Raw genomic sequence first — 56594 nt, forward strand, 5'->3', positions numbered from 1 at the left:
GGTGGCGCCCTCGCGGGTGGCGGCGTGGATCGCCCGGGGCGTGACCTCCTCGGCGCGCAGGCGTTTCAGCAGGATGTCCTGGCGTACCGAGCCGGCGGCCAGGCCCGGCACCAGCGTGATGCCCAGGCCGGCGGCGACCAGGCCCTGCTTGGCGGTCCACTCCCCGACCACGTGGCGCACGGTGGGGCGGAACCCGGAGCGCAGGCACGCGCCGATCAGGGTGTCCTCGACGGTGGTCGAGCCGGCGATCCAGCTCTCCTCCGCCAGCTCGGTGAGCCGGATGGTGCGGCGGGCGGCCAGCCGGTGGCCCAGCGGAAGGGCCACCAGCAGCGGATCGTCGAGCAGGTGACGCAGGACGACGCCGTCCGCCGGTGGGGCGGTGACCACGGCCACGTCCAGCTCACCGCCCAGGACACGGGCGAGCAGGGCGGCGCTGCGCCCGTCGGACAGCGACAGCTCGACACCGGGGTGCGCGGTCCGGAACGCGGCCAGCGCGCGCGGCACCAGCACGGCTCCGGCGGTGGCGAACGCGCCGACCCGCAGCCGCCCGGCCGACAGCTCGCCCACGGCGGCCAGGTCGCGGCGGGCGAGGTCGAGCCGGTCGAGGACGGCCTCGGCGTGCCCGAGCAGGCAGCGGCCGTGCTCGGTCAGCACGACCCCGCGCGGGCGCCGGTCGAACAGCACCGCGCCGGCGTCCTCCTCCAGCGCGGCGACCTGGCGGGAGACCGCCGACTGGGTGTAGCGCAGGGCCTGCGCGGCGGCGCTGAACGAGCCGCGCAGCGCCACCTCGCGGAACACCGACAGCCTCGCGAAGTCCACAGTGGATCCATTCCGTTCGGGCATACCTGACATGCGAAACATTCGCTTGTCGCACAGCTGACCCGACCCTACCGTCGACGGCGTGACCACGAGCTTCCACAACCCGCCGGCCGCACCGCCGCCGGCCGCCGCCTACTCCCAGGTCGCCGACATCGACCTGGGCACCCACCGCCTCCTGGTCCTGTCCGGCCAGGCCGCCCTGGACGAGCACGGCACGGTCGCCGGCGGCGACGACCTGACCGCACAGACCCGGTTCACCTTCGACGCCATCGCCGCCATCCTCGCCGACCGGGGCGCCGGCTTCGCCGACGTCGTCAACCTCCGCAGCTACCTCACCGACATGGACCGGCTGGCCGAGTACGGCGCCGCCCGCCTGCCCTACCTCGGCCAGGCGCGGCCGACCAGCACCACCGTCGAGGTGTCCCGGCTGTTCCGGCCAGGGCTGCTGCTGGAGGTCGACGTCACCGCCGTGGTTCCAGGAACGGCGTGAGCAACCCGGGCACCGCCGCCTCCGCCAGCCGCAGCCCGTCCTGCTCGGCCAGGTCGCGGACCTGGTACTGACCGCCCTTGGCAGCGGTCGTCGCCGCGATCGTGACCAGCCCGGCGCGCCGCTGGAACGGTGAGCGGCGCACCGTCCAGCCGATGATCCCGCCGCGCTGCAACGCGACCGTGTGCCGGCTGCCGGGACCGAAACGGGTCACCAGGTAGCCGTCGGTGAGGCCGTGGCCGAGGTTGCGGTAGTCGTCGAGCGCGAGCAGCACGGCCACCGGGGTCAGCACGACCACCGAGATCCACGCCAGGTGCACCAGCACGACCGTGAGCAGCAGGCCGAGCACCGCGAGGACCCCGCCGACACCCACGACCGCGTAGGTCGCCCACCACAGCCGCCGGGTGCGCGCGGCCACCGGATGCCCCTTGATGTCCACTGTGGACAGCGGGTCGTCGCCAAGCACGGTGGCCGCCACCCGCCGGGCCACCGCCATCGGCGCGGCCGGCAGCAGCGTCTGCGGGTCGGAGCTGTCCCGCTCGGACCACTCCTTGAGCCCGGTGGCCACCACGTCGACCCGCGCGGCACCCATCAGCCGCGCGCCGAAGGGCTCGAACAGGTCCACCCCGCGCAGCCGCCGCTGCTCCAGCGACAGCGACCGGGTGGTGAACAGTCCCCGGCGCACCTGCAGGTTGCCCCGGTCCCTGGTCAGCCGGTACCGCCACCACATCTCGACGAACACGCCGAGCGACCCGACCACCCCGATCAGCAGGCCGATCGCCACCAGCGCGGCCACCAGCACCGGCACCGACACCTCGGCGAACACGTCGCCGACCGTGCTGATCACCGAGTTCTGCACCCCGGCCCAGTCCGCGACCTGCATGACCGCGCCGAACGCCGCCGTGCCCAGGATCGGCGTGGTCACCGCGACCGGCGCGTACCGGATCCACGACCAGTCCAGTGTGGCCAGCGCCGGCGGTTCGGCCTCGGCGACCGGTGGCGCGCCGGCCGGAGCCCGGTCGAGCAGCTCCCGACGCAGCTGCTCGGCCCGGACGCGGGTCACCGGGTCGAGCACCAGGTGGCTGCGCTGGCCGGTGACCTGCTGCCCCGTGCCGACCTTGACCTTGGTCAGGCCGAACATCCGCAGCAGCGGGTTGGCCATCAGGTCCACCGTGCGCACCCGGTCACGCGGGATCGACCGCAGCGTGTGCACCACCCACGCGTACCGCAGCTCCACCCGCTCATCGGTGACCCGGTAGCTGGAATGCCGCCAGCGCAACCAGTCCGCCAGCGCCACGAGCCCGGCCAGCACCAGCACACCGCCGCCGGCGATCGCCGCGACCAGCCCCACCGGCCCGTCCCGACGCACGAAACCCCACACGATCGGCGCCGCGATCCCCACGGCGATCCCGCCGACGGTCAGCGCCGACACCGCCACCGTCCGCCGGTCCAACCGCTCCCAGGCTCCGCTCACGACGCCCCCTCGCAGGCTCGGTCACGCCGCGCGCGGTCGCCCTGTGTTCGATGGTTCGCTCCGCGGGCTCCACTCACGTGGCATCGCCCCGGTGGGCCTGGGTGCTCTCGGTCAGCCGCTCGACCAGGCCGGCGGCCAGCTCGTGGTCCAGGCCGGGGATCTTCAGCGGGCCGGCGGCCGAGGCGGTGGTGACCGTCACGCTGGCCAGCCCGAACAGCTGCTCCAGCGGGCCGCGCGCGGTGTCGACGGTCTGGATGCGCGACATCGGCGCGATCCGCCACTCCTGCCACAGCCAGCCGGTCCTGGTGTAGACGGCGTCCTCGGTGACCTCCCAGCGGTGCACCCGGTACCGCCAGAACGGCACCACCAGCGCGTAGGGCAGGCCCACGACCAGCACGATCCCCAGCGCCAGCAGCAGCCACGGCCGCGCCGGCGTGATCAGGACCGCCAGCACCGTCAGGACCACCGCCGGCACGGCCACCGACACCAGCTCGTTGGTCAGCCAGTAGCCGACCGCCCGCCGCTCCACCCGGTTGCGTGGCGGCCGCAGCCGCACCCCCTCGTTCACCCGTTCCTCCCCGTTCTCGCCCGCGCGTCACACCGTAGGCGCGCCCGGCGTGCGACGGCGTCGGCCGCGAGGACCATCCGCGAGATCATTCCCTTGGCTGACCTGCTCGGCTATGTTGCCCGCTCATGAGACGCGCACTGACAGTGGTCCTGCTGGTCCTGACCACGATGATCGTCGTTCCGGTCGGGCAGGCGGGCGCGACCCCGCTGTCCTGGCGGCCGACACCGACCGGCACCGACGCGCAGCTGCGCGGGCTGTCGGCGGTCAGCCGGCAGGTGGCCTGGGCCAGCGGGGCGCGCGGCACCGTGCTGCGCACCGTCGACGGCGGCCGAAGCTGGGCCCAGGTCGGCCCGGCCGACACCGCCGAGCTGGACTTCCGCGACATCGAGGCGTTCGACGCGCGGACCGCGGTGGCGCTGTCGATCGGGCCGGGTGAGTCGTCGCGGATCTACCGGACCACCGACGGCGGCGCGTCCTGGACCGAGACCTTCCGCAACACCGAGGAGGCCGCGTTCTACAACTGTGTGGCGTTCTTCGACCGCAAGGCCGGTCTGGCCGTCGGTGACCCGGTCGACGGCAAGTTCCGTCTCCTGTCCACCGAGGACGGTGGCCGGTCGTGGCGGGTGCTGCCGGGCGATGGCATGCCCGACGCGCTGCCCGGCGAGTACGGCTTCTCCGCCAGCGGCCAGTGCATCACCACCACCGGGCCGCGCAACGCGTGGCTGGCCACCGGCGGCTCCACCACCGCGCGCGTGCTGCACAGCGACGACCGGGGCCGCACCTGGACCGCCGGCGACACCCCGCTGGTCTCCAGCGAGAGCGCCGGCGTGTTCGCCGTCGCCTTCCGCAACCCCCGCCAGGGCATCGCCATCGGCGGCGACTACGCCAACCCGACCGCCGGCGGCGACAACCTGGCCCTGTCCGGCGACGGCGGCGCGACCTGGCGCGAGCCGGCCAACTCCCCCGCCGGCTACCGCTCGGCGGTCACCTACCACCCGTTCCTCGGCTCGGTGCTGATCGCCGTCGGCCCGACCGGCAGCGACCTGAGCCTCGACGGCGGCCGCCACTGGCGCCAGTTCGACGACGGCTCGTACGACACCGTCGACTGCGCCCGTGACGGCGCCTGCTGGGCGTCCGGGGCCCGCGGCCAGGTGGGCACGCTGCGCCTGGGCTGAGGACACCGCCCGGCCCCGGTCGAGCCGGGGCCGGGCGGGGGACCTAGCAGTTCGCCTCGTGCAGGGCCACGTCGAGCGTGACGGCCTTGCCCTTGGTGATCCGCAGGGTCTTCACCAGGGGGCGGTAGCCGTCCTTGGCGACGACCACGGTGTACGGGTTGCCCCGGGTGTCGAGCCAGTAGGCGTAGCCGCCGGCCGCGTCGGTGTAGAGGGTGCGGTAGCCCGACCACCAGTCGATCTGGACGGTCGCGTCGGCCAGCGGCGCGGTCGCGCCGGCGCAGGACGTCCCGGTCACCGCGCCGAGGACCTTGCCCCACTTCGCCGGGGGGCTGACGGTCATCGTCGCGCCGACCGACGGGCCGGCGTAGGGCGTGTCCTCACTGAGCCTGATCCGGCCGGTGTAGGTACCGGGCTGGTCGATCTGGGCGCTGTCCATGGTGACCGTGACCTCGACGCTGTCACCGGGGGCGATGGTCACCGCCTCCGGGGCGACCCCCAGCCAGCGCAGGTCGTTGTCGACCTTGCCGGTCACGTTCAGCACCAGGTGCATCTCGGGGAAGCCGAGCTGGTCGGTCGAGGTCGGCTCCGGGGTCGCGCAGTCCACGGCCCGCAGGTAGGTCGGCCCGGTCTGGCCCAGGTCGTTGGACCCGGGGAAGAACGCGCCGCCCAGGTTGGTCAGGTCCGGCGAGTCCAGCTCGACGACCAGGGTGGAGCCCTTCGGGGCGGTCCCGGACACCGGGACCGACACCATGGTCATCTCCTGGGGTTCGAGGGTGGTCTCGGCACTGCCGATCAGGGTGAGGTTGTCGTAGGTCAGCTCGCCGTCGAGGGTGTGGAGGCGCACCCCCAGCTGCTGGGCGCCGCGCGCGGACTCCACCCCGAACGACACGCTGGTCACCGTGAAGTCGGTCTCGATGTCGAAGTCCGCCAGGTCGAAGACCCGCAGGAACCCGACGGCGCTGGTGGTGTCACCGCCGGCACAGGACGTCGAGTTGACCATCAGGTCCTGGGAGACCGAGTGGGTGATCGTCAGCTCGTCCTCCGCCGCGTGCGGCGCCACCGTCGTCGCGGTGCGGCCGGCGGGCAGGCCGGAGCCGCCGAACCCGGCCCGCGCGGTCGCGGGCGCCGCCCGGGCGGCCAGGGTCGCGGCCGTGGTCGCGGCCGTCGCCGCCGAGTCCAGCTGGCGCACGGTGGTCGCGCCGCCGCCACCGCCGCCGAGGATCTCGAACGCGCCGTCCCGCCCGGCCAGCTCGACCTCCGCCGGCGCGGTCCCCTCGTTGGTCACGGTGAACGTCCTGGTGGCGGCGCCGCCGAGCTTCAGCGACGACCGCACCTCGGTCCGGTCGACGGTGACGATGCCGGCCGCCAGCGCGAAGTCGACCTCGGTCGCCCAGCGCGGGCGCACGGCGACCGTCGCCGCCCCGTCCTGGTACTCGGCGGAGGTGGCGGAGAACCGGTGCTCGCCGGCCGGCTCGGCGACCGTCCACCAGAACCCGTCGCCCAGGTCCCGGTCGTCGGGGGTGGCGGTGGTGGTGACCGCCCGGTCCGGTGCGGCGAGGTCGGTGACCGTGGCGCCGGCCAGGGCCGCGCCGGTGTTGCGGTCACTGACCTGCCCGACGACCAGACCGCCGTCGACCGGGTCACAGGACCGGGTACCGATCACGACGTCGTCGATCTGCCAGTGGTGGCCGAAGTAGGACCCGTAGTGCCAGCGGAACACGACCTCGCCGTTGCCGGCGGCCCTCGGGACCGCGAGCTCGGTCAGGTTCGGCCCGCGCACGCTCACCCCGGTCTGGCTGCGCACCGACGACCAGGTCTCGCCACCGTCGACGCTGACGTCGACGTCGGCGTAGGTGTCCTTGTAGTACGAGTCGTAGTGCTGCCGGAAGGTCACCGCGACCGACTCGGCGGCGCTCAGGTCCAGCGGCGGCGTGACCAGCGCCGTGTCCTGGGTGTCCAGGAAGAAGCTCTCGCTGTCGATGATCGCGAACGCGCCGGTGCCGCCGGAGCGGTTGCCCCGCTGCTTCGGGTCGTCGAACACCCAGTTCTGGCCCTTGCCGACGCGGTCGTCGATCGTCCAGCCCGCCGGCAGCGCCCCGGCGTCGAAGTTCTCGGTGAGCACCGGCTGGATCGGGCCGAGCCGGTAGCCGGCGGCCACACAGCGGCTGGCGTCGACCGGCAGGGCCACGTCGTTCACGACGTCGGCCGAGCCGACCTCGATCCGGATCGGGTCGGGGGCCAGGTAGCCCTCGTACTGGCTGGCCACCGACAGCGTCCAGGTGGTGTCGACCGGGACCCGGATCGCGTACCGGCCGGTCGCCGGGTCGGTGTGGTCCGACAGCGCCGCCTCGCCGTCGACGGTGACCTTCGCGTACAGCGGCCAGCCCTGACCGGACCCGTCGAGCACCGTGCCGGTGATCGTGGCGGTCGGCACCGACTCCAGCGCGACACCCAGCGTGGTGCGGCCGGCCTCGACCGTGACCGCTTCGGTGGTGTCCTGGTACAGGTAGGCCGACACCGCGACGGTGAACTCGCCGGCGGGCAGCCTCGCCTCGAACGTGCCGTCCGCGCCGCTGGTGCGTTCGCGCTCGACCTCGCCGGTGATGGTGACGGTCGCGCCGGGCACCGGGCGTCCGGTCACGGCGTCGGTGACCGTGCCGGCCAGGACCCCGGCCGCGCCGCTCGGAGCGGCCTCGACCAGGGCGAGCGCGTCGAGCCGGCCCTCGCCGTAGACGTTGTTGTCGTCCCCGTTCGCCCCGGCGGTGCCGCCGCACTGGGTGTCGGGCTGGTCGACGGCGGTGCCGTCGAGCAGGTCGCGGGTGGCGTCGATCTCGCCGGCCAGCGCCGGCGAGGCCGCCCACAGCAGCGCGACCGTGCCGGCGACGTGCGGCGCGGCCATCGAGGTGCCGTTGTAGGAGGCGTAGCCGTTGCCGGGGATGCTGGACCGCACGTCGACGCCCGGCGCGGAGATGTTCGGCTTGGTCTCGCCGTCCTGACCGGCGCCCCGGCTGGAGAAGCCGGCGACGGTGTTGGTGGCGTCGTAGGCGCCGACCGAGTAGTTGGCGATCCGGCTGCCCGGCGAGCCACTGGTCCGGCAGCGTGAGCCGTTGTTGCCGTTGGACCACACGCCGAAGATCCCGGACGCGGCCCACGCGTTGCTGATGTCCTCCATGAACGCCGCGTTCGACGGGCTCTCGGAGCCCCACGAGTTGTTGATGATGTTCGGGCGTTTGCTCGCGTCGGGGTTGTTGCCGTCGAGGTCGGTCGGCTCCAGCATCCACTGACCGGACGCGATCAGCGCCGCGTCGGTCGGGCAGCAGCCGTTGGCGGCGATCCAGGTGGCGCCGGGCGCGACGCCGATCTGGTTGCCGGCGCCGTCGTCGCCGACCATCGTGCCCATCGTGTGGGTGCCGTGGCCGTCGTTGTCGACCGGGTGGTCGCGGGTGCCGGCGTGGTCGAACCAGTTGTAGTCGTGGGTGAACGTGCCGTCGCCGTTGTTGCCCCGGTAGGAGCCGACCAGCGCGGGGTGGTCGTACTGGACGCCGCTGTCGATGTTGGCGATCACCACGCCCTCGCCGCGCACACCCTCGCGCCACACGTCGTCGGCGTTGATGTTCGCGATGCCCCACTCCACCGACTGGACGCGGGCGACGTCGCCGCCCGGCACCGGGTCGGGCAGGTCGACGCGGAAGGTCGGCAACAGCTCCGCCACCTCGGCGTCGCCGGCCAGGGCCATCGCCAGTTCCGGCGACCCGCCCTCCACCCGGATCGCGTTGGTCGCCCAGAACGCCTGGTACTCGACGCCCTCGCGGTCCAGGCTGGCGCGCACACCGGCCTGGCTGGCCAGCGCGGTCTCCCGCAGCTGCCGCGCCACCTCGGCGCCGCGCCGGTCCCAGTCCCGGATCCCGCTGGCCCGCGACAGGTCGGCGGAGTCGGCGAAGCGCACCCAGAAGCCCTCCGCCGTGTCCCCGGTGAACTGGCTGGCCAGCTCCGGCTGGATCTTCGCGGCCACGTCACCGGCGACGTCGCCGGTGAGGTCGACCGGGTCCGGCTGCCACGACGACGCGGCGGCGGTGGACGCGGCCAGCGCCACCGACGCCAGACCACCCACGACGACTCTCAGGTAACGCCCGGCCCGGCGTCTGTCTGTGCTCACGGCAGATCCCTCGTCCCGCTCGGCTGTTCGCCGGAGTCTCGACCGGGACCGCCCGCGCCGACTATGGCAAAAACTGCCAACTAACGTCCCCGGCCGGCGGCGAGACCGGCCTCCACGGCGGCCAGCGCCAGCGCGGCCCGCGAGGGCGCGTTGAGCTTGCGCCGCGCGGCGTCGACGTGGTGGCGCACCGTCCACGGCGACAGGTACAGCCGCTCGGCGATCTGCCGGTTGGTGTGTCCCGCCACGACCAGCCGCACCACCTCCAGCTCACGCGGCGAGAGCTGGTCGCCGTAGGAGGGCCGCCCGCCGCGCGCCGGGCGGACCGTGACGCCCAGCTCGCGCAGCAGCCGGCCGACCCTGGCCGCGTCGGCGGAGGCACCGCACCCGGCCAGCTCGTCGTGCGCGGCCGACAGCACCGCCGTCGCCTCCTCGGCGCGGCCGGCGGCCAGCAGGTGGGTTCCGCGCCGCTCCCCGGCCAGGGCCGCGTCGTAGGGCCGGGGCAGCGCGGCCCACGCGGCGGCCGCCTCGGTGTACCCGGCGGCCGCGGCGCCGTGGTCGCCGCGCGCGTGGTCCAGGATCGCCCGGCAGGTCACCAGCGCCGCCCTCGGCGCGGGGGCGTCCCGGTCACCGAGCCAGCGGCCGAACTCCTCGACCAGCCCGGTGGCCCGCGCGGTCCGGCCGTCCGCGACCAGCGCGTCCAGCCGGGCGACGGCGATGTCGGTGGCCCACAGCCAGATGCCGCTGCGGGCCACCGCCTCGATCGGCGCCTCGGTGACCTCCAGCGCCTCGGCGAGCCGGCCCTGGGCCAGCAGCCGCCTGGCCAGCGCCGCCGCCGCCATCAGGTGCAGCTCGGTGCGCTGCCCCCGGACCTCGTCGAGCAGCTCACCGAGCGTGGCCGCGGCCTGCTCGGCGGTGGCCCTGCCGGTGGCGGCCAGCAGCGCCCCGACGACCGCGGCCTCCAGCCGGTAGGGCGGGCTCATGTCGGTGGCGCGCACCAGGTCGGCCGCGCGCTCGGCCAGGCCGTCCCAGGCGCCGGTGAACCAGTCGAGGTGCAGCCGGGTCACCAGCACCCCGATGCGGTGGCGGTGGTACTGGTGGCGTTCGGCGAGTTCGGCCGCCCGGTCGAGGTGGCGGCGGGCGTCGGCGTAGCGGCCCCACCGCAGGGCCAGGTCACCGACGTTGAGGTGGCCCCGGGTGACCTGCGCGCCCTGCTCCGGGCTGGCGGCGTCGTCGGGCAGGGCGGCGGCCTCGGCCCAGCCGGACTCCTCGCCCAGGTGCAGCAGGGCGGTGGTGCGGTCGACGGCGAGGGTCAGCCGGCCGAGCGGTTCGAGGTGCACGGCCAGCCCGGCCGCCCGCTCCAGCCACGACAGGTGCGCCGAGGCCGGCAGGGCCGTGCCGACCGGCCAGCCGAGGAAGGACATCGCGCGGACCGCCTCCGCCGGGTCGTGCTCCAGGTCGGGCAGCGCGTTCTCCATCTCGGCGCGGGCGGCGTCGAAGTCGGCGGTGATCGGCAGCAGGCGCCCGAGCCGCACCCGCAGCCGGCCCCGCAACGGCGGGGCGAGCCCCGGGCGGTCCAGCACCCGGCGCAGGGTCGCGACCAGGGCGCCGTAGCGGTCGGAGTCGGCCAGCGTGCCGGTGGGGATCTTCCCGATCAGCCGCACCAGCGACTCGACGTCGACGCCGTCGTGGGTGGCCAGGTCACCCAGCAGTTCACCGGCGGCCATCTCGTCGCCGGCGGTGAGCGCGAGGTCGGCCGCCTGCTCGCCGTAGTGGTGCCAGGCGGCGGTCTCGCCGGCCTCGCGGTAGTGCAGCGCGAGCCTGGCGACCGACTCGGGGGCGGTGGTGCGCAGCACGGTCGCCGCCCTGCGGTGCAGGTCGCGGCGCTGCGGTGCCGGGGTCGCCTCGTAGACGGCCCTGGCGGCCAGGACGTGCGCGAAGGCGGTCCTGCCCCGGTCGTCCTCGCGCAGCAGACGGGACCCGACGGCCTCGGCGAGCCCGTCGACGGCGGCACCCGCGTCCAGGCCGGTGACCGAGGCGACGATCCTCGGGTCGGCCGGCTCGGCGAGCACCGCGATCGCCCGCGACACCGCCCGCGCGTCCTCGCCCAGCCGCCCGAACCGTTCGAGCACCGCGTCGCGCACCGTCGCCGGCACGTGCAGTTCGGCGATGCTGACCCGCTCCCACCGGTGGTCGCGCCGGACCAGGGCGGCGCGCTCGTGCATGACCCGCACCGACTCCTCCACCGCGAACGGCAGGCCCGTCGTGCGTTCGTGCAGGAACCGGGCGAACTCCTCGGACAGCGGCTCGTCGTGCAGCATCGAGGACACCAGCGCGGCCGTGCCGGTCACGTCCAGCGGCGTGAGCACGATGCGGGTCAGGGCCGTGCCCCGTGCCGGACGCGAGGACATCCGCCGCACCAGCGACTCCGGCGGCAGGTCCTCGGGCCGGTAGGTCAGCACCAGGCTGACCGGGTCGGGGCCGCCGGCGAGGAACAGCAGGAACTCCAGTGTCGCGTCGTCGGCCCAGTGGACGTCCTCCACGACCAGCACCGCCACGTCCAGCCCGGCGAGCAGTTCGGCCAGCGCGCGGAACAGCCGGTGCCGGGAGGCGGTGGCGTCCTCGGCCGGCTCGGGCAGCGGCGGCAGGGCGCCGGCCCACTCGGGGAACAGCGGTCGCAGCGCCCCGGCCAGCGCGCTCAACCCCAGCCCGGTCACGTCCGGCACCCACCGGCGCAGCGTGTCGACGACCGGGCCGAGGGTCAGCGGCTCGCGGAACGGCGGGCAGCCCGCGACCAGGACCGTCCCGGCGGGCGGGGTGCGGGCGAGCGACTCCCGCAGCAGGCGGGACTTGCCGACCCCGGCCTCGCCCTCGACCAGGACCAGTGCCGGCGCGACCGCCAGCCCGCCGGCGAACGCCGCCAGTTCGGCCTCCCGCGCCACCAGCCGCGACGCCGCCAGCACGAGCCCGGCGGCGGCACCGCCCGACTCGACCATCGGCGATCGGCTCCTCGGGTGGGGAAGACCAGGTGGACCGTATTGTGCAGCCCGTCCGTCCGAGCGGGAAGGGATTCGCCGGCCCGGTCACACACGACGACGGCGCCGGGAGTCCACGGTGGACTCCCGGCGCCGTGTGCGAAACCGGGCTAGCCGCGCTCGCCCTCGGTCACCGGCTCCTTCACCTCGTCGCCGTCGACGACGGGTTCGGTGCTGGACTCGGCCACCGGGGTCGGCAGGTTCTTGCCGCGCGGCAGGAACAGCGCCGGCAGCAGCGACAGCGCCAACAGCACCAGCGCCCAGACGAAGGTCGAGGCGTAGGCGTCGGCCATCGGCGGGGCGATCAGCGGACGCAGCTGCTCCGGAACGTCCTGCATGGACGTGATCTCCGGGACCTCCGCGCCGGGCGGCGGGGGCGGCAGCTGCGCCATCATCTCGGCGACCTTGCTCTTCATCTCGTTGAACAGGATCACCGACAGCATCGCCGTGCCGATCGAGGCGGCGACCTGCTGGATGATGTTCAGGCTCGTCGACGCCTTGGCGACGTCGTCGGGCTTGAGCGTCTTCAGCGCGATCGACATGATCGGCATCATCGACATGCCCATCCCGATGCCCAGCACGAACAGCGCCGCGCCGATCGCCCAGTACGAGGTGTCCGCGCCGAGTTGGGTGAACACGACCATCGACCCGACGATGACCACGATGCCCAGCTGGGCCATCCTGGCCGCGCCGCCCCGGTCGACGATCATGCCGGCGATCGGCATCATGATCATCGCCGCGACGCCCTGCGGGGCCAGCAGCAGACCGGCGTTGAGCGCGCTCTCGAACCGCACCTGCTGGAAGTACAGCGGGAACAGCAGCATGGCGCCGAAGAACGACACCACGAACAGCACCATCGTCAGTGTCGCCACCGAGAAACCCCGGTCACGGAACAACTTCAGGTCGATCAGCGCGTGCGGGGTGCGCCGCGCGTGCAGGACGAACAGCACCACCAGGATCAGCCCGCCGCCACCGGGCAGGTAGACCTCCGGGTGGTTGAAGCCCTCCTTGGACGGCACCTGCGCGAGGCCGTAGATCAGCGCGGCGAGACCGGGCGAGAGCAGGAGCAGGCCGAGCGCGTCGAACTTCTCCGCCGGCTTGGGCTCGTCGTCGTCGAGGATCTTCGCGCCCATCACCAGGGAGATGATCCCGATCGGCACGTTGATGAAGAAGATCCAGCGCCAGGACACGTCGTCGACCAGCCAGCCGCCGAGGATCGGGCCCAGGATCGGGCCGAGCAGCATCGGCACGCCGAGCACGGCCATCACCCGGCCGACCCGCTCCGGCCCGGCCGCCTTGGTGAGGATCGTCATGCCCAGCGGCATCAGCATGCCGCCGCCCAGACCCTGCAGGACGCGGAACAGGATCAGCGACTCGGTCGACCACGCGGTGCCCGCCGCGGCCGAGCCGAGCATGAACAGGAAGATCGCGCCGAGGTAGATCCGCTTGGTGCCGAACCGGTTCGCGGCCCAGCCGGAGAGCGGGATCACGGTGGCCAGCGCCAGGGTGTACCCCGTGGCGATCCACTGCATCTGGTCGAGGCTGGAGTTGAACTCGATGATCAGCCGGTCGAGGGCGATGTTGACCACGGTGATGTCGAGCATCGCCATGATCGCGCCGAGCACCACCACCGAGCCGATCATGATGATCCGCCGGTCGAGCCCCTGGTCCCCCGCTGGCGCCGCCGAGGCGGCGGGCGTCGGAGGTAGTGGTTCCATCAAAGCCTTGTCTCCCCTTGTGTGCGGGTGGTTGTTGATGTCAGCTCGGTTCCTCGAGCCAGGATCGGCGTCAGCGCCTCGGACAACCGCTCCCGCTCGCGGTCGTTGAGGTGGCCGACGCACTCCCGGACGGCTTCGCGGTGGGCGTGCACGAATCCGGCCACGAACACGCGGCCGTGCTCGGTGAGTCGGACCCGTTTGATCCGGCGGTCCTGCTCGTCCTCCCTGCGCGTGACCATCTCGGCACGGGTCAGCGCCTGGACGGCGCGACCGGCGGTCGCCATTGACAACGCGAGAAGATCGGCCAGTTCGTTGAGCGCGAGTTCCTGTTCGTGCTGGCAGTCGGCGAGCACGAACAGGGTGCGCAGCTGGGAGAATGACAGATCCAGCCCGGCGGCGACACCCAATATGTGGGCCTCTCCGCTCTTCTTCAGGCTGGCCAGGCAGCTGACGACGTCGTCGGTCAGGGCGTCGACCGACGGCGCTGATGTTTTCACGGTTGCAATGATCGCACCCAGGCAACTAACTGCAAGTAACTGTGATCGGGCACTCATCCTTCTTCTAGGTGAAATCTACGCCCTCTCTAGTGACACTCCGCGATCCACTACCGCCACGTAGCCGCACCCGGACCAGAACTGTCGGGGACGGACGGCAGAATGCACGCCGTGACCGCCACCACCACTCCCATGTCCGTGTACACCCGCATCGCCGAGGAGCTCAGCGTCGCCGAACGACAGGTGCGCTCGGCCGTGGAGCTGCTCGACGGCGGCTCGACCGTGCCCTTCATCGCCCGGTACCGCAAGGAGGTCACCGGCGCCCTGGACGACACCCAGCTCCGCACGCTGGAGGAGCGCCTGCGCTACCTGCGCGAGCTGGAGGAGCGCCGCGCCGCCGTGCTGGAGTCCATCCGGAGCCAGGGCAAGCTCGACGACGCGCTCACCGCGCAGATCATGGCCGCCGACTCCAAGGCCCGCCTCGAGGACATCTACCTGCCCTACAAGCCCAAGCGGCGCACCAAGGCCCAGATCGCCCGCGAGGCCGGCCTCGAACCGCTGGCCGACGGCCTGCTCGACAACCCCGACACCGACCCGACGGCCGCCGCCGCGGTGTTCGTCGACGCCGAGAAGGGCGTCGCCGACGCCCAGGCCGCGCTCGACGGCGCCCGCGCCATCCTGGTCGAGCGCTTCGGTGAGGACGCCGACCTGATCGGCACCCTGCGCGAGCGGATGTGGAACCAGGGCCGGCTCGTGGCCAAGGTCCGCGACGGCAAGCAGGAGGCTGGCACCAAGTTCGCCGACTACTTCGACTTCTCCGAGCCGTTCAGCAAGCTCCCCTCCCACCGCATCCTCGCCATGTTCCGCGGCGAGAAGGAGGAGATGCTGGAGCTGACCCTCGACCCGCACCCCGACGAGGAGCAGCCCCCCGGCCCCTCGGCCTACGAGGTCGCCATCGCCTCCCGGTTCGGCGTCGACGACCGGGGCCGCGCGGCCGACAAGTGGCTGGGCGACACCGTCCGCTGGGCCTGGCGCACCCGCATCCTCGTGCACCTGGGCATCGACCTGCGCACCCGGCTGCGTCAGGACGCCGAGGACGAGGCCGTGCGCGTGTTCGCCGCCAACCTGCGCGACCTGCTGCTGGCCGCCCCCGCCGGCACCCGCGCGACCATGGGCCTCGACCCTGGCCTGCGCACCGGCGTCAAGGTCGCGATCGTCGACGCCACCGGCAAGGTCGTGGCCACCGACACCATCTACCCGCACGCCCCGGCCCGGCGCTGGGACGAGTCGCTGGTCACCCTGCACCGGCTGGCCAAGCAGCACGACGTCGACCTGATCGCCATCGGCAACGGCACCGCCTCCCGCGAGACCGACAAGCTGGCCGCCGAGCTGCTCGGCAAGGCCCCCGAGCTGAAGCTGACCAAGGTGATGGTGTCCGAGGCCGGCGCGTCGGTGTACTCGGCGTCGGCCTACGCCTCCCAGGAGCTGCCCGACCTGGACGTGTCGCTGCGCGGCGCGGTGTCCATCGCCCGGCGGTTGCAGGACCCGCTGGCCGAGCTGGTGAAGATCGACCCCAAGTCGATCGGTGTCGGGCAGTACCAGCACGACATCTCCGAGGTGAAGCTGTCCCGCTCGCTGGACGCGGTGGTCGAGGACTGTGTGAACGGCGTGGGGGTCGACCTCAACACCGCCTCGGCGCCCCTGCTGACCAGGGTGTCGGGCATCGGCGGCGCGCTCGCGGCCAACATCGTGGCCCACCGCGACGCCAACGGCCCGTTCCGGTCGCGTACCTCGCTCAAGGACGTGTCCAAGCTGGGCCCCAAGGCCTTCGAGCAGTGCGCCGGCTTCCTGCGCATCCCCGGCGGCGACGACCCGCTGGACGCCTCGTCGGTGCACCCGGAGGCCTACCCGGTGGTCCGCCGGATCGTCTCGGCCACCGGCACCCAGCTCGCCGAGCTGATCGGCAACACCAAGGCGCTCAAGGCCCTGGCGCCCGAGCGGTTCGTCGACGAGACGTTCGGCCTGCCGACGGTTACCGACATCCTCGCCGAGCTGGACAAGCCCGGCCGCGACCCGCGTCCGGCGTTCAAAACGGCCGAGTTCAACGACGCCGTGCACACCCTCGCCGACCTCAAGGTCGGCATGGTGCTGGAGGGTGTGGTCACCAACGTGGCCGCGTTCGGCGCGTTCATCGACATCGGCGTGCACTGTGACGGGCTCGCGCACGTCTCCCAGCTGTCGCGGACCTTCGTCAAGGACCCGCGCGAGGTGGTGAAGTCCGGCGACATCGTGCGGGCCAAGGTCCTGGAGGTCGACACCCAGCGCAAGCGGATCTCGCTGACGCTGCGCCTGGAGGAGGAGACCACCGGCCGGGGCCGGCCGGAGCAGCGCGGCGGCGGCCAGCAGGGCGGCGGCCAACGCGGCCAGCGCGGCGGTGGCGGTGGCGGTGGCCAGCGCGGCGGCGGGCAGGGTCAGCGCCGGGGCGGCAACCAGCGCGGTGGCGGCGCCCCGGGCGGCGCGATGGCCGACGCCCTGCGCAAGGCGGGCTACCGACCCAACTGACCAGGCGCTTATGTTGGCGGCATGGGAAAGGTCTACGAGCGGATCGAGCCGAGGCTGCGGGCGTTCATCGAGGAGCAACCGGTGTTCTTCGTGGCGTCCGCGCCGCTGGCCGGCGACGGTCACGTCAACCTGTCACCGAAGGGCCGCGCCGGCACGCTGGTCGTGCTCGACGAGCTGACCCTGGCCTACCTGGATTTCGGCGGCAGCCACGCCGAGACCCTGGCCCACCTGCGGGAGAACGGCCGGGTCACGCTGATGTGGTGCGCGTTCACCGGCCCGCCGAAGGTGCTGCGGGTGCACGGCCGGGGCGAGCCGGTGTTCCGCGACGACCCGCGCTGGCCGGCGCTGATCGGGCACTTCGGCGAGGTCGACGGGCCGGGCGCGCGGTCGATCGTGCTGGTGCGCGCGACGAAGGTCAGCGACAGCTGTGGCTTCGCCGTGCCGTTCCTGGACTACCGGGCCGAACGCACCCAGCACGCGGAGCACTTCGGCCGCAAGTCCGACGCCGAGTTCGCCGCCTACTGCGCCCGCAAGCCGTTCAACGGGCGCAGCATCGACGGCCTGCCCGCGCTCCCGCTGCCCTTACCCGACCGGCCGGCCCGGGAAAATCAGCTCTGAACGATCATGGTTGCCGTGGTGGTGGTCACACTGGCAACCTCGCGGCATGACTCGCCTCAACCAGGCCGCGCGTGAACTCATCGAGTCCGGCGCGCTGGCCCACCTCGCCACCATCAACCCCGACGGTTCGCCCCAGGTGTCGGTCATCTGGGTGGGCCTCGACGGTGACGACCTGGTCTCCGGGCACCTGTCCGGCGACCTGCGGAAGTTGCACAACCTGCGCCGCGACCCCCGGGTCTCGGTCTCCTTCCAGTCCCCGACGCTCAACGCCATGCAACTCAACGAGCACCTCGTCGTGCGCGGCACCGCCACGGTCACCGAGGGCGGCGCGCCCGAACTGCTGGCCCGGCTCGCCAGGACCTACATCGGCCCGGACGCCACGTTCCCGCCGATCCCCGACCCGCCGGCCGGGTTCGTCACCCGGATCAAGGTCACCCGGATCGGCGGCGCCGGCACCTGGCAGGACTGATCGCCGCTAGGGTGAGTCATGCTCTACGTCGGCTGTTACACCGCCGCCAGCGGCGGCAACGGGACCGGGATCACCGCACTGCGCCAGGAGCCGTCGGGCGCGCTGACGCCGGTCGCCGAACTGCCGATGACCTCGCCCTCCTGGCTGACCAGACATCCCGACGCTCCGGTGCTCTACGCGGCCAACGAGTCGGCCGACGGTGCGATCACCACCGTCGGCCTGCCGGGGCTCTCGGCGCTGGACACGGTGTCCTCCGGCGGCGCCGACCCGTGCCACCTCGCGGTCACCCCGGACGGCCGTTTCCTGTTGTGCGCCAACTACTCCAGCGGCAGCCTGGCGGTCTTCGGGCTGGCCGGCGACGGACGGATCACCGGCCGGACCGACCTGGTCACGCACACCGGCTCCGGCCCGGTCGCCGGCCGCCAGGAGGCCGCGCACGTGCACATGGCCGTCCCGCTGGCCACCGAGCGCGGCACCCTGGTCTGCGCGGTCGACCTGGGCACCGACGAGATCCGCGCCTACCTGCTCGCCGGGGACGGCACGCTCACCGAGGAGGCGGTCTCGGCGATGCCGCCCGGGACCGGGCCGCGCCAGCTGGTCCGCCGCCCCGGCACCGACCTGGGCTACGTCGCCGGTGAGCTGGCCGGCACGCTGGTCACCGTGCGGGAGCAGCCGGCCGGCACGTTCACCCCGCTGGGGGCCACCGGCGCCACCGCCAACCCGTACGAGGGCGAGAACTTCGTGGCGCACACCCAGATCGTCGGCGACCGGCTGTACCTGTCGAACCGGGGCCCGGACTGTGTCACCGAGTTCGACCTGACCGGCCCGGCCCCGACCGCGGTGACCGACCACCCGTGCGGTGCGTTCCCCCGGCACTTCACCGTGCTCGACGGCGTCTGCCACACCGCCGCGCAGCTCGACGACGCGATCGTGTCGGTCCCGCTGGCGGGCGGGCCGGCCAGCCGGTTCGCCACCGGGTCACCGACCTGTGTGATCGCCGGCTAGCCCCCGCGCCCCGCGGTCGTACCTGGTTCAGCGCCGGCCGACGGGGTTGGTCAGCGTGCCGAGGCCCTCGATGGTGATCGACACGGTCTGGCCGGGGGTCATCGGGCCGACCCCGGCGGGGGTGCCGGTCAGGATGATGTCCAGCGGGCGCAGGGTCATCACCGCCGAGACGTACTCGATCAGCGCCGGCACGTCGTTGATCATCAGCGAGGTGCGGGAGTCCTGGCGGGGTTGTCCGTCCAGCGTGGAGCGGATGGCCACGTCGGAGGGGTCGAACACGGTCTCGATCCACGGGCCGAGCGGGCAGAACGTGTCGTGGCCCTTGGCGCGGGTCCACTGGCCGTCGGCCTCCTGCTGGTCGCGGGCGGTGACGTCGTTGGCGATCGTGTAGCCCAGCACCGAGGACAGCGCGCGCTCGGCCGGGATGTCCCGCCCGCCGGAGCCGATGACCACGGCCAGTTCCGCCTCGAAGTCGACCCGGGTGGAGTCGGCCGGCAGCTTGATCTCCGCGCCGGGGCCGATGACCGCGGTGTTCGGCTTGAGGAACAGGATCGGCGCGTCCGGGACCGCGTTGCCGAACTCCTCGGCGTGCTCGGCGTAGTTGCGGCCGATGCAGACGATCTTGGGCGGCAGGAACGGGGTCAGCAGCCGAACCTCGTTCAGCGGCCAGGTGGTGCCGGTGAACGTGGGGTCGGTCCAGGGGGTCGTGTTCGGGTCGTTGGCGATCTCCGCCACGGTCAGGTCGTCGCCGTCCCCGTGGACGGCACCGAACGCGACTCCCTTGGGTGAGGCAACTCGAGCGATTCGCACGCCGGAAAGCCTACTGACCCGTCCGGATTGGCCCGGTTGCCGGCTAGGCAAACCCGACCGTGACCTGCTTGTGTCAATGGGAACCGAACATTTCTATGGATCGGGGAGAAATTATCATGCGAAGAATTCTCGCAGTCGTCGCTCTGCTGCTCACCTCGCTGCTCGGCTTACCGGCCACCGGTGGCGCCGAGGTCGCCGCCGAACCGCTGGGCAGCGGCGCCGTCCTGTTCAACCCGCTCGGCCCGGCCGGGCACTGCACCGCCGCGTTCGCCGCCGTCGACGCGCGCGGCCTTGGCCACCTGGTCACCGAGGCGTCCTGCGCGAACCTGACCTCGGCCGACCTCTACACCACCGACTCCAGCGGAAAGAACGTCCTGGTCGGCAGCGTCGTGTCGGCCGGCGCAACCTACGCGGTGGTGCGGGTCAGGAACACCGCCGCGTGGGAGCTGGTGCCGTGGATCGACACCGGCACCGGGCGTGTGGTCCTCACCGGTTCCCGGGAGACCCCGGCCGGCGGCACCGTGTGCCTGGTCGACCGGCCGGCCGCGATGTCCTGCGGCCGGGTCCTGCTCAGGGACGACCCCGACGGCCCGGCACCGGGACTGACCAGGACCGACCTGTGCGCCTCGCCCGAGTCGGTCGCCTTCATCACCGCCGACCAGGCCCAGGGCGTGCCGGTCAGCGCGTCCAGTTGGTGCACCACGATCGCCGGCACCAGCTGGTTCGCGCCGGTCAACCCGATCCTGGAGCACGAGCAGCTGAGCCTGCTCACCGGCTGACCGAGGCCGCCTCCACCCGCATCGCCTTGTGCGCCAACGCGTCACACAGCGCCAGCCAGCTGGCCTCGACGATGTTGCCGTGCACACCGACCGTGGTCCACTCGTGCTCGCGGTCGGTGGACTCCACCAGCACCCTGGTCACCGCGTCGGTCCCCGGCCGGTCGGCCAGGATGCGCACCTTGTAGTCGGACAACCGGACGTCGGCCAGCCACGGCAGGTACGGGCTCAACGCCTGCCGCAGCGCGGCGTCCAGCGCGTGCACCGGCCCGTTGCCCTCCGCGGTGGCGATCACCCTGGTTCCGGCGACGTGCACCTTGACCGTCGCCTCGGAGACGATCACGCCGTCGAGGCGATGGTCGAGGATCACCCGGTAGGACTCGAGCGTGAACGGCGGACTGTCTACAGAGGACTCTTCGAGTTCCCTGCGCAGCAACAGTTCCAGCGAGGCGTCGGCCGCCTCGAAGGACCAGCCACGCGACTCGAGCTCCTTGACCCGCCGCACCGCACTGGTCAACACCGCCGGCTGGCCGGCCAGGTCCACCCCGAGCTCACGTCCTTTGAGCTCCAGGCTGGCTTGGCCGGCCATCTCGGTGACCAGCACCCGCATGTCGTTGCCGACCACCTCAGGGTCGATGTGGTTGTACAGCAACGGATCCACCTTGATCGCGCTCGCGTGCAGCCCCGCCTTGTGAGCGAAGGCCGACGCCCCGACATAGGCCTGGTGGGTGTCAGGGGCGAGGTTGGCGATCTCGGCCAGGGCATGCGAGACCCTGGACAGCTCCGGCACGCTCGCGGTGGGTATCACCGGCATGCCGAGCTTGGTGACGAGGTTGCCGACGACCGCGAACAGGTCCGCGTTGCCGGCGCGCTCGCCGTAACCGTTGGCGGTGCACTGGACGTGGGTGGCACCGGCCTGCACGGCGGCCACCGAGTTGGCCACCGCGCACCCGGTGTCGTCCTGGCAGTGGATGCCGACCCGGTAGCCGGTGCGCGCGACGACCTCGCCGACCGTGTCGGCCAGCGCCAGCGGCAACTGGCCGCCGTTGGTGTCGCACAGCACCGCCACGTCCGCACCCGACTCCATGGCCGCGGCCAGCACCCGCAGCGCGCAGTCCGGGTCGTGGGCGAAGCCGTCGAAGAAGTGCTCGGCGTCCAGGAACACCCGCCGCCCCCGCTCCACCAGGAACGACACCGTGTCGCGGACCATCGCGCACGCCTCGGCGACGTCGGTCCGCAGCGCCCGCTCGATGTGCCGCACGTCGGACTTCGCGACCAGCGTGACCACCGGCGCCTGGGACGCCAGCAGCGCCGCGACCTGCTGGTCCTCGGTGACCTTCGTCCCCGGCCGGCGGGTGGCGCCGAACGCGACCAGCGCCGCGTGGCGCAGCGTCAGCTCACCGGCGGCGGCCCGGGCGAAGAACTCGGTGTCGGTCGGCAGCGCCCCCGGCCAGCCGCCCTCGATGAACCCGACACCGACCTCGTCGAGCAACCGCGCGACGGCGAACTTGTCGGCCAGCGAGTAGGTGATGCCCTCCCGCTGCGCCCCGTCCCGCAAGGTCGTGTCGAACACGTGGAACGAGTCGCCGAGCGGGGTCTCGGCGGGAGCCGTGCGAGTCACGACAGATCCTTCCTGGGCTGGCAAACGGTTGGCAGGGCACAAAAAAACCCCTCGCGTGCAGCGAGAGGTCAGCGCACCGGGTGTGTAGCGTCGCTACCCGGTGCGCTCGGCGATAATGAGCAGAACTGCGGTGGTCACGGCACGCATACTGCCACACCGCTCCCCGGCCGTACCAGCCCCCGGTCGCCCGGTCCCACCATTCGGGACGTACCCGCACGAAAAAAGACCGCGAGCACCGGGCCAACAGGGCCACGGTGCTCGCGGACGGTCCTTGCTCCGGCTACCGGCTACAGCTCCACACCGGACGTCGGGTTGTTCGACGACACCAGCGCCGCCAGGCGGTCACCGATGGCGAACGTGCTGCCCGGCGACGGGTGGTCACGGGTGGCCAGGTCGAAGGCCACCGAGGCCTCGATCCGCCGCGCGGCCTCGTGCTCGCCGAGGTGGTCGAGCAGCAGCGCCACCGACAGCACCGCGGCCGTCGGGTCCGCCACACCCTGCCCGGCGATGTCCGGCGCACTGCCGTGCACCGGCTCGAACATCGACGGGTTGCGCCGGGTGATGTCGATGTTGCCGCTGGCCGCCAGGCCGATACCGCCGGTCACCGCCGCCACCAGATCGGTGAGGATGTCCCCGAACAGGTTGTCGGTGACGATCACGTCGAACCGGCCGGGGTCGGTCACCATGTGGATCGTGGCCGCGTCGATGTGCTGGTAGGCCACCGTCACGTCCGGGTGCTGCAACGACACCTCCTCCACCACGCGCGACCACAACGAGCCGGCGTGGGTGAGCACGTTGGTCTTGTGCACCAACGTGAGGTGCTTGCGCGGCCGGGTCACCGCCCGCGCGAACGCGTCCCGCACGACCCGCTCGACACCGTAGGAGGTGTTGACGCTCACCTCGGTCGCGATCTCGTGCGGGGTGTCCTTGCGCAGCAGGCCACCGTTGCCCGCGTACAGGCCCTCGGTGCCCTCCCGGATCACCAGCAGGTCGATCTCCCCCGGGTTGGCCAGCGGACTGGCCACCCCCGGGTAGAGCCGCGCCGGGCGCAGGTTGACGTGGTGGTCGAGCTCGAACCGCAGCCGCAGCAGCAGTCCGCGCTCCAGGATGCCGCTCGGCACCGAAGGGTCGCCGACAGCGCCGAGCAGGATCGCGTCGTGCTGGCGCAGCTCGCCGAGGACCGACTCGGGCAGCAGCTCCCCGGTCGAGTGCCACCGCGTGGCCCCGAGGTCGTACTTCGTCACCTCGACGTCGGGCACCACCTCATTGAGCACCTTGAGCGCCTCGGCGATCACTTCGGGCCCGATCCCGTCACCGGGGATCACCGCGAGCCGCATGCACACACCTCCCGGAACAACGGGCTTAGTTGGTCACGCGAAGGTTACCCGGATGGTGGCCGAACACCGCTGCTGGCCACCCGACTAGGTGGTGTCGGCCGCCAGAAGTCACCCGAAATCAACCGCACGGATGAACGTGGCGCGCACAGCCGTGCCGATCGACTCCAACACCGACTGGTCCACCGACCGGTCCGCCCGCAGCAGCATCAGCGCGTCCGAGCCGTCGGCGACCTGGCTGATCTGGGCCGCCTCGACGTTGATCCCGGCGCCGCCGAGCAGCGTGCCGACGGTGCCCATGACGCCCGGCCGGTCGGCGTACTCCAGCAGTAACAGGACGCCCTCCGCGCGCAGGTCGAACCCGCGCCGGTTCACCTCGACGATCTTCTCGACCTGGTTGAGGCCGGTCAGGGTGCCCGAGACGCTCAGGATCGTGCCGTTGGGGTAGCCCGCGCGCAGCGTCACCAGACTGCGGTAGTTCGCGCTCTCCGACTCCTTCTCCAGCTTCACGTCGACGCCGAGCTCCTCGGCCAGACGCGGCGCGTTGACGAAGGTCACCGGGTCGGCGACGACACCGGTGAACACCCCGCGCATCGCGGCCAGCGGCAGCACCTGAACGTCCTCATTGGACAGCTCGCCGCGCACCTCGACGTTGATCGAGGTCGGCGGGGTGGAACTGAGAGCCGAGAGCACGGCGCCGAGCTTCTGGGTCAGCGGCAGGTAGGGCCGGACCTCCTCGCCGACCGCGCCACCGGCCACGTTCACCGCGTCCGGCACGAAGTCGCCGCGCAGCGCCGAGAGCACCGACCGGGCCACGTCGGTGCCGGCCCGGTCCTGCGCCTCGGACGTCGAGGCGCCCAGGTGCGGCGTGACGACCACGTTCGGCAGCTCGAACAGCGGGCTGGCGGTGGTCGGCTCGGTGACGAACACGTCGACCCCGGCCCCGCCGACCCGGCCCTCGCGCAGCGCCTCGGCCAGCGCGTCCTCGTCGATCAGGCCGCCACGGGCGGCGTTGACGATCAGCACGCCCGGCTTGACCCTGGCCAGCTGCTCGGTGCCGATGAGGCCCTTGGTCTCGGGGGTCTTGGGCAGGTGGATGGAGATGATGTCGGCCCGGCTGAGCAGTTCGTCCAGCTCCACGAGCTCGATGCCCAGCTGCGCGGCGCGCGCGGCGGACACGTAGGGGTCGTAGGCGATCAGCTCGGTGCCGAACGCGGCGAGCCGCTGGGCGAAGAGCTGACCGATCTTGCCCAGGCCGACCACACCGACGGTCTTGCCCTGGATCTCCACGCCGGAGAAGGAACTGCGCTTCCACTCGCCGCCGCGCAGGCTCGCGTCCGCGGCCGGGATGCGGCGGGCCAGCGACAGCAGCAGGGCCACCGCGTGCTCGGCGGCGGAGACGATGTTGGACGTCGGGGCGTTGACCACCAGCACGCCGCGCGCGGTGGCGGCCGGCACCTCCACGTTGTCCAGGCCGACCCCGGCACGGGCGACGACCTTGAGACGGTTGGTGGCGGCGAACACCTCGGCGTCGACCTTGGTGGCCGAGCGGACGAGCAGCGCGTCGGCGTCGGCGACAGCGGCGAGCAGGGCGGCGCGGTCGGTGCCGTCGACGTGGCGTACCTCGACCTCGTCACCGAACACGGAGACCGTCGACGGGGCGAGCTTCTCGGCGATCAGGACAACGGGACGGGTTGACTGGGTCACGGCGCGAACTCCATGGAATTGCCGGTTGTTGGGGGCGCGGTTACAGCGCTGTAACTCCACCGGCGACGAGTCTAGGAGGTCAGCTGAACCGGTACACCATGTGGTGAGCGAACCGACAGCGGGCCGGTGGGAGGGTCGTGCGAACTACCAGGGCTCGTCGAACTCCCCGGCCTTGGCGCCCTCGACGAAGGCGTCCCATTCGGACTCGGTGAACACCAGAACCGTGTCGTCGGGACCGGTGTGCTTGGAGTTGCGCATCGCGATGTAGGTCTTGCCGTCGGTGTGCGGCACGAACGCGATCTCGACGTACTCGCCGTCGGGGTCGGCGTCCGGCTCGGCGGCGCGCTGCCAGTCCGCGTCGGTCAGGTCGAGCTTGCCGCGCACGTGCGCCTTGTCGTCGTAGATGGGCGCGCTGGCCCGAGTGCCCTCATCACTCACAGCATCACTCACAGCGACAAACCTACTCCCCGGCGTCGGACACGACGACACGGCGTGCCTGACGCCGGGGACACAACAGGTCAGACCCTCGGGTCAGGCCGTTTCGGTGATCGGCCGGTCGACCCAGGACATCAGCCCGCGCAGCTTGCGGCCGACCTCCTCGATCGGGTGCTGCTCGCCGGCCTCCACCAGCTTGGTGAAGTTCGGCCGGCCGGCGTCGTCCTCGGCCACCCACTCCTTGGCGAAGTCGCCGTTCTGGATCTCGGCGAGGATCTTGCCCATCTCCGCGCGCACCGACTCGTTGACCACGCGCGGGCCCCGGGTCACGTCGCCGAACTCGGCGGTGTCGGAGATCGAGTACCGCATCCGCGCGATCCCGCCCTCGTACATGAGGTCCACGATCAGCTTCAGCTCGTGCAGGCACTCGAAGTAGGCCACCTCGGGCGCGTAGCCGGCGTTGACCAGGGTCTCGAAACCGGCCTGGACGAGCGCGGTGGTGCCACCGCAGAGCACGACCTGCTCACCGAACAGGTCGGTCTCGGTCTCCTCCTTGAAGGTGGTCTTGATGACCCCGGCGCGGGAGCCGCCGATGCCCTTGGCGTAGGACAGCGCGAGCGCCTGCGCCGAGCCGGTGGCGTCCTGCTCGATCGCGATCAGGCAGGGCACGCCCTTGCCATCGACGAACTGCCGGCGGACCAGGTGACCAGGGCCCTTCGGCGCGACCATCGCGACGTCCACGTTGGACGGCGGGGTGATCAGGCCGTAGCGGATGTTGAAGCCGTGCCCGAAGAACAACGCGTCACCGTCGTTGAGGTTGGGCGCGATGTCCTCGGAGTAGATCGTGCGCTGCATGGTGTCCGGCGCCAGGATCATGATCACGTCGGCCCACGCGGAGACCTCCGCCGGCGTGCCGACGGTCAGGCCCTCGTCCTGCGCCTTGGGCCGCGACTTCGACGTCTCGGGCAGTCCGATCCGAACGTCCACACCGGAGTCACGCAACGACAGCGCGTGCGCGTGCCCCTGGCTGCCGTAGCCGATCACCGCGACCTTGCGCCCCTGGATGACCGAGAGGTCCGCGTCATCGTCATAGAAGATCTCGACTGCCATAACTGGTGAGTACTTCCTTCCTTGTTCTACACGCTCTACCTGACGCCGGTGGCCGTGATGGACCGGGGCCCGCGGCCGATGGCCACCATGCCGGACTGCACCATCTCGCGCACTCCGTAGGGCTCCAGCATCCGCAGCAGTGCCTCCAGCTTGTCCGCGGTGCCGGTGGCCTCCACGGTCAGGGCCTCCGGCGACACGTCGACCACCTTGGCGCGGAACAGCTGCACGGTCTCCAGGACCTGGGTCCGCACGGTCGCGTCGGCCCGGACCTTCACCAGCAGCAGTTCCCGCTGGACCGAGACTCCCGGATCCAGCTCCACGATCTTGATGACGTTCACGAGCTTGTTGAGCTGCTTGGTCACCTGTTCGAGCGGTAGCTCGTCGACCGCGACCACGATCGTCATCCTGGACACGTCGGCGTGTTCGGTGGCGCCGACGGCGAGGGACTCGATGTTGAAACCCCGGCGGGAGAACAGCCCGGCCACACGGGCCAGGACACCGGGCTTGTTCTCGACCAGAACCGAGAGTGTGTGGGTGCTCATCGTGTGTCAGTCCTCGTCGAACAGCGGGCGGATGCCACGCGCGGCCATGATCTCGTCGTTGCCGGTGCCGGACGCGACCATCGGCCACACCTGGGCGTCCTTGCCCACCACGAAGTCGATCACGACCGGCCGGTCGTTGATCTCCATCGCCCGATTGATCACCCGGTCGACGTCCTCTTTGGACTCACAGCGTAGCCCGGCGCAGCCAAGCGCCTCCGCCAGCAGGGTGAAGTCGGGGATGCGGTGCTTGTGGGTACCGAGGTCGGTCTGCGAGTAGCGCTCGGAGTAGAAGAGGTTCTGCCACTGCCGGACCATGCCGAGGTTGCCGTTGTTGATCACCGCGACCTTGATCGGCGCGCCCTCGATGGCACAGGTCGCCAGCTCCTGGTTGGTCATCTGGAAGCAGCCGTCGCCGTCGATGGCCCACACCACCCGGTCCGGGTGGCCGAACTTGGCGCCCATCGCGGCCGGCACGGCGAAGCCCATCGTGCCGAGGCCGCCGGAGTTGATCCAGGTCGCCGGCCGCTCGTAGGAGATGAACTGCGCCGCCCACATCTGGTGCTGGCCCACCCCGGCGGTGTAGATCGCCTCCGGGCCGGCGATCCTGCCGATCCGCTCGATCACGTACTGCGGGGACAGCGCGCCGTCGCCCGGCCACTCGTAGCCCAGCGGGAACCGCTCGCGGATGTCGTCGAGCTGGGACCACCACGGGGTCAGGTCGGCCTGCTGGTGACCGGAGCCGTACTCGGCGCGCACGGCGGCGGTCAGCTCGTTGATGATCTCCTTGCAGTCACCGACGATCGGCACGTCCGCGCGGCGGTTCTTGGAGATCTCCGCCGGGTCGATGTCGGCGTGCACGATCTGCGCGTCCGGCGCGAAGGACGACAGCTGGCCGGTGACCCGGTCGTCGAAGCGGGCACCCAGCGCGATCAGCAGGTCGGCCTTCTGCATGGCGGCGACAGCGGCCACCGAGCCGTGCATGCCCGGCATGCCGAGGTGCTGGCGGTGGGAGTCGGGGAAGGCGCCCCTGGCCATCAGCGTGGTGACCACCGGGATCCCGGTCAGCTCCGCCAGCTCACGCAGCTCGTCGGACGCCTCGGCCTTGAGAACCCCGCCGCCGACGTAGAACACCGGCCGCCGCGCGCCGGCGATCAGCTTCGCCGCCTCGCGCACCTGCTTGCCGTGCGGGCGGGTCGTCGGCTTGTACCCGGGCAGACGCATCTCCGGCGGCCAGGAGAACGCGGTGCTCTCCTGGAGCACGTCCTTGGGGATGTCGACCAGCACCGGCCCCGGCCGGCCGGTCGCGGCGAGGTGGAAGGCCTCGGCGATCGTCCTCGGGATGTCGGCCGGGTCGGTGACCAGGAAGTTGTGCTTGGTGATCGGCAGGGTGATGCCGCAGATGTCGGCTTCCTGGAAGGCGTCGGTGCCGATCAGCTGCCGGGTCTGCTGGCCGGTGATCGCGACCACCGGCACGGAGTCCATGTTGGCGTCGGCCAGCGGCGTGACCAGGTTCGTCGCGCCCGGCCCGGAGGTCGCCATGCAGACGCCGACCTTGCCGGTGGCCTGCGCGTAGCCGGTGGCGGCGTGGCCGGCGCCCTGCTCGTGGCGGACCAGGACGTGGCGGACCTTGGTCGAGTCGAGCAGCGGGTCGTAGGCCGGCAGGATCGTGCCGCCCGGAATACCGAACACGACCTCGACGCCTACCGCCTCGAGCGACCGGACGAGCGACTGGGCGCCGGTGACCCGAACGGGAGTCCCCGTCGGCGGCGCGGGCTTTGGTCTGGCCCCCGGCCGCACCGGGCCCGGGGTCGCTGCGACGGGGTGGGGTCGCTGTGTCGCACTGGTCATCGGCTTCAGCCTCTGGTGTGTCGATGTTGTCTGGCGGTTTGTCGCAGACTCGCTGCTCAGGCTCTCACGCATGAAAAAACCCCCGCCGACCGATCAGGTCGTACGAGGGTCGCGCGTTCGACGCAGCCTGGGCTTCCTCAGCGTCGAACGCGCTGGGGAAGTACGAGACCGGTCTGCTGGGGCACGCCGGGAACGCTAGTGCTTTCGCAGTAGACCGTCAACCCTGTGGGAACGTGATCCCATCAGATGGGCAGTGGCAAGATGGGTGAGGTGACCCCGACCCAGCAGCAGACCCCGTCCCGCCTCGTGTTTCGCACACCGGCGACCGCGGTGCTCGGTGCGCTGCTGTTCATCGTGACCGCGACGCCGTTCGCGGCCGCCTCCCCGTGGCTGCTGCTGACCTATCTGCTGCCGGTCGTGGCCATCGTCGCGGTGCTGCGGCTGCGCACCACCGCGACGGCCGACGGGCTGGTGGCGCGGACGATGTTCGCCCGCCACGACCTGCCCTGGTCCGACATCCGCGCACTGCGCGTGTCGGAGCGGTCGTGGGTGCGCGCGGTGCTGGCGAGCGGGAAGGAGCAGCCGCTGCCGTCGGTACGGACCCGGCACCTGCCCGCGCTCGCCATGATCAGCGGAGGCCGGCTGGACGACCCCAGCGAGCCCCCCGCCGCCTCGGACGAGCCCCAGGAGCCAGCCGACGAGCCACCGGCCGAGAAGGCCGTTTCCGCAGACGAGACCTGACTTGGAGGAGCCGTGCCAGAGCTCCGTTCCCGCATCACCACCCACGGCCGCAACGCCGCCGGCGCCCGGGCGCTGTGGCGCGCCACCGGCATGACCGACGGCGACTTCGGCAAGCCGATCGTGGCGATCGCCAACTCCTACACCCAGTTCGTGCCCGGTCACGTGCACCTGCGTGACCTCGGTGACATCGTGGCCGAGGCGGTCAAGGAGGCCGGCGGCACCGCGCGCGAGTTCCACACCATCGCCGTGGACGACGGCATCGCCATGGGCCACGGCGGGATGCTGTACTCGCTGCCCTCGCGCGAGATCATCGCCGACAGCGTGGAGTACATGGTCAACGGGCACGCCGCGGACGCCCTGGTGTGCATCTCCAACTGCGACAAGATCACCCCGGGCATGCTCAACGCCGCGATGCGGCTCAACATCCCGACGGTGTTCGTCTCCGGCGGCCCGATGGAGGCCGGCAAGGCGGTGGTGGTCGACGGGGTGACGCACCCGTCGTCGGACCTGATCACCGCGATCGCCGCGTCCGCCAACGACAAGGTCGACGAGCTCGGCCTGTCGGCCGTGGAGCGGTCGGCCTGCCCGACCTGCGGTTCGTGCTCCGGCATGTTCACCGCGAACTCGATGAACTGCCTGACCGAGGCGCTGGGCCTCGCGCTGCCCGGCAACGGTTCGACGCTGGCCACCCACGCCGCCCGCCGCGACCTGTTCGCCAGGGCCGGCACGACCGTGATGGAGCTGGCCAGGCGGTACTACGGCGAGGACGACCACGCGGTGCTGCCGCGCTCGATCGCCACCCGCGACGCGTTCGTCAACGCGATGGCGCTGGACATGGCGATGGGCGGCTCGACGAACACGGTGCTGCACATCCTGGCGGCGGCCCGCGAGGGCGAGGTCGACTTCTCGCTGGCCGACATCGACGCCATCAGCCGGCGAGTGCCGTGCCTGTCGAAGGTGTCGCCGAACTCCGACTACCACATGGAGGACGTGCACCGCGCCGGCGGCATCCCGGCGATCCTCGGTGAGCTGTGGCGGGCGGGGCTGCTGGCCGAGGACGTGCACAGCGTGCACAGCCCGTCGCTGGGGACATGGCTCTCGGAATGGGACGTGCGCGCCGCGTCGCCGTCCCCGGAGGCCGTCGAGCTGTTCCACGCCGCCCCCGGCGGGGTGCGCACGACGAAGGCGTTCTCCACCGACAACCGCTGGTCGTCGCTGGACACCGACGCGGCCGGCGGCTGCATCCGGGACGCGGCGCACGCGTACACGGCCGAGGGCGGTCTGGCCGTGCTGCGCGGCAACCTGGCCGAGAACGGCGCGGTGATCAAGGCGGCGGGGATCGACGAGGAGCTGTTCCGGTTCGAGGGCCCCGCGCGGGTGGTGGAGAGCCAGGAGCAGGCGGTGTCGGCGATCCTGGGCAAGGAGATCCAGCCCGGCGAGGTGCTGGTCGTGCGCTACGAGGGGCCGGCCGGCGGCCCCGGCATGCAGGAGATGCTGCACCCCACGGCGTTCCTCAAGGGCGCGGGCCTCGGCAAGAAGTGCGCGCTGATCACCGACGGCCGCTTCTCCGGCGGCACGTCGGGCCTGTCGATCGGCCACATCTCCCCCGAGGCGGCCGGCGGCGGCACCATCGGCCTGGTCGAGAACGGCGACCGCATCCTCATCGACGTCCACGAGCGCCGCCTGGAACTCCTGGTGGCCCCCGAGGTCCTCGCCGACCGCCGCGCGAAGATGGAGTCCAGCGAGCGACCGTGGCAGCCGCGCGACCGTCAACGCCCGGTGACCGCGGCACTGCGCGCCTACGCCCGACTGGCCACCGACGCGTCCCAGGGCGCGGTCCGCGACCCCAACCTCTGACCGCCGGTCAGCCCACCAGGTCGCCGATCACCGCCTCGGCCTTCGTGTCCGACCCCGCCGGCAGTTCCGCCCCCGCCGGCCCGACCTCGACCGTGAGTTCCACCACTCCGTCGCCGGCCGCCACGGCGTGGTCGATGCCCCCGTCGCGGGTCTCGACCACCGCACGCCGGCCGGCGACGGTGGTCACCTCACCGTCCCCCACCACCCCTTTCCGCACGGCGAAGGTCACCACGAGCACCCGCTCACGCCCGACGAAGTGACACCCCTCACCTGCCACCGCCACCGGCCGCAACGCGTCCCCGAACCGCTCCCGAACGGAGTCGGCGGCCATCGCACACATGACCTGCGGGTCGTCGGTCCCCGTCAGCTCGTCGGGCACCGGCACGTCCCTGGCCGGTTCGCACCGCCGGGCGTCGTTGTCGTCGGCCAGGTAGGCGCAGTACCCCAGGTAGGGGCCGTCGGGCTCGTCCGGGCCGTAGAGCAGGGGCCGCTGGGGTTCCCCGCGTGGCGCCGGCTGCCCGAGCAGCCCGATGGCCCCCTCGGCCAGCCGCGTCGAGTAGGCGCAGTCCACCGAGAACACCGTCACCGGATAGTCCTGGGTCTGGGCGTACGGGGAGTCGAAGGGCCGTTGCCGCCAGCGGATCCCGCAGTTGTCGTCGTCCTCGTAGATCGCGACGTCCGTGCCGCCGACGGTCGCCGCACGAGCCCGCCCGGCCGGCGTGGGTTCGACGAACGAGAGCAACGCCTCCTGCTCGGGCGCAACACCGAGATACTGGCAGGCGCCCAGCTCCGTCCCCAGGAACAGCCGGTCCGGTTCCGGCTCGAGCACCGCGTCGAGAACCGTGCACGGATCCCACCGGGGCCGGCCCCGGGCCGCGGCCGGATCGGCCAGCACCGCCGAGGCCCGGGCCGCCACCTCGGTCACCGCCTGGCACGAGCCGCCCGCCGAGAACGCGACGGCCACCGTGAAACTGACCGGCAGGTGGACGACACACCGATCGTCGACGTAGGCCTTCACCCCACCCACGACCCGCGCCGCCATCGACACCCGCTCCTCGTGCCCCAACGGGACGACGGCCACCCGCACCGGGCCCGCCGTGCAGGAGAACGGTTCGCTGGCCACAGGTTCGTCGTTGGTCACGTCGGGTGCGTCGAGCACCGCGCACAGGTCCACCTCGCGCAACGCGGCCAGCACGGCCTCCCGGTCCCGGTCCTTCGGCCGCGCCTGCCCCCCGGGCGGCGTCGGCGACGAGGTCGCGGGCCGCTCCTGCTCCCCCGTCGGCGCGCCGACGCATCCGCCGACCACCAGCACGACGAGCACGACGACGATCCGGGCGATCATGACCCGTACTTCCGCAGGAAGGTCTGGATCTCGTCATCGTCCTGGAAGTTGGCCAGTTGCCCCGCGACCATCCGGTTCAGCTGGTCCATCTCGTCCTTGGCGTCGGTGAGGATCGTGGCCTGGGTGTGCATGTACGACTCGACCAGATCTCGCCACCAGTAGCCACCGACCGAGTCCTCTCCCCGGTTGAGCAGATCACCCGCCACCTCGGTGAACAGTGACGACCACATCGAGGTGACCGCCGTCATCGCGACGAAGCCGGCACCCGTCGCCAACGCGACCGCCCCGGCCGCGATCCCGGCGAACAGGGCCGCGTTGACGTCGACGGAGAACCCGCCTTCGGGTTTCGCGGCGAACTTCTCCTCGAACGCCGCCACCAGACCGGCGGCTGCCTCGTCGAGGCTGTCCCGCGCCCCTTTGACGATCACGGCGTACTTGGGAATCGCGCCGTAGAGCACCTCGGCGATCTTGTTCGCCTGCCCGGTGACGGTCTGCAGCCGCAGCAGGAACATGAACGCGGCGTCGGCCGCCTCCCCGGTCCACCCGATGCTGGGAAACAGGTCGACCAGCGACGGGATCCCCTCGTCGCCGATCCACCAGATGTTGCGCACGGCCGCGGCCTTGTCGCCCAGCGGACTGTCCGGTCGCTCGACCACCGGCGTGGCGACGGCCGCCATGCCGTGCAGGAACTGCCAGGGCTGGTAACCCTCGATCACCGACTCGAACGCCAGTTGGTCATCCGGCGCGATGGTCCCGGGCTGGTCGTTGATCGGGGCGACCGGTCCCGGTTCCTCCCGTTTTCCGCCGCCCGGGTGGAAAACGGTCCGGTCGTAGGAATGCTCCTCGGGGTGCAGCAACCACTCGACCCACGAGGTGAGCCGCTCGGCGTTGGGCCGCAACCGCGAGTCCTGTGCGATGCCGGCTGCCCCGAGCACACCGGTGTCGCGGGGAACGTCGCTCCTGTCCGGCGGGGCCATGGTCAGCTCCCTCCCGGGCCGGGATCGCGGAGTATGCCGTCGAACACCGCCGCGTGTTCGCCGTCCACCCGCCGGTAGGCCTCGCGCGATTCGTCGAGCGCGGTGGTCATCCGGGTGAACTGGGACTCGATGGCGACATGCAGCCGGTGCAGTTCACCGATCATCGACGCCAGGTTGGTGAGCACCGCTTCACTTGAGGCGGTGAAGTCGACGGGCGGGCCGGACGGGCCGAGGTCGGTCGGTGAGCCGAGCAGATCGCTCATGGGACTTTCCTGGGCCTTGGCCAGCTGTTCGACCAGGATGTGGTTGCGGGCGGCGATCTTCGCCGTCTCGTCTCGCAGGAGCTTGAGTTTCTCGGGTTGGACTGTGAAGTCTCTCATGGTGATCGTGCCCCCAGTTGCACCGACTGTGATCGTTGCGACACCGTCCGCAGCGTAGCAAGCCGGTGGTGGCGCTGGGGGCGGTTCGGGTTGTCTCTAAACTCCCTGCGCCAGCGGCGAAGTTGGAGCGGGCATGGACACCTCGGGTGGGGCGACGGCGGCCCAGTTGCGTCTGCTGAGCCGGCGGACCGTCACGGTGTTGCGGACGGTGGCGGTGGTGGTCGCCGGTGGGGCCGGGGTGGCGCAGGCGGGGCGGCAGATGCCGGTGGTGGCCGCGGTGGTGGTGGGGTTGTTGGTGTGGAGCGCGGTGTACGCGCGATTCACGCCGAGCCGGTGGCTGATCGTCGCCGATACCGGGGTGGTGGCGGGGTTGTGTGTCGCGCAGGGGTGGGTGGTTCGGGCGGAGGCCCTGCCGGACAGTACGAACTGGGTGTTGGCGGTCGTGACGATCACGGTGGTGGGGCATCAGTGGTTCACCGCGACCTGGGGTGGGGCGGCGTTGACGGCGGTGCTCGTCGCGGCGCATCTGGTGGGGCAGGCGGCGGCGGGGCCGGAGGTACCCGGCGGCGCGGCGATGTTGGCGATGTGGGTGTTCGGGGAAGCCGGGCTTTCCCGGGCGCTGCGGATGTTCCTGTACAAGGCGGCGCGGCGGGCCGACGACGCGGTCGCGGGCAGTGAGCGGGCGCGGCGGGAGACAGCCGTGGCGGCGGCCCGGCGGGCCGACGAGCGCGAGCATCTCGCGGTCCTGCACGACACCGCGGCGGCGACCCTGTTCGCCGTCGGGACGCGGATGGTCGACGGGACCGAGCCCGGCCTGGTTCGGCAGGCGGCGCGGGACCTGGACATCCTTGCCGCGCAACCACAACGCGGGGACACCGACCTGGCCCGGCTGCTCGGCGACGTCGCCCGCGACGCGCCGGTCACCGTGCGCCTGGACGTGTCCGGGCCGATCCGGATGCCGGCCATCTCGGCGTCGGCGATCGAGGCGGCGGCCAGGGAAGCGCTGACCAACGTCGCCCGGCACGCCGGGGTGGACTCGGCGGAGCTGGTGGCGGCGCGGCACGGGTCGACGGTCGTGGTGGAGGTCGCCGACAGCGGGCGGGGTTTCGATCCCGCCGGGGTTCCCGCGCACCGGCACGGCGTGACCGGGTCCATCACCGAACGTCTCGACCGCGTCGGCGGGCGGGCGCGGATCACCTCCACCCCGAACGAGGGCACCGTCGTGCGCCTGGAGTGGCCCGACGCCGAGCACGGCCGCCCGGCGGGCGAACCCGCGCGAGGGCGGGCCGGCGACGGGACGCTGTCCGATGACTGAGCCGGGCCGCGCCGTGGTGGCCGGCAACCTGATGCGGGCGCTGCGGTTGACCACGTTGACCGTGGCGGCGGCGCTGCTGCTGGTGTTCGCGCTGCCGCTGCTGGTGGCGGACCCGGGGCTGTACCGGAGCCTGGGCCAGCAGGTGGTGGCGTTCGCGCTGCTGGTGGCGGTGGCGGTGGTGGCGGGGGTCGCCGTGGTGCGGGACCGGCCGGTGGGGCGGGTCCGGTGGGCGCTGGTCGCGGCGGTGTTCGCGGCGTCGGCGCTGGCCACGACGGGGGTGGCGCCGGCGGATCTGATGGCGGAGGGCGAGTGGTCCTACGGGCTGATCGGCTGGTTCCTGCTGCTGGTACTCATCGACCACGGCACGACCGCCACACTGGTCGCGCTGGGGGTGTTCACCGCCGGGAGTTTCGCGCAGCTGGTGGCGGTCGGGCAGGGACACGAGGTCGCCGACCTGGTCGTGGTGACCACCGCCGTGCTCGGCTGCGAACTTCCGGTCCTGGCGATCGCGATGGCGCTGCGGCGGATCGCGGGCACCGCCGCCGACGCGGCCGTCCGGGAGGAACGCACCCGCACCGAGGACGCGATCGCCGAGCGGCTGCACGCCGACCGTCGCGACCGGTACGCCGAACTGGCGTCCACGACCGTGCCGCTGCTGCGCGCGCTGACCGACGGCACCGCCGACCTGACCGATCCGCTGGTCCGCGCCGACTACGCCGTCGCCGCGTCGCGCCTGCGCCGCCTGTTCGCCGAACACGACGAGGTCCACGACCCCCTGGTGCACGAACTGCGGGCCTGCCTCGACCTGGCCGAACGCACCGGTGTCGTGGTCTACCTGGGGACCTGCGGCGACCACCCGACCCCGCCGCTGGCCGCGCGCAGAGCACTCACCGAACCGGCACTGCGCGCCATGGCCACAGCGGACACCCGCGCCCGCATCACCGTCCTCGGCTCGCCGGGCGGCGTGACCGTCAGCATCCTCACCGACGGGGTCGGTGAGCAGGGAGAACCCTTGGGGGACAACGATGTCGGTGTGACGGTGACCCGACTGGCCGACGGACCGGACGTCTGGGTGGAGGCCACGTGGACCGCGACGAGCTGACCAGCGTGGTGGTCGTCGACGACCACCCGGCGATCGTCGCCGGGCTGGAGGCGTGGTGCGCGGCCGCCGACCCGCCGCTGCGGGTGCTCGCCGCCGGCCCCACCCCGGCCGTGGCCTGGACCCCACCGGGCGCCGACGCCGACGTCGTCGTGTTCGACCTGCAACTCACCGAACAGGTCCCCGCCTACCCCGAACTACGGCGCCTGGTCGACTCCGGCCGGCAGGTGATCGTCTACACCATGCGCGAGGACCGCGACACCATCCTCAGGTGCCTGGACCTCGGCGCGTTCGCCTACCTGTCCAAGACCGAAGGCCCCCGCCACCTGGTCCACGCGATCCGCGCCGCCAGCGAGGACCTCCCGTACACGCCCCCGTCGATGGCCCGCGCGATCAGCACCGACACCCGCCCCGACCGCCCCCGCCCCACGGCCAGGGAGATCGACGTCCTGGTGAGCTGGTTCGCGTGCGAGTCCAAGGAGATGGTCGCGCGCAAACTGGGCCTGTCGGTACGAACGGTGAGCAGCTACATCGACCGGGTACGGATCCGCTACGCCAGCGCGGGCCGCCCCGCGTCGACGAAGGCCGCGCTCGTGGCCCGCGCGATCCAGGACGGCCTGGTCAGTCTCGACGACCTGTGACGCTGTGGGTCGAACGACCGTCACGGGGGTGGTGGGTGGGGCCTACCGTTCGGCGACATGGTGCGTGAGATCGAAACCGTCACTGAGCGGTCGCCGGATGGGGCTGTCGAGGTCACCGTGGGAGCGACCGGCGGGTTGGTCAACCTCAGCTGTTCGGAGCTGATTCGGACGATGCCGCCTCGGCAGGTCGCCGCGACCATCCAGCATTGTGTTCGGGCGGCCCAGGCGAGTGCGGCTCGGCGTTCCGCTGCGTGATTCTCTGGCGAAACCCCCCGCCACCAGCACGACCACGGCCCACGACCAACCCGCCAACACGTGACCTGAGTCACGAGATCTCACGATACGGATGCCGGTGGACCAACAGATGGACCCGTGGCACGCTGACTGACATGTCAACAGTGACCGAACTCCTCCTCGTGGCCAGGCGCCACGTGGACTTCGTTCGTGTCTCCAGTGCGATGTGCCGGCTCGCCCGCTGAGCGTGTCGTACCCATCGGCGCGCCAGGTCGCGCCGGCAGTGTGACTCCCTTGTGCCAAACGGGGTTCAACGGCGTGCCCTCAACCGCCCAGGAACTCGGAGGTTGGACGGGTGTCATCTCCCACCACACCGCGCAAGCCGCGCGCCCGGCGCGGTGAGGGGCAGTGGGCGCTCGGCTACCGCGAGCCCCTCAACCCCAACGAGCGCAGCAAGAAGGACGACAACCCGCTGAACGTGCGGGACCGGATCGAGAACATCTACGCGCACACGGGCTTCGCCGGGATCGATCCGGCGGATCTGCGTGGGCGGTTCCGTTGGTACGGGCTCTACACGCAGCGCAAGCCGGGGATCGACGGCGGGCGCACCGCCACCCTCGAACCCGAGGAGCTCGACGACGAGTACTTCATGCTGAGGGTGCGGATCGACGGCGGTGCCGTCACCACCGAGCAGCTCGCGGTCATCGGCGAGGTGTCCCAGACCTATGCCCGCGACACCGCCGACATCACCGACCGGCAGAACATCCAGTACCACTGGATCCGTGTCGAGGACATGCCGGCGGTGTGGGCCAAGTTGGAGGGTGTCGGGCTCACCACGATGGAGGCCTGTGGGGACAGTCCGCGCGTGATCCTGGGTTCCCCGGTGGCGGGGATCGCCGAGGACGAGGTGCTCGACGGGACGCCGGCGATCGACGAGATCCGGCGGCGGTACATCGGGGATCCGGCGTTCGCGAACCTGCCGCGCAAGTTCAAGACGGCCGTGTCGGGGCAGCCGGACGTCGCCCACGAGGTGCATGACGTCGCGTTCGTGGGGGTTCGGCATCCCGAGCACGGGGCCGGGTTCGATCTGTGGGTGGGCGGCGGCCTGTCAACCAATCCGATGATCGGGGTCCGGCTGGGCGCCTGGGTGCCGTTGGACGAGGTCGCCGAGGTGTGGGCCGGTGTCATCAGTGTCTTCCGGGACTACGGGTACCGGCGGCTGCGCAACCGCGCCCGGCTGAAGTACCTGGTCAAGGACTGGGGCGCGGAGAAGTTCCGCGAGGTGCTGGAGCGCGAGTACCTCGGCCGGGAACTGCTGGACGGTCCGGGGCCGGAGGTGCCGGCGGAGCCGTTGGACCACGTCGGCACGCACCGGCAGATCGACGGGCGGTACTACGTCGGTGCGGCGCCGATCGCGGGCCGGGTGTCCGGGTCGACGCTGGTGGCGGTCGCCAAGGCGGCCGAGCGGGTCGGGTCCAACCGGGTGCGGTTCACCCCGCAGCAGAAGCTGGTCGTGCTGGACGTGCCGGAGAACGAGGTCAGCACGCTGGGCGCGGAGCTGGCGCGGCTGGGGCTGCGCACCGATCCGTCGCCGTGGCGGCGTGGGGTGATGGCCTGCACCGGGCTGGAGTTCTGCAAGCTCGCGATCGTGGAGACCAAGGCCCGCGCGGTCGATCTCGTCTCGACGCTGGAGCGGCGGCTGGCCGACATCACCGGTGAGGTGAGCGCCCCGATCACGGTGCACATCAACGGCTGCCCCAACTCCTGTGCTCGGATCCAGACCGCCGACATCGGGCTCAAGGGCCAGATCGTCACCGACGCCGATGGCAACCAGGTCGAGGGGTTCCAGGTGCATCTCGGTGGCGGGCTCGGGCTCGACGCCGGGTTCGGTCGCAAGCTGCGCGGCCACAAGGTCACCGCCGACGGTCTGGCCGGCTACGTCGAGCGGGTGGTGCGCAACTTCGTCGCCGGGCGCAAGCCAGACGAGCGGTTCGCGCGGTGGGTCGCCCGCGCCGACGAGGCGGACCTGACATGACCGAACGCGCCACCCCGTTCTACTGCCCCTACTGCGGGGACGAGGACCTGCGGCCCCAGGAGGAGCCGCACGCCGCCTGGCTGTGCACCGGATGCCGCCGGGTGTTCACCGTGAAGTTCGTCGGCCTGAACCTGGGCGCCGAGCCCGTGGAGGCGAGCACCTCATGAGGACCACCACCCGAACCGACGACCAACTGCGGGCGCTCGCCGAGCGTGCGGCGGTCGACCTGGCCGACGCGTCGGCCGCCGAGGCGCTGGCCTGGACGGCCGAGGAGTTCGGCACGAGCTGGATCGTCGCGTCGAACATGCAGGACGCGGTGCTGATCGACCTCGCGGTCCGCGCGCGGGCCGACGTGGACGTGCTGTTCCTGGAGACCGGCTACCACTTCGCCGAGACCATCGGCACCCGCGACGCGATCGAGCTGACCTATCCGGGGATCCGGGTGGTCAACGCGGCCGCCGAGCAGTCGGTGGCCGAGCAGGAGGCCGAGTTCGGCCAGCTGAACAGGACCGACCCCGGCCGGTGCTGCTTTCTGCGCAAGGTCGTGCCGCTGCGGGCGACGCTGTCGAACTACGACGCGTGGGTCACCGGCGTGCGCCGGGTCGACGCGCCGACCAGGGCGGACACGCCGGTCGTGCAGTGGGACGAGCGCAACGGCCTGGTGAAGATCAACCCGATCGCGCCGTGGTCGGACGAGGAGTTCAGGTCCTACCTGGACACCAACGGAATTCTGGAGAACCCGCTGGTCGGTGCGGGGTACCTGTCGATCGGCTGTGCGCCGTGCACCGCGAAACCGTTGCCGGGCAGCGACGCCCGCAGCGGACGCTGGGCCGGCCTCGCCAAGACCGAATGTGGGTTGCACGGATGACCGCGACAGTCCATCGGCCGGCCACCCGGCCGAGCCTGGATGCCTTGGGGCGCCTGGAGTCCGAGGCGCTGCACATCATGCGTGAGGTCGCAGGGGAGTTCGACCGGCCGGTGGTGCTGTTCTCCGGCGGCAAGGACTCGACGCTGCTGCTGCACCTGGCGGTCAAGGCGTTCTGGCCGGCGCCGGTGCCCTTCCCGTTGCTGCACGTGGACACCGGGCACAACTTCGACGAGGTCATCGAGTTCCGCGACCGGATGGTCGAGCGGTACGGGCTGCGGCTGGTGGTCGCGCACGTGCAGGACTGGATCGACGACGGCCGCCTGGCCGAACGTCCGGACGGGACCCGCAACCCGCTGCAGACCGTGCCGCTGCTGGACACGATCGGCGAGCACCGGTTCGACGCGGTGTTCGGCGGCGGCCGGCGCGACGAGGAACGGGCCCGCGCCAAGGAGCGGATCTTCAGCCTGCGTAACGCCTTCGGCCAGTGGGAGCCGCGCCGGCAGCGCCCCGAGCTGTGGAACCTCTACAACGGACGGCACCGTCCGGGTGAGCACGTGCGGGTGTTCCCGCTGTCGAACTGGACCGAGCTGGACGTGTGGCGCTACATCCGCCGCGAGGGCATCGAGCTGCCGTCGATCTACTACGCCCACGAGCGCGACGTGTACCTGCGGGACGGGATGTGGCTGACCGAGGGTCCGTGGGGCGGGCCGCGCGCGGAGGAGATCGTGCTGCGCCGCACGGTCCGCTACCGCACGGTCGGCGACGGCTCGTGCACCGGCGCGGTCGAGTCGGACGCGACGTCGTTGGACGAGGTCATCGACGAGGTGGCGGCGAGCCGGCTGACCGAGCGCGGCGCGACCAGGGCCGACGACCGGTTGTCGGAGGCCGCGATGGAGGACCGCAAGCGCGAGGGTTACTTCTGATGGCAACGGACCTTCTCCGGCTGGCGACGGCCGGTTCGGTCGACGACGGCAAGTCGACGCTGGTCGGCCGGCTGCTCTACGACACCAAGTCGGTCCTGGCCGACCAGCTGGACGCGGTCCACCGCGCCAGCGTCGACAAGGGACTGTCCACTCCGGACCTGTCGCTGCTGGTGGACGGGCTGCGCTCGGAGCGCGAGCAGGGCATCACGATCGACGTGGCCTACCGCTACTTCGCGACCCCGCGCCGCACGTTCGTGCTGGCCGACACCCCGGGGCACGTGCAGTACACCCGCAACACGGTGACCGGCGCGTCCACCGCGCAGCTGGCGATCCTGCTGGTGGACGCGCGCAAGGGTGTGGTGGAGCAGACCCGCCGGCACGCGGCGGTCCTCGGCCTGCTCGGCGTGCCGCGCCTGGTGCTGGCGGTCAACAAGATCGACCTGGTGGACTACGACGAGGCCACGTTCGAGGTGATCGCCAAGGAGTTCGCCGCGCACGCCGCCGCGCTGGGCTACGCGCGGGAGAACGTGACCACGATCCCGGTGTCGGCGCTGGTCGGCGACAACGTGGTGGACGCCTCCGAGCGCACCCCGTGGTATGTCGGGCCGACGCTGCTGGAGCACCTGGAGACGGTGCCGGTCGAGCCGGACCCGCACGAGGCGCCGCTGCGGTTCCCGGTGCAGTACGTGATCCGCCCGCGCACCGCCGAGCACCCGGACTACCGGGGCTACGCCGGCCAGGTCGCGGCCGGCAGTGTCGCGCCGGGCGACGAGGTGGTGGTGCTGCCGGGCGGGACGCGGACCACGGTCAGCCGGATCGACACCGCCGACGGCCCGCTGACCGAGGCGACCGCCGGCATGTCGGTGACCCTGCTGCTGACCGACGACCTGGACATCTCCCGGGGCGATCTGGTGGCCGGCGCGCAGGATCCGCCGGTGGTCACCGACGAGGTGACCGCGACGCTGGCGTGGCTGGCGGACAAGCCGCTGGTGGCGGGCGCGCGGGTGTTGGTCAAGCACGGCGCGCGGACCGTCGCGGCGATCGTCGGCGAGCTGCGCACCCGGTTCGACGAGCAGCGGCTGTCCACCGTGGACAATCCGGAGTCGTTGTCGCTCAACGAGATCGGCCAGGTCGTGCTGCGCACGGCGGAGCCGGTTCCGGTCGACGACTACCGCACCCACGGCCGCACCGGGGCGTTCCTGGTGATCGACCCGGCAGAGGGCAACACCCTGGCCGCCGGCCTGGTCGGCGCGCCGCTGCCGCTGCTGGGCGGGTCCTAGGTGGCGCCGCCGCTGGTCGCCGTCGCGCACGGCAGCCGCGACCCGCGCAGCGCCGCCACGATCTCGGCGCTGGTCGACGTGATCCGCACCCGGGCGCCGTCGCTGGACGTGCGGACGGCGTTCCTGGACCTGTCGGCGCCCCGGCTGCCCGACGTGCTCGCCGCGCTGCACGGCGAGGGCCACCGGGACGTGGTCGTGGTGCCGCTGCTGCTCGGCACGGCCTTCCACGCCCGGGTCGACCTGCCGGCGATGGTCGCCGAGGCGACCGCGCGGCTGCCCCGACTGGCGGTGTCGGTGTCCGGGGTGCTCGGCCCCGACCCCCGGCTCCCGGAGCTGGCCCACCGCCGGCTGCTCGCCGCCGGGGCGTCGCCCGACGACCCGGAGCTGGGGGTGATCCTGGCCGGCGCCGGCTCCTCGCACGCCCCGGCCAACCACGCGGTCGCGGCGGTGGCCGGCGACTGGGCGCGGGACAACCGCTGGGCGGGCGCGGTGGCCGCGTTCGCCAGCGCCGCGCGGCCCGACGTGCCGGCGGCGGTGGCGACGCTGCGCGCGGCCGGGGCCCGCCGGCTGGCGGTGGCGTCCTGGTTCCTGGCCCCCGGTCGGCTGCCTGACCGAATTGTGAACCTCGCCCGCGCGGCCGACCCCGGGGTGCTGCTGGCCGACCCGCTCGGAGCGGACCCCACCCTGGCTGACCTGGTGCTCGACCGGTTCAGCGAGGCTGCCGCCGTTCGGACGGACGCCCGCTACGCCTGACGGTCGTGTTCCGTTCGGCAAACGGGAAACCTTGACGGTGTTGCTACTCGGTAGTAGTCAGGAAGTGGTTCCGGAACCTCTTGCCCTGCAACGCAATCCCCTTGAGGTGAGGACGACGATGAAGTCTGCCCTGACGCGTGCCGCCCTCGGCGCGCTCGCCACCGCGGCTGCCGTACTCGCACTGGCCCAACCGGCCTCCGCCGCCGCCTTCGACATCGTCTACGACTGTGAGGCCGACACCCCGCTCGGCTCGGAGAACCTGTCGCTCAACCAGTCGGTCGAGGCCAGCGCCCCGGCCACCGTCGCCCCCGGCGGCTCGCTGGACGTGGTGGTCGACCCCGGCCCCAACCAGGTGCCCTCGGAGGCCGCCGGCTACGACATCAAGGAAATCCACTCGTTCACCCTGAAGGTCCCCGTCCCGACCAACGCGACGCTCGCCGGCGTCACGCTGACCGGTGGCTCCGGCCTCGGACCGAACCCGCCGACGTGGTCGGAGGACGCCGGCGTCGTCACGGTCACCTTCTCCGGTCCGATCGCCGGCGGCGCGAGCTTCGAGCTGCCGACGGTGACCGCGACCCTGACCGCCGGTGCCTCCGGCACGATCACCTCGTCGCTCTACGGCAGCAGCTACGACGACGCGGGCCTGCGGTTCACCGCCGTGGTCTCCACGTTCATCGGTGACATCTCCGCCCCCACGGCCTGCTTCCCCAACCCCAACCCCACCCTGACCACGACCACCATCGCCTGACCGTCGCGTGACCGGGGTGGGCGGCGCCGGCCAGGCGCCGCCTACCCTCACGGACATGGCCGACGAGTTGCTGACAGCGGAGTCCAACCAGCCCCAGCTCACCGCCTGGAACGGGATCTCCGGGGCGTTCTGGACGGACAACGCCGACCGGTACAACGCGGGCGTCGCCGAGTTCCACGAGCGGTTCCTCGACGCCGCCGCGCTGCGCCCCACCGACCTCGTGCTCGACGTCGGCTGCGGCAGCGGCCAGACCACCCGCGACGCCGGCCGCCGGGCCGCCGCCGCGCACGGCGTCGACCTGTCGCAGCGCCAGCTCGCCCTGGCCGCCACCCTCTCCGCCGACCTGCCCAACGTGACCTACGAGCAGGCCGACGCCCAGGTGCACCCGTTCCCGGCCGCGCACCACGACGTGGTCATCAGCCGCAACGGCACCATGTTCTTCGGTGACCAGCACGCCGCGTTCACCAACCTCGCGGCCACGTCGCGCCCCGGCGGCCGCCTGGTCCTGCTGGCCTGGCAGCCGCTGGAGCGCAACGAGTGGCAACAGGTGTTCCGCTCGATCGTCGCCGGCGGCACGGCCCCGCAGGCACCCCCTCCTGGCGCCCCGGGCCCGTGGTCGCTCAGCGACCCCGACCACGTGCGGACCCTGTTGACCGGCACCGGTTTCACCGACGTGCGCCTCGAGGACCTGCGGGGGCGGATGTACCTGGGCGCCGACGCCGAGGACGCCTTCGGGTTCCTGTCCGGCCAGCAGGCCACGGCGCTGGCCGAACTCGACCCGGCCGCCCGCGCCGAGGCCATCGACGCCCTGCGGGAGACCCTCCGCGCCCACGAGTCCCCCGAGGGCGTCCACTACGACAGCGCCGCCTGGCTCATCCGCGCCACCCGCGCCGACACCTAGGACGCGGCGGCGCGCTCGGCCAGCGGGCGCCGGCGGCGGACCGGGTCGGTGAGCTGCGGCGGCGCCCAGGCACCGTCGGCGCGGTAGAGGTCGGTGCCGGGCGGCACGATCTCGTCGATGCGGTCCAGGGTCGCGTCGTCGAGGGTCAGCGCGGCGCCCTTCAGCGCGGCGTCGAGGTGTTCCTGGGTACGCGGGCCGATGATCACCGACGTGACGCCGGGGTGGGCGGCGCTGAACGCCACGGCCAGCTCCGGCAGGGTGACGCCGAGGTCTGCGGCCAGCTCCGTGAGCTTGTCCAGCGCGGCGAACTTGGCGGCGTTGCCCGGAATCGACTCGTCGAACCGGGCGGGGGTGAGGCTGGCGCGGCCGCTGGTGAAGTCGACCGGCTGGCCGGCGCGGACCTTGCCGGACAGGAAACCCGACGCCAGCGGGCTCCACACCAGCACCCCCATGCCCAGCCGCTGGCAGGTCGGCAGCACGTGCTGCTCGATTCCCCGCGCCACCAACGAGTACGGCGGCTGCTCGGTGCGGAACCGGTGCAGCCCGCGGTCGCGGGCCACGTGGTAGGCCTCGACGACGTCCTCGGCGGGGAACGTCGAGCAGCCGAACGCGCGGATCTTGCCCTGGCGCACCAGATCCGTCAGCGCGCCCAGGGTTTCCTCGATGTCGGTGGAGTGGTCGGGCCGGTGGATCTGGTAGAGGTCGATCCAGTCGGTGTCCAGCCGCCGCAGGCTGTCCTCGACGGCGCGCATGATCCACCGGCGCGAGTTGCCGCCCCGGTTGGGGCCCTCGCCCATCGGGAAGTGCACCTTGGTGGCGAGCACGACGTCGTCGCGCCGCCCGCGCAGCGCCTTGCCGACGATCTGCTCGGACTCCCCGGCGCTGTACATGTCGGCGGTGTCGACGAAGTTGATGCCCGCGTCGAGGGCGGAGTTGATGATCCGGGCGGAGTCGTCGTGGTCGGGGTTGCCGACCGCGCCGAACATCATGGTGCCCAGACAGTGGACACTGACCTCGATCCCGGTTCCGCCAAGGGTTCGGTAGCGCATGCCGGCAACGTAGACGCTGGAGTGGACTCCAGGTCAAATCCCGTTAGGGTCGCTGCCATGGCTGAGCTGGTGCACTACACGACCGACCGTGGCGTCGCGACGATCACACTCGACTCCCCGCACAACCGCAACGCGCTGTCCGCGCAGCTGCGCCGCGAGCTGCGCGACCACCTGGGCGCCGCCGCCGGCGACGACGCGGTGCGGGTGATCGTGCTCGACCACACCGGCCCGGTGTTCTGCGCCGGCATGGACCTCAAGGAGGCCGGCAGCCCGGGGTCGAGCACCGACGGGGTCAACGAGTTCCCGGAGATCCTGACCCAGCTGTGGACCAGCCGCAAACCCGTGGTGGCCCGCCTCGCCGGCCCGGCCCGCGCCGGCGGGGTCGGCATCGTCGCCGCCGCCGACATCGCGGTCGCTGTGGACACCGCGACGTTCGCGTTCACCGAGGTGCGGCTGGGGCTGGTGCCGGCGGTGATCTCGGTGACCGTGCTGCCCCGGCTGCTCCCCCGCGCCGCCCACGAGCTGTTCCTCACCGGCGAGTCCTTCGACGCCGCCCGCGCGCGGGACATCGGCCTGATCAACGCGGCCGTGCCGGCCGGCCAGCTCGACGCCGAGGTCACCCGCTACACCGACCTGCTGGCCCTCGGCGGCCCGACGGCGCTGGCGGCCACCAAGGACCTGCTGCGCCGCGCCCGCGCCGCCGACCTGGCCGACGACTTCGCCGACATGCTCGACCTGTCCGCCGGGTTCTTCGTCGGCGCCGAGGGCCAGGAGGGCATCGCGGCGTTCGCCCAGAAGCGGCCGGCGGCGTGGGTGCCTCAGGCGGGAACGAACTCCGCGCGGAAGTGACCCGGCCTGGTCTCCTCGGCCAGCACCTCGCGGATCGCCCCGGCGGCCTTCGGGTCGGCGGCGGCGAGGACCTCGGGCGCCGACCACACCAGGACGTGCTCGCCGGGCGGCAGCCACGACAGGTCACGCAGGCAGTCGGCGAGCGCGTCGAGATTGGCGCCGAACCAGGCGGGGAACGACAGCGCCTCGGCGACGGCCGTCATGAACTCGGCCTTCGTCCGGACGCGGGTGCCGTCGATCAGGTGCTCCATCACTGCTCCGGGTCCACGGCCACGAACGACCGGTAGTGGTCGGCGGTGTAGTACAGCTCGCCGTCACCGCCGGTGACCAGCCGGCGCGCGCCCCGGTCCTGGCTACCGGGCGTGTCGACCGTGTACTCGTGGTAGTAGTCCGACGGCTCCTCGGGGAGCAGCCGCTCGCGGTTGCCGAACACGTCGCCGTCCTGCTCGTACGGGAACGGGCCGTCGGACTCGATCAGCCGCCAGGTCTCGCCGGCCTGCGCCGGCAGCTCGGACAGTGCCCGTACGGGCAGCCCGGAGTCCGGCGGCGACGCGGGATCGCTCAGCGCCTCCCGCAGGAACCATCCGGCGACGACCAGGACGACCAGCCCGACCAGGGCGACGGTGATGCGGCGTGAGGACCCCACGCCGCCCAGCCTAGGCAGTCATCCTCTGGTCGACGCGGGCACCTGCTCGTCGGCCAGATCGTCCGTTTCGTCCGATCCGGTCGCGGGCGGGTCGACGGCCGGTGAAGTGGCGCCCAACGGCCGGTCCTCAACCGGCGACGGCCCGAACCAGGCCGACGCGTGGTCGACGATCCGGTCGATGAGCCAGGCCACGACCAGCACGAGCGGCATCAGGACGGCCATCACGATGAGGAACTGGAGCGGGAAGGCCAAACCGGTCATCCACAGCTCGACGCCGTTCCACCAGTCCGACAGCATGCCTCCCAGAGTAGACCTAGGCCACTTCACCCCTCCCGGGGTCGAGGAAAGTCGGTAAGTTGCCAAGCATGTTCGCCGTGTACGCAGCCGAGCCCAACCCGGACCAGCCACTGGACGCCCTGCGCGTCGGTGAGCGCCCGGATCCCGAGGTGCCGCACGGCTGGGTGGCGGTCACCGTCCGTGCCGCCAGCCTGAACATGCACGACCTGTGGACGCTGCGCGGCGTGGGCATCAAGCCCGACCAGTTCCCGATGATCCTGGGCTGTGACGGCGCCGGTGAGCTGGCCGACGGGTCGCCGGTGGTGGTGCACGGCGTGGTCGGCGACGCCTCGGTGTACGGCGACGAGACCCTCGACCCGAGGCGCACGCTGCTCACCGAGAAGTACCAGGGCACCTTCGCCGAGACGGTGGTCGTGCCGGCACGCAACGTGCTGCCCAAGCCCGACGGGCTGTCCTTCGCCGAGGCGGCGTGCATGGGCACCGCGTGGCTGACCGCCTACCGCATGCTGTTCACCAGGTCGGGGCTGCGGCCGGGCCAGTCGATGCTGGTGCAGGGCGCGTCCGGCGGGGTGTCGACGGCGCTGGTCACGCTCGGCAAGGCGGCCGGGCTGCGGGTGCTGGTGACCGGGCGCAGCGAGGAGAAACGCGCGCTGGCGACAAGGCTGGGCGCGCACGAGACGTTCGAGTCCGGCGCGCGGCTGCCGGAGAAGGTGGACGCGGTCTTCGAGACCGTGGGCAAGGCGACCTGGGCGCACTCGATGCGCTCGGTGAAACCGGGCGGCACGATCGTGGTGTCGGGTTCGACCAGCGGCCCCGACCCCAGCGCCGACCTGCAACGACTGTTCTTCACCCAGGTCAGGGTGGTCGGCTCGATGATGGGTACGCGCGACGAGCTGGCCAGCCTGCTCGAGTTCTGCCGGCTGACCGGGATCCGGCCTCAGATCGGCACCGAGTTGCCCCTGGCCGACGCGGCCACGGGGTTCGGGCAGATGCTTTCCGGCGAGACCGCCGGGAAGATCGTCTTCACACGGTGAGGTCGCATGCGCACATTCACGCTGGATGACGCCATCCAGCTGGCCCGGCGTGCCCACGAGGGTCAACTGGACAAGTCCGGGCGGCCCTACATCGCCCACCCGTTGCGGGTGATGGGCTACGTCTCCGGGACCCACGAGCGAATGACGGCGGTACTGCACGACGTCGTCGAGGACACCCCGGTGACGCTCGCGGACCTGACGTCGGCCGGCTGCCCCGCCGAGGTCGTCGCCGCCGTCGAGGCGATCAGCAAACAGCCGGACGAGTCGAGGGAACAGTACCTGGAGCGGGTGCGCGCCAACCCGATCGCGCTGACCGTCAAACGCGCCGACATCGCCGACAACCTGTCGCCGGACCGGATGGTCCGCCTGGACACCGCGACCCAGGACCGGCTGCGCACCAAGTACGAAGCCGCCCTGACGGCGCTGGCCCAACCCCTGCCCTAGTGTGTCCCGGTCGAGGTCGGTGACGATCTCACCGACTCGACCGGTCCGAACCTAGGTCGCGAGCCTGCCCAGCAGGTCGTTCGGCACGATCCGCACCGGGAACGGCCGCTCCGCCTCGAAAACCTCGCTGCCCTTGACCTCGGCCACGGTGTGGTAGACGAGGTTCTCGTTCAGCTCGTAGGCCACCAGCTTCGGCACCTCCGGGTCGATCACCCAGTAGCTGGGCACCTCCAGGCGCTGGTAGGCGGCGCGCTTGTTGTTCAGGTCATTGAGCACGCTGCTCGGCGAGAACACCTCGACGGCCAGCAGCGGCGCGACCGGCAACAGGGCCTCGGTGAAGTCCTCGTCCCGCCCGACCAACACGTCCGGCTGCAATTCCGTGGTCGGAGAGGCGCGTACCGCGAACGGCGCCCCGAGCACGTCGAACTCCGCCGGGCACGCCTGTTCGAGAACCTGGTAGAGCCGGTACACGATCTTCTGGTGACGCCGGCCCGGTGCCGGGCTCACGATGAGCGTCCCGTCGATGAGCTCGTACCGGTTGCCGTCATCCGGCATCGCCTCCAGGTCGTCCACGGTGAACGGGCGTCCGTGGGCGAGCCGGACCGAACCGGATTCCGCTGTCATGGCTCCCATGGTGCCCCCCTTTCTGTCCGGCGCCAACTCAACCACGGGTCACCGACGGAACACTGTTCGTGTGCGGGAGGGACAACCGGTTACTTCTTGGCCTTCTTGTCCGTAGAATCCTCTGTGGACAGAGCGGCGACGAAGGCCTCCTGGGGGACCTCGACGCGGCCGACCATCTTCATCCGCTTCTTGCCCTCCTTCTGCTTCTCCAGCAGCTTGCGCTTACGGGTGATGTCACCGCCGTAGCACTTGGCGAGCACGTCCTTGCGGATGGCGCGCACGGTCTCGCGGGCGATCACCCGCGAGCCGATCGCCGCCTGGATGGGCACCTCGAACTGCTGGCGCGGGATCAGCTCGCGCAGTTTCGACGCCATCCTCGTCCCGTACCCGTAGGCCGACTCGCGGTGCACGATCGCCGAGAACGCGTCCACCGGCTCGCCCTGCAACAGGATGTCGACCTTCACCAAGTCCGCGCGCTGCTCGCCGGCGGGCTCGTAGTCCAGCGACGCGTACCCGCGCGTGCGCGACTTCAACGCGTCGAAGAAGTCGAAGATGATCTCGCCGAGCGGCATGGTGTAGCGCAGTTCGACACGGTCGGTCGACAGGTAGTCCATCCCGCCGAGCACGCCGCGCCGGCCCTGGCACAGTTCCATGATCGCGCCGATGTAGTCGCTTGGCGCGATCACCGTGCACTTCACCACCGGCTCGTACACCGCGGCGACCTTGCCCTCCGGCCAGTCCGACGGGTTGGTCACCGTGGTCTCGCCGCCGTCGTCCAGTTCCACCCGATACACCACGTTGGGCGCCGTGGAGATCAGGTCCAGGCCCGCCTCGCGCTCCAGCCGCTCGCGGACGATCTCCAGGTGCAGCAGGCCGAGGAACCCGCAGCGGAAACCGAACCCGAGCGCCGCCGAGGTCTCCGGCTCGTAGCTGAGCGCGGCGTCGTTGAGCCGCAGCTTGTCCAGCGCCTCCCGCAGGTCGGCGTAGTCCGAGCCGTCCACGGGGTAGAGCCCGGAGTAGACCATCGGCCGGGGTTCGCGGTAGCCGGCCAGCGGCTCGGTCGCTCCGTGGCGCTCGCTGGTGACGGTGTCACCGACCTTGGACTGGCGCACGTCCTTCACGCCGGTGATCAGGTAGCCGACCTCGCCGACGCCCAGGCCCGAGCTGGGCTTGGGCTCCGGCGAGATGATCCCGACCTCCAGCAGCTCGTGGGTCGCGCCGGTGGACATCATCCGGATCCGCTGCCGGGGGGTGATCTTGCCGTCGACCACCCGGATGTAGGTGACCACGCCGCGATAGGTGTCGTACACCGAGTCGAAGATCATCGCGCGGGCCGGGGCGTCGTCGGCGCCGGTGGGCGCGGGAACCAGGCGGACGATCTCGTTGAGCAGTTCCCGCACGCCCTTACCGGTCTTGGCCGACACCCGCATCACGTCCGATGGCTCGCAGCCGACGATGTGCGCGAGCTCGGCGGCGTACTTGTCCGGGTCGGCCGCGGGCAGGTCGATCTTGTTGAGCACCGGGATGATCGTGAGGTCGTTCTCCATGGCGAGGTACAGGTTCGCCAGCGTCTGCGCCTCGATCCCCTGCGCCGCGTCGACCAGCAGGACCGCGCCCTCGCACGCCTCCAGCGCACGCGAGACCTCGTAGGTGAAGTCGACGTGCCCCGGGGTGTCGATCATGTGCAGGACGTGGTCGCGGCCGCCGACCTGCCAGGGCAGCCGCACGTTCTGCGCCTTGATCGTGATCCCGCGTTCACGCTCGATGTCCATCCGGTCGAGGTACTGCGCGCGCATCGCCCGCTCCTCGACCACGCCGGTGAGCTGCAACATCCGGTCGGCCAGGGTGGACTTGCCGTGGTCGATGTGCGCGATGATGCAGAAGTTCCTGATCAGCTCAGGATCTGTGAACGTGGTGTCGGCGAACGTAGTCACTCAGGTTCCTCGTCGTCTCCATGTGGCAACGGGCATATCGTCCCATGTGACGGCGGGCGTGGGCGCGGGCCGGTCAGGGCAGGACGAGCGGGGCGCCGGTGCGCGGGTGCTCGATGACCTCGATCTCCCGCTGGTAGACCCCGGTGAGCAGCTCCGGGGTGAGCACCCGTGCCGGCTGGCCGCAGGCGGCCACGCGACCGCCGGCGATCACCGCGATCCGGTCGGCGTGCGCGGCCGCCAGGTTCAGGTCGTGCAGGACCGCCAGCACCGCGCCACCCGCCCTGGCATGAGCGACCGCCACCCGCATGACCAGGTCCTGGTGGCGCAGGTCCAGCGCCGCGGTCGGCTCGTCGAGCAGCAGCAGCGGAGTGCGCTGGGCCAGCACCCTGGCCAGCGCCACCCTGGCGCGCTCGCCGCCGGACAGCGTGCCGAAGGTGCGCTCGGCGAAGCCGGTCACCTCGGTGGCGGCCATCGCCTCGGCGACCGCGGCCTCGTCGTCGGCGGCGAGCGGGGTGCCCGCCCACGGCGCCCGGCCCATCGCCACCACCTCGGCCACGGTGAACGGGAACGCCACGGTCGTGTGCTGGGGCAGCACCCCGCGCCGCACCGCCAGGTCGGCCGGCCGCCACCGGCGCACCGGCCGGCCGAACACCGTGACCGTGCCGGCGGTGGCGCCCAGGTCCCCGGAGAGCAGGCCGACCGTGGTCGACTTGCCGGCGCCGTTGGGTCCCACGACCGCCACGACCTCGCCGGCCGCCACCGTCAGGTCCACGCCGTGCAGCACCTGCCGGGGGCCGCGCACCACGTCCGCGCCGGCCGCCTCGGCCAGCACCTCGCCCGGTTCGACCGGCTCGGGCATCCTCGGTCGCCGCATCACGCCCACCCGCCCTGGCGGGAGCGCGTGCGGCGCAGCAGCCAGAAGAAGAACGGTCCGCCGACCAGCGAGGTCAGCATGCCCAGCGGCAGTTCGGCGTTCTCGATCGCCGTGCGGGCCAACAGGTCCGCGCTCACCAGCACCAGCGCGCCGCCCAGGGCGCTGGCCGCGAGCAGGACCCCGTGCGCCGGCCCGGCGATCATCCGGATCAGGTGCGGCACGACCAGCCCGACGAACCCGACGATGCCGGCGAACGCCACCCCGGAGCCGACCAGCAGCGCCACCCCCACCACGACCAGCAGCCGCAGCCGCTCGACGTCGACGCCCAGGTGGCGGGCCGGGCCCTCGCCCAACGCCAGCAGGTCCAGCCGGCGGGCGACCGTGGCCGCGATCACCAGGCCGGTGACCGCCAGCGGTGTCACCGCCGCCAGCGCCTGCCCGGTCGCGCCGTTGAGGCTGCCCAACTGCCAGAACACGATCTGCTCGCGGGCCTGCGGGTCGGCGGCGAAGGTCAGGAAGGCGATCACCCCGAACGCGAACGCGTTCACCGCGATCCCGGTCAGCACCAGCGTGACCACCTCGGTCCGCCCGCCCGAGCGCGCCAGCAGGTACACCACCAGCGTGGTCGCCAGGCCGCCGAGGAACGCGGCGGCGGCGACGGTGAAGTTCCCCAGGAACGACACCCCGGCGACGAGCACCGCACACGCCCCGACCGCCGCGCCGGAGGACACGCCGACGACCGCCGGTTCGGCCAGCGGGTTGCCGAACACGCCCTGCAACATCGCCCCGGCCACCGCCAGGCACGCCCCGACCACCACGGCCAGCGCGACCCGGGGAAAGCGCACCGCCCACAGCGCGTTGTCGCCCTGCGGGTGGCTGGGCATCGGGCCGAGGTCGATACCCAGGCCGTGCAGCAGCGAGCCGAGCACCTCGTCGGGCGGCACGGCGAGTTGCCCGGAGCCGGCCGCCAGCACCGTCATCGCCACCAGCGCGACGGCCAGGCCCACCAGCAGCGGCCAGCCGGTAACCCGCCGGCGCACGGCCGGGGTCACGCTCACGACTGGTACAGCACGGTCGCCAGCGCCGTGATCGTCTGGCCGACGCGGGGGCCGAAGCTGAGCAGGTCGGTGTCGTCGACGTCGACGATGCGCCGGTGCTGGCCGGCCGGTGTCTGGGCCAGGCCGGGGATCTTCAGCAGCCCGTCGACACCGCCGACCGACTCCAGGCCCTTGGTGAGCACGATGACCACCTCGGGCTGGGCGGTGAGCAGCGCCTCGCTGGTGATCGGCACGAACGGCTTGTCCAGGCCGATGTCGGTACCGACGTCGACCCCGCCGACCGAGGCGATCATCGAGTCGGCCCCCGAACCCGGCCCGGCCATCAGGTACACCCCCGCCGAGCCGCGCACGTAGAGGAAGGTGATCCTCGGCGCGTCCTCGCCGGTCGGCGCGAGCTCACGGGCCGAGGCGATCTCGCCGTCGACCCGGGCGACGAGCGCCTCGCCGGCCTCCTCGACCCCCAGCGTCCGCGCCACCGCGCGGATCTGGTCCGGCACGCCCTCCAGGGTGCGGGTCGGGTCGAAGAACACCACCGGGACACCGGCCGCGCGCAGCTGCTGGGGCACCTCGGGCGGGCCGATGCTGGTGTCGGTGAGCACCACGGTCGGGTCGAGGTCGAGGATGGCCTCGGCGTTGAGGTCGTGCCCGCCGGCGGTCACCACCGGAACGTGCGCCGCGCTGGGGAAGCCGGTGGAGGAGTCCCGGCCGACGACGTTGTCGCCCAGGCCGAGGGTGAACACGACCTCGCCGAGCGTCCCGTACAGGTCGACGGCCACGATCCGGTCGACGTCGGTCACGGTGACCTGTTCACCGTCGAAGGACCGCACGGTCACCGGGAGCCGGGGCTCGACCTTCCCGACCGGCGTCACGTCCTGGCCGGCGACCTTCGCGGTGGCCGGGCCGGAGAGCGTGAGGGCCGCCGGGGCGGTGGTGGCGGCCGTGCTGGTGACACCCCCGCAGCCGGCGACCGCCAGCACCGCCGCGAGGCCGAGCAGCCGTCTCACGAGGGGGTCGGGCCGGCGCCGTTGGCCTGGCCGAGGTCGTCGAACACCGCGCGGTTGAGCCGGAAGGCCTCGTTGGCCTCGGCCATCAGCCGGTCCTGCTCGTCGGCGCCCCAGGGCAGCGCGTCGAGCAGGCCACGGTAGCCGTCCTTGAACAGCTTGGGTTTGCCGACCTGGTCGAAGGTGTAGAAGCGCACGCCGTCCTCGGTCAGGCCGTAGTGGGTGCGCAGGTGGTGGCGGATGATCTGGCCGCCGGACAGGTCGCCGAGGTAGCGGGTGTAGTGGTGGGCGAGGAAGGCGCTCGGCGAGTCGAAGCACACGGCGCGCAGCCGGTCGACGTAGCGGCGGGTCGCGGGCAGCGGTGTCAGGGTGTCGCGCCAGCCCGCCCCGCGTAACCAGGAGAGGTCGGCCGCGAGCGCGGCTTCGCGGACGAGCGCGTCGGAGACGAAAGGTCCGACGACGGGGTCGTCGCGCCAGGTCTCGCCGGCCTGTTCGAGTACGGCGTAGAAGAGGTAGCTCTGGCCGAGCAGCGCGGCGTAGGCGTCGCGATCCAGCCGCCCTCCCACGAGATCGACGATGAACGACGACGACTCGGTGCGCTCGTGCTCGTCCCGGGTGGCCGCCTTCAGCCGTGCGGACAAGGACTCGCCGGCGCGTGTCACAACATTCGTCATACCTGATCCGCGTCCCTTAAGTTAGGGTCACCTCACTTAATTGAGGCTTACCTAAGGATAGGTGGCGCGTGGTCGAAGATCCAAGCCCCAGAAGCAGAACCGCCTGGGCACTGGCGGTCACGACGTTCGTCCTCGCGCTGCTGGCCGGCGCCGGCCAGGCCACCGCCGCACCCCGGATCACCGTGTCGAAGACCTCCGGGCTCAACCCGGCCGGCGACACGATCACCGTCAACGGCACCGGATTCGACGTGACGAAGGGCATCTACGTCGCGGTGTGCGTGGACAACGGACCCGGTCAGGTGCCGACCCCCTGCCTCGGCGGCGTCGACACCGGCGGCTCCGGCGGCGGCTCGGCGTGGATCTCGTCCAACCCGCCCAGCTACGGCAACGGCCTCGCCACCCCCTACGGCCCCGGCGGCTCGTTCTCGGTGACCCTCACCGTCGCCGCCATCGACCCGGTGACCGGCACCGACTGCCGCCGCGTCGCCTGCGCGGCGGTCACCCGCGCCGACCACACCCGCACCGGCGACCGCTCGCAGGACGCCCGGATCCCGCTCTCCTTCGCCGCCCCCGCACCGAAACCGACGCCGACAACCCAGGCCCCACCACCGCCGCCACCCGCCACCACCACGACGGTCGCCCCCACGACCACGACGACCACCGCGCCGCCGTCGACCACCACAGCGCCCCCCAGCTCCGCCGCCGCCACGACCACCGCCGCCGAGATCACCGAGACGGCCGCCGCCCCCACCGCACCGGACCGCACCGGCTGGTGGCTCGGCGGCGGCGCGGCCGTGCTGGCCGCCGCCGCGGTGCTGGTCGTCCTGCGCGTGCGACGCGCCCGCGCCGCCACCCCGAGCGACCCGAGCTGACCCGCCCCACCACGCAGCCGTCCCCACCGAGAACGAGGAGCAGACAGCCACCGATGTCCACCCACACCACGGCGAGACCGCTCGCCGCAGCCCTGACCATCGCGCTCGGGACACTCGGCCTCCTGGCCGGCGGCGCCGTCGCGGCGCAGGCCGCGCCGGCCGACGTCACCGCCGGCACCCTGGACTGGGGCGTGAAGCAGTCCTTCCGCAACTACATCAAGGGCCCGATCGCCCACGGCAGCATCACCCTCGGCGGCGGCGCCACCGAGAACACCGACGGCACGTTCCGCTTCCCGGCGGCCACCGGCAGCGTCGACACCGACGCCGACACCGCCCAGGTGGCGTTCGCCGGTTCGGTCGCCTTCGCCGGCCACGACAGCGGTT

General features: G+C 72.1%; 54 protein-coding genes (2 of these 54 only partly in view). 26 read left to right on the forward strand and 28 right to left on the reverse strand.

Going from position 1 to position 56594, the window contains the following annotated elements; all coding sequences use genetic code 11:
• Positions 1-843, reverse strand: partial view of a LysR family transcriptional regulator gene (locus tag BLA60_RS22260; protein ID WP_211288811.1) — the 5' portion only. 90 nt of this gene lie to the left of the window's left edge; only the first 843 of its 933 coding nucleotides appear in the window; it begins with the start codon at positions 841-843; the stop codon falls past the left edge of the window.
• A gap of 58 nt (positions 844-901) precedes the next feature.
• On the opposite strand from BLA60_RS22260, the gene BLA60_RS22265 reads away from it, so the two are divergent.
• On the forward strand, positions 902-1309 hold the full coding sequence (locus BLA60_RS22265) for a RidA family protein (RefSeq protein ID WP_075134895.1): 408 nt from the start codon (positions 902-904) through the stop codon (positions 1307-1309).
• On the opposite strand, the gene BLA60_RS22270 is transcribed toward BLA60_RS22265, so the two are convergent.
• Positions 1281-2780 (reverse strand): PH domain-containing protein, encoded by a 1500-nt coding sequence (locus BLA60_RS22270; RefSeq protein ID WP_084735184.1) that lies wholly within the window; start codon positions 2778-2780, stop codon positions 1281-1283. The genes BLA60_RS22265 and BLA60_RS22270 overlap by 29 nt on opposite strands.
• Before the next feature lie 73 nt (positions 2781-2853).
• A complete protein-coding gene (locus BLA60_RS22275; protein ID WP_075134897.1) occupies positions 2854-3348 on the reverse strand; it encodes a PH domain-containing protein in 495 nt (164 codons plus the stop codon).
• Positions 3349-3473: 125 nt separating this feature from the next.
• On the opposite strand from BLA60_RS22275, the gene BLA60_RS22280 reads away from it, so the two are divergent.
• Positions 3474-4523 (forward strand): WD40/YVTN/BNR-like repeat-containing protein, encoded by a 1050-nt coding sequence (locus tag BLA60_RS22280; RefSeq protein WP_154814516.1) that lies wholly within the window; start codon positions 3474-3476, stop codon positions 4521-4523.
• A 43-nt stretch (positions 4524-4566) separates the two neighbouring features.
• Here the strand turns inward: BLA60_RS22280 and BLA60_RS22285 are convergent, their stop codons facing one another.
• The 4 genes from BLA60_RS22285 to BLA60_RS22300 form a co-directional block, all read right to left on the reverse strand.
• On the reverse strand, positions 4567-8679 hold the full coding sequence (locus BLA60_RS22285) for a S8 family serine peptidase (RefSeq protein ID WP_154814517.1): 4113 nt from the start codon (positions 8677-8679) through the stop codon (positions 4567-4569).
• Between the two features lie 80 nt (positions 8680-8759).
• Positions 8760-11672 carry an ATP-binding protein gene (locus tag BLA60_RS22290; protein ID WP_075134899.1) on the reverse strand — a complete coding sequence of 971 codons (2913 nt, stop codon included), beginning with the start codon at positions 11670-11672 and terminating at the stop codon, positions 8760-8762.
• A 149-nt stretch (positions 11673-11821) separates the two neighbouring features.
• Positions 11822-13429, reverse strand: a complete 1608-nt coding sequence (locus tag BLA60_RS22295; protein ID WP_075134900.1) for a DHA2 family efflux MFS transporter permease subunit — start codon at positions 13427-13429, stop codon at positions 11822-11824.
• On the reverse strand, positions 13429-13983 hold the full coding sequence (locus BLA60_RS22300; RefSeq protein WP_084735185.1) for a MarR family winged helix-turn-helix transcriptional regulator: 555 nt from the start codon (positions 13981-13983) through the stop codon (positions 13429-13431). Before BLA60_RS22300 ends, BLA60_RS22295 begins: the two co-directional genes overlap by 1 nt.
• 132 nt (positions 13984-14115) lie before the next feature.
• Between BLA60_RS22300 and BLA60_RS22305 the strand changes: the two genes are divergently transcribed.
• From BLA60_RS22305 to BLA60_RS22320, 4 genes are read left to right on the forward strand one after another with little or no spacing between them, the layout of a single operon-like run.
• On the forward strand, positions 14116-16485 hold the full coding sequence (locus BLA60_RS22305; RefSeq protein WP_075135028.1) for a Tex family protein: 2370 nt from the start codon (positions 14116-14118) through the stop codon (positions 16483-16485).
• A gap of 21 nt (positions 16486-16506) precedes the next feature.
• The gene (locus BLA60_RS22310) at positions 16507-17103 is read left to right on the forward strand and encodes a pyridoxamine 5'-phosphate oxidase family protein (RefSeq protein WP_075134901.1); all 597 of its coding nucleotides are present in this window, start codon (positions 16507-16509) and stop codon (positions 17101-17103) included.
• 46 nt (positions 17104-17149) lie between these two features.
• On the forward strand, positions 17150-17572 hold the full coding sequence (locus BLA60_RS22315) for a PPOX class F420-dependent oxidoreductase (RefSeq protein ID WP_075134902.1): 423 nt from the start codon (positions 17150-17152) through the stop codon (positions 17570-17572).
• Between the two features lie 18 nt (positions 17573-17590).
• Positions 17591-18577, forward strand: coding sequence for a lactonase family protein (locus BLA60_RS22320; protein WP_075134903.1), 987 nt, complete (start codon positions 17591-17593; stop codon positions 18575-18577).
• Positions 18578-18604: 27 nt separating this feature from the next.
• Here BLA60_RS22320 and BLA60_RS22325 read toward each other — a convergent pair whose 3' ends face one another.
• Positions 18605-19387, reverse strand: coding sequence for a fumarylacetoacetate hydrolase family protein (locus BLA60_RS22325; protein WP_075134904.1), 783 nt, complete (start codon positions 19385-19387; stop codon positions 18605-18607).
• A gap of 116 nt (positions 19388-19503) precedes the next feature.
• On the opposite strand from BLA60_RS22325, the gene BLA60_RS22330 reads away from it, so the two are divergent.
• Positions 19504-20166 carry a S1 family peptidase gene (locus BLA60_RS22330; RefSeq protein WP_084735186.1) on the forward strand — a complete coding sequence of 221 codons (663 nt, stop codon included), beginning with the start codon at positions 19504-19506 and terminating at the stop codon, positions 20164-20166.
• On the opposite strand, the gene cimA is transcribed toward BLA60_RS22330, so the two are convergent.
• The 7 genes from cimA to BLA60_RS22365 all read right to left on the reverse strand — a co-directional run bounded on the left by cimA (position 20156) and on the right by BLA60_RS22365 (position 28760).
• A complete protein-coding gene (cimA, locus tag BLA60_RS22335) occupies positions 20156-21784 on the reverse strand; it encodes a citramalate synthase (protein WP_075134906.1) in 1629 nt (542 codons plus the stop codon). The genes BLA60_RS22330 and cimA overlap by 11 nt on opposite strands.
• 287 nt (positions 21785-22071) lie before the next feature.
• On the reverse strand, positions 22072-23121 hold the full coding sequence (locus tag BLA60_RS22340; protein ID WP_075134907.1) for a 3-isopropylmalate dehydrogenase: 1050 nt from the start codon (positions 23119-23121) through the stop codon (positions 22072-22074).
• A 108-nt stretch (positions 23122-23229) separates the two neighbouring features.
• Entirely contained in the window at positions 23230-24825 is a 1596-nt protein-coding gene (gene serA, locus BLA60_RS22345) for a phosphoglycerate dehydrogenase (protein ID WP_075134908.1), read from the reverse strand.
• A 144-nt stretch (positions 24826-24969) separates the two neighbouring features.
• Positions 24970-25275, reverse strand: a complete 306-nt coding sequence (locus tag BLA60_RS22350) for a DUF397 domain-containing protein (RefSeq protein ID WP_245812091.1) — start codon at positions 25273-25275, stop codon at positions 24970-24972.
• Between the two features lie 81 nt (positions 25276-25356).
• On the reverse strand, positions 25357-26370 hold the full coding sequence (gene ilvC / locus BLA60_RS22355; protein WP_075134910.1) for a ketol-acid reductoisomerase: 1014 nt from the start codon (positions 26368-26370) through the stop codon (positions 25357-25359).
• A gap of 35 nt (positions 26371-26405) precedes the next feature.
• Positions 26406-26912 carry an acetolactate synthase small subunit gene (ilvN, locus tag BLA60_RS22360; protein ID WP_075134911.1) on the reverse strand — a complete coding sequence of 169 codons (507 nt, stop codon included), beginning with the start codon at positions 26910-26912 and terminating at the stop codon, positions 26406-26408.
• 6 nt (positions 26913-26918) lie between these two features.
• A complete protein-coding gene (locus tag BLA60_RS22365; RefSeq protein ID WP_075134912.1) occupies positions 26919-28760 on the reverse strand; it encodes an acetolactate synthase large subunit in 1842 nt (613 codons plus the stop codon).
• A gap of 261 nt (positions 28761-29021) precedes the next feature.
• On the opposite strand from BLA60_RS22365, the gene BLA60_RS22370 reads away from it, so the two are divergent.
• Complete coding sequence (locus BLA60_RS22370; RefSeq protein ID WP_162292996.1) at positions 29022-29501, forward strand: PH domain-containing protein; 480 nt, start codon at positions 29022-29024, stop codon at positions 29499-29501.
• A 12-nt stretch (positions 29502-29513) separates the two neighbouring features.
• Positions 29514-31358, forward strand: coding sequence for a dihydroxy-acid dehydratase (gene ilvD / locus BLA60_RS22375; RefSeq protein ID WP_075134914.1), 1845 nt, complete (start codon positions 29514-29516; stop codon positions 31356-31358).
• Between the two features lie 7 nt (positions 31359-31365).
• Here the strand turns inward: ilvD and BLA60_RS22380 are convergent, their stop codons facing one another.
• From BLA60_RS22380 to BLA60_RS22390, 3 genes are read right to left on the reverse strand one after another with little or no spacing between them, the layout of a single operon-like run.
• Entirely contained in the window at positions 31366-32700 is a 1335-nt protein-coding gene (locus BLA60_RS22380) for a hypothetical protein (RefSeq protein ID WP_075134915.1), read from the reverse strand.
• Positions 32697-33677 (reverse strand): hypothetical protein, encoded by a 981-nt coding sequence (locus BLA60_RS22385; RefSeq protein ID WP_075134916.1) that lies wholly within the window; start codon positions 33675-33677, stop codon positions 32697-32699. The genes BLA60_RS22380 and BLA60_RS22385 overlap by 4 nt, the downstream gene beginning before the upstream one ends.
• A 2-nt stretch (positions 33678-33679) precedes the next feature.
• The gene (locus BLA60_RS22390) at positions 33680-34057 is read right to left on the reverse strand and encodes a hypothetical protein (RefSeq protein WP_075134917.1); all 378 of its coding nucleotides are present in this window, start codon (positions 34055-34057) and stop codon (positions 33680-33682) included.
• Between the two features lie 133 nt (positions 34058-34190).
• Between BLA60_RS22390 and BLA60_RS46270 the strand changes: the two genes are divergently transcribed.
• From BLA60_RS46270 to BLA60_RS22445, 12 genes are all read left to right on the forward strand, one after another.
• Entirely contained in the window at positions 34191-35372 is a 1182-nt protein-coding gene (locus tag BLA60_RS46270; RefSeq protein WP_075134918.1) for a sensor histidine kinase, read from the forward strand.
• Positions 35365-36474: a hypothetical protein gene (locus tag BLA60_RS22400; RefSeq protein ID WP_154814518.1), complete on the forward strand. Its 1110-nt coding sequence runs from the start codon at positions 35365-35367 to the stop codon at positions 36472-36474. Before BLA60_RS46270 ends, BLA60_RS22400 begins: the two co-directional genes overlap by 8 nt.
• Positions 36456-37112: a response regulator gene (locus BLA60_RS22405; protein ID WP_211288813.1), complete on the forward strand. Its 657-nt coding sequence runs from the start codon at positions 36456-36458 to the stop codon at positions 37110-37112. The genes BLA60_RS22400 and BLA60_RS22405 overlap by 19 nt, the downstream gene beginning before the upstream one ends.
• 389 nt (positions 37113-37501) lie before the next feature.
• The gene (locus BLA60_RS46560; RefSeq protein WP_425427078.1) at positions 37502-37591 is read left to right on the forward strand and encodes a putative leader peptide; all 90 of its coding nucleotides are present in this window, start codon (positions 37502-37504) and stop codon (positions 37589-37591) included.
• A 110-nt stretch (positions 37592-37701) separates the two neighbouring features.
• Positions 37702-39381: a nitrite/sulfite reductase gene (locus tag BLA60_RS22410; protein ID WP_075134920.1), complete on the forward strand. Its 1680-nt coding sequence runs from the start codon at positions 37702-37704 to the stop codon at positions 39379-39381.
• Entirely contained in the window at positions 39378-39548 is a 171-nt protein-coding gene (locus tag BLA60_RS22415; RefSeq protein WP_075134921.1) for an Insertion element protein, read from the forward strand. Before BLA60_RS22410 ends, BLA60_RS22415 begins: the two co-directional genes overlap by 4 nt.
• Positions 39545-40249 carry a phosphoadenylyl-sulfate reductase gene (locus BLA60_RS22420; protein ID WP_075134922.1) on the forward strand — a complete coding sequence of 235 codons (705 nt, stop codon included), beginning with the start codon at positions 39545-39547 and terminating at the stop codon, positions 40247-40249. Before BLA60_RS22415 ends, BLA60_RS22420 begins: the two co-directional genes overlap by 4 nt.
• A complete protein-coding gene (gene cysD, locus BLA60_RS22425) occupies positions 40246-41172 on the forward strand; it encodes a sulfate adenylyltransferase subunit CysD (protein ID WP_075134923.1) in 927 nt (308 codons plus the stop codon). Before BLA60_RS22420 ends, cysD begins: the two co-directional genes overlap by 4 nt.
• Positions 41172-42452: a sulfate adenylyltransferase subunit 1 gene (locus BLA60_RS22430; protein WP_075134924.1), complete on the forward strand. Its 1281-nt coding sequence runs from the start codon at positions 41172-41174 to the stop codon at positions 42450-42452. The genes cysD and BLA60_RS22430 overlap by 1 nt, the downstream gene beginning before the upstream one ends.
• Complete coding sequence (locus BLA60_RS22435) at positions 42453-43205, forward strand: sirohydrochlorin chelatase (RefSeq protein ID WP_075134925.1); 753 nt, start codon at positions 42453-42455, stop codon at positions 43203-43205.
• Positions 43206-43323: 118 nt separating this feature from the next.
• On the forward strand, positions 43324-43953 hold the full coding sequence (locus BLA60_RS22440) for a cyclase (protein WP_075134926.1): 630 nt from the start codon (positions 43324-43326) through the stop codon (positions 43951-43953).
• A 55-nt stretch (positions 43954-44008) separates the two neighbouring features.
• Entirely contained in the window at positions 44009-44854 is an 846-nt protein-coding gene (locus BLA60_RS22445) for a class I SAM-dependent methyltransferase (RefSeq protein ID WP_075135030.1), read from the forward strand.
• Here BLA60_RS22445 and BLA60_RS22450 read toward each other — a convergent pair.
• Positions 44851-45903, reverse strand: a complete 1053-nt coding sequence (locus BLA60_RS22450; RefSeq protein WP_075134927.1) for an aldo/keto reductase — start codon at positions 45901-45903, stop codon at positions 44851-44853. The genes BLA60_RS22445 and BLA60_RS22450 overlap by 4 nt on opposite strands.
• Before the next feature lie 57 nt (positions 45904-45960).
• Here BLA60_RS22450 and BLA60_RS22455 point away from each other — a divergent pair, with 57 nt between their 5' ends.
• Complete coding sequence (locus BLA60_RS22455; protein WP_075134928.1) at positions 45961-46752, forward strand: enoyl-CoA hydratase-related protein; 792 nt, start codon at positions 45961-45963, stop codon at positions 46750-46752.
• Here BLA60_RS22455 and BLA60_RS22460 read toward each other — a convergent pair.
• Genes BLA60_RS22460 through BLA60_RS22470 form a run of 3 tightly spaced genes read right to left on the reverse strand, consistent with a single transcriptional unit; the run spans position 46722 to position 47695 of the window.
• Positions 46722-47003 carry a barstar family protein gene (locus BLA60_RS22460; protein WP_075134929.1) on the reverse strand — a complete coding sequence of 94 codons (282 nt, stop codon included), beginning with the start codon at positions 47001-47003 and terminating at the stop codon, positions 46722-46724. The genes BLA60_RS22455 and BLA60_RS22460 overlap by 31 nt on opposite strands.
• Positions 47003-47398, reverse strand: coding sequence for a guanyl-specific ribonuclease (locus BLA60_RS22465; RefSeq protein WP_075134930.1), 396 nt, complete (start codon positions 47396-47398; stop codon positions 47003-47005). The genes BLA60_RS22460 and BLA60_RS22465 overlap by 1 nt, the downstream gene beginning before the upstream one ends.
• A gap of 18 nt (positions 47399-47416) precedes the next feature.
• Positions 47417-47695: a hypothetical protein gene (locus BLA60_RS22470; protein WP_075134931.1), complete on the reverse strand. Its 279-nt coding sequence runs from the start codon at positions 47693-47695 to the stop codon at positions 47417-47419.
• A gap of 68 nt (positions 47696-47763) precedes the next feature.
• Between BLA60_RS22470 and BLA60_RS22475 the strand changes: the two genes are divergently transcribed.
• Together BLA60_RS22475 and BLA60_RS22480 are read left to right on the forward strand one after the other, a co-directional pair.
• The gene (locus tag BLA60_RS22475; protein WP_075134932.1) at positions 47764-48729 is read left to right on the forward strand and encodes a zinc-binding dehydrogenase; all 966 of its coding nucleotides are present in this window, start codon (positions 47764-47766) and stop codon (positions 48727-48729) included.
• A gap of 6 nt (positions 48730-48735) precedes the next feature.
• On the forward strand, positions 48736-49173 hold the full coding sequence (locus BLA60_RS22480) for an HD domain-containing protein (RefSeq protein WP_075134933.1): 438 nt from the start codon (positions 48736-48738) through the stop codon (positions 49171-49173).
• 51 nt (positions 49174-49224) lie between these two features.
• Here the strand turns inward: BLA60_RS22480 and BLA60_RS22485 are convergent, their stop codons facing one another.
• The 6 genes from BLA60_RS22485 to BLA60_RS22510 form a co-directional block, all read right to left on the reverse strand.
• Positions 49225-49797: a Uma2 family endonuclease gene (locus BLA60_RS22485; RefSeq protein ID WP_075134934.1), complete on the reverse strand. Its 573-nt coding sequence runs from the start codon at positions 49795-49797 to the stop codon at positions 49225-49227.
• Between the two features lie 89 nt (positions 49798-49886).
• The gene (lepA, locus tag BLA60_RS22490; protein ID WP_075134935.1) at positions 49887-51731 is read right to left on the reverse strand and encodes a translation elongation factor 4; all 1845 of its coding nucleotides are present in this window, start codon (positions 51729-51731) and stop codon (positions 49887-49889) included.
• Between the two features lie 73 nt (positions 51732-51804).
• Positions 51805-52605, reverse strand: coding sequence for a heme ABC transporter ATP-binding protein (locus BLA60_RS22495; RefSeq protein ID WP_075134936.1), 801 nt, complete (start codon positions 52603-52605; stop codon positions 51805-51807).
• Positions 52605-53663, reverse strand: coding sequence for a FecCD family ABC transporter permease (locus BLA60_RS22500; RefSeq protein ID WP_075134937.1), 1059 nt, complete (start codon positions 53661-53663; stop codon positions 52605-52607). The genes BLA60_RS22495 and BLA60_RS22500 overlap by 1 nt, the downstream gene beginning before the upstream one ends.
• Complete coding sequence (locus BLA60_RS22505; RefSeq protein ID WP_075134938.1) at positions 53660-54667, reverse strand: heme/hemin ABC transporter substrate-binding protein; 1008 nt, start codon at positions 54665-54667, stop codon at positions 53660-53662. The genes BLA60_RS22500 and BLA60_RS22505 overlap by 4 nt, the downstream gene beginning before the upstream one ends.
• Positions 54664-55338 carry a biliverdin-producing heme oxygenase gene (locus tag BLA60_RS22510; RefSeq protein WP_075134939.1) on the reverse strand — a complete coding sequence of 225 codons (675 nt, stop codon included), beginning with the start codon at positions 55336-55338 and terminating at the stop codon, positions 54664-54666. The genes BLA60_RS22505 and BLA60_RS22510 overlap by 4 nt, the downstream gene beginning before the upstream one ends.
• Positions 55339-55406: 68 nt before the next feature.
• Between BLA60_RS22510 and BLA60_RS22515 the strand changes: the two genes are divergently transcribed.
• Positions 55407-56210, forward strand: coding sequence for a hypothetical protein (locus BLA60_RS22515; protein ID WP_075134940.1), 804 nt, complete (start codon positions 55407-55409; stop codon positions 56208-56210).
• Between the two features lie 53 nt (positions 56211-56263).
• Positions 56264-56594 carry the beginning of an HtaA domain-containing protein gene (locus BLA60_RS22520; protein WP_075134941.1) on the forward strand. It continues 1520 nt past the right edge of the window, so only the first 331 of its 1851 coding nucleotides appear in the window; the start codon lies at positions 56264-56266; the stop codon falls past the right edge of the window.

Origin of the sequence: Actinophytocola xinjiangensis (assembly GCF_001921215.1) — a bacterium.
In the GTDB taxonomy this organism is placed as follows: domain Bacteria; phylum Actinomycetota; class Actinomycetes; order Mycobacteriales; family Pseudonocardiaceae; genus Actinophytocola; species Actinophytocola xinjiangensis.

Bases quoted from the DNA above. Each gene is read 5' to 3' on its own strand.
- BLA60_RS22300 (WP_084735185.1), bottom strand. From the start codon at position 13,983: ATGAGTGCCCGATCACAGTTACTTGCAGTTAGTTGCCTGGGTGCGATC.
- BLA60_RS22495 (WP_075134936.1), bottom strand. From the start codon at position 52,605: ATGCGGCGACCGAGGATGCCCGAGCCGGTCGAACCGGGCGAGGTGCTG.
- BLA60_RS22390 (WP_075134917.1), bottom strand. From the start codon at position 34,057: ATGAGAGACTTCACAGTCCAACCCGAGAAACTCAAGCTCCTGCGAGAC.
- ilvC (WP_075134910.1), bottom strand. From the start codon at position 26,370: ATGGCAGTCGAGATCTTCTATGACGATGACGCGGACCTCTCGGTCATC.
- BLA60_RS22415 (WP_075134921.1), top strand. From the start codon at position 39,378: ATGACCGAACGCGCCACCCCGTTCTACTGCCCCTACTGCGGGGACGAG.
- BLA60_RS22365 (WP_075134912.1), bottom strand. From the start codon at position 28,760: ATGACCAGTGCGACACAGCGACCCCACCCCGTCGCAGCGACCCCGGGC.
- BLA60_RS22455 (WP_075134928.1), top strand. From the start codon at position 45,961: ATGGCTGAGCTGGTGCACTACACGACCGACCGTGGCGTCGCGACGATC.
- BLA60_RS22330 (WP_084735186.1), top strand. From the start codon at position 19,504: ATGCGAAGAATTCTCGCAGTCGTCGCTCTGCTGCTCACCTCGCTGCTC.
- BLA60_RS22380 (WP_075134915.1), bottom strand. From the start codon at position 32,700: ATGATCGCCCGGATCGTCGTCGTGCTCGTCGTGCTGGTGGTCGGCGGA.
- BLA60_RS22315 (WP_075134902.1), top strand. From the start codon at position 17,150: ATGACTCGCCTCAACCAGGCCGCGCGTGAACTCATCGAGTCCGGCGCG.
- BLA60_RS46560 (WP_425427078.1), top strand. From the start codon at position 37,502: ATGTCAACAGTGACCGAACTCCTCCTCGTGGCCAGGCGCCACGTGGAC.
- ilvN (WP_075134911.1), bottom strand. From the start codon at position 26,912: ATGAGCACCCACACACTCTCGGTTCTGGTCGAGAACAAGCCCGGTGTC.
- BLA60_RS22445 (WP_075135030.1), top strand. From the start codon at position 44,009: ATGGCCGACGAGTTGCTGACAGCGGAGTCCAACCAGCCCCAGCTCACC.
- BLA60_RS22305 (WP_075135028.1), top strand. From the start codon at position 14,116: ATGTCCGTGTACACCCGCATCGCCGAGGAGCTCAGCGTCGCCGAACGA.
- BLA60_RS22440 (WP_075134926.1), top strand. From the start codon at position 43,324: ATGAAGTCTGCCCTGACGCGTGCCGCCCTCGGCGCGCTCGCCACCGCG.
- BLA60_RS22280 (WP_154814516.1), top strand. From the start codon at position 3,474: ATGAGACGCGCACTGACAGTGGTCCTGCTGGTCCTGACCACGATGATC.
- BLA60_RS22450 (WP_075134927.1), bottom strand. From the start codon at position 45,903: ATGCGCTACCGAACCCTTGGCGGAACCGGGATCGAGGTCAGTGTCCAC.
- BLA60_RS22290 (WP_075134899.1), bottom strand. From the start codon at position 11,672: ATGGTCGAGTCGGGCGGTGCCGCCGCCGGGCTCGTGCTGGCGGCGTCG.
- BLA60_RS22310 (WP_075134901.1), top strand. From the start codon at position 16,507: ATGGGAAAGGTCTACGAGCGGATCGAGCCGAGGCTGCGGGCGTTCATC.
- BLA60_RS22475 (WP_075134932.1), top strand. From the start codon at position 47,764: ATGTTCGCCGTGTACGCAGCCGAGCCCAACCCGGACCAGCCACTGGAC.
- BLA60_RS22485 (WP_075134934.1), bottom strand. From the start codon at position 49,797: ATGACAGCGGAATCCGGTTCGGTCCGGCTCGCCCACGGACGCCCGTTC.
- BLA60_RS22400 (WP_154814518.1), top strand. From the start codon at position 35,365: ATGACTGAGCCGGGCCGCGCCGTGGTGGCCGGCAACCTGATGCGGGCG.
- BLA60_RS22295 (WP_075134900.1), bottom strand. From the start codon at position 13,429: ATGGAACCACTACCTCCGACGCCCGCCGCCTCGGCGGCGCCAGCGGGG.
- BLA60_RS22470 (WP_075134931.1), bottom strand. From the start codon at position 47,695: ATGCTGTCGGACTGGTGGAACGGCGTCGAGCTGTGGATGACCGGTTTG.
- BLA60_RS22420 (WP_075134922.1), top strand. From the start codon at position 39,545: ATGAGGACCACCACCCGAACCGACGACCAACTGCGGGCGCTCGCCGAG.
- BLA60_RS22320 (WP_075134903.1), top strand. From the start codon at position 17,591: ATGCTCTACGTCGGCTGTTACACCGCCGCCAGCGGCGGCAACGGGACC.
- BLA60_RS22340 (WP_075134907.1), bottom strand. From the start codon at position 23,121: ATGCGGCTCGCGGTGATCCCCGGTGACGGGATCGGGCCCGAAGTGATC.
- BLA60_RS22460 (WP_075134929.1), bottom strand. From the start codon at position 47,003: ATGGAGCACCTGATCGACGGCACCCGCGTCCGGACGAAGGCCGAGTTC.
- BLA60_RS22385 (WP_075134916.1), bottom strand. From the start codon at position 33,677: ATGGCCCCGCCGGACAGGAGCGACGTTCCCCGCGACACCGGTGTGCTC.
- BLA60_RS46270 (WP_075134918.1), top strand. From the start codon at position 34,191: ATGGACACCTCGGGTGGGGCGACGGCGGCCCAGTTGCGTCTGCTGAGC.
- BLA60_RS22370 (WP_162292996.1), top strand. From the start codon at position 29,022: ATGGGTGAGGTGACCCCGACCCAGCAGCAGACCCCGTCCCGCCTCGTG.
- cysD (WP_075134923.1), top strand. From the start codon at position 40,246: ATGACCGCGACAGTCCATCGGCCGGCCACCCGGCCGAGCCTGGATGCC.
- BLA60_RS22480 (WP_075134933.1), top strand. From the start codon at position 48,736: ATGCGCACATTCACGCTGGATGACGCCATCCAGCTGGCCCGGCGTGCC.
- BLA60_RS22430 (WP_075134924.1), top strand. From the start codon at position 41,172: ATGGCAACGGACCTTCTCCGGCTGGCGACGGCCGGTTCGGTCGACGAC.
- BLA60_RS22510 (WP_075134939.1), bottom strand. From the start codon at position 55,338: ATGACGAATGTTGTGACACGCGCCGGCGAGTCCTTGTCCGCACGGCTG.